Origin of the sequence: Streptomyces sp. NPDC050422, from assembly GCF_044458665.1 — a bacterium.
Taxonomy (GTDB): domain Bacteria; phylum Actinomycetota; class Actinomycetes; order Streptomycetales; family Streptomycetaceae; genus Streptomyces.
Genome location: NZ_JBITIE010000004.1, coordinates 357,290 through 401,502, shown reverse-complemented (window position 1 = coordinate 401,502; position 44,213 = coordinate 357,290). Strand labels below are relative to the sequence as shown.

Below are 44,213 nucleotides of genomic sequence, written 5' to 3'. Positions count from 1 at the left end.
GCTACGAGGACTTCCCGGCGCCTTGCGATCGCACGCACCAGACGCCGCCCGGCCCGCCCTCCGGGCGGACGGCGCTACTTTCGAAACACGCCCTAACCCGCGTAGGTCTCGAACTCGGCGATCTTCGGGGTGCCTGTCGAGCCGGTGATCTGGAAGGTGATCTTGCGCAACGACGTCTGCGGGATGGCGATGACCCCCGCGCCACTCCCGGAGGTCAGTACGGCTCCGGTGTCGCCGTTGAGCACCTTCCAGGATCCGATGCTGCCGGCGGAGCCGGACGCCTCCCGGATGCTGACCGAGGACACGGAGGTGGCAGAGGCCCACTTGACCGAGACGGAACCGGTGGCTCCTGCGGGCGACCAGTAGGTGCTCAGGTTGCCGTCCCGCACGTTGCCGTAACTCGTCCCGTCGGCCTTGCCGGACCCGTCAGCGCCCGCACCGATGCTGAGGTTGGTCCCGGTGGGGTCGGTCGGGTCCGGCGTCGGGTCGGTCGGGTCCGGGGTCGGGTCGGTCGGGTCCGGGGTCGGGTCGGTCGGGTCCGGGGTCGGGTCGGTCGGGTCCGGGGTCGGCGTCTGCGTCTGCGTCGAGCAGTTGCCGTCCGACACCTTCAGCCCCTTGTTGGCGCCCGCCGTCTGGGCCACGATCCCGGGCACGCAGGACGCCGCGTCGAGGCTGTAGGCGTAGGGGATGCTGACGGTGGTGTTGGACTTCGGGTCGGGCCCGGCCGGGTTGTTCTCGCTGCCGGGGGCGGACCACGTCACGTTGTCGAAGGTGTTGCCGCTGACCTGCCAGTACCCGGCCGCGTCGGTGTAGAAGGTGCCCAGGACGTCCTTGGAGTCCTTGAAGTAGTTGTTGTCCACCTTCGCGCGGGCCCCGGCCCGGGAGTTGATCCCGGACTCGTTGAGCTTCACGTAGTAGTTGTTGTAGATGTGGGCGATGCCGCCGCGCAGCAGGGGGGTACGGGAGTCGAGGTTCTCGTACAGGTTGTGGTGGAACGTGACGAAGCCGTTGGAGAGTTCGGTCTCGCTCGACCCGATGAGTCCGCCGCGGCCGGAGTTGCGCAAGGTGCTGTAGGAGAGCGTCACGTACTGCGTGTTGTCCTTCATGTCGAAGAGGCCGTCGAATCCCTCCGACTCCCCTCCCGACGCTTCCAGGCTGGCGTGGTCGACCCACACGTTGCGGACGTCGCTCTCCATGCCGATGGCGTCACCGCCGTTGGACGTGGGCGACCCCGACTTCTTGACGTTCTTGACGGTCACGTTCTGGATGATGATGTTGCTGGACTGCCGTATGTGAATGCCCAGTTGGTCGAAGACGGCTCCACTGCCGACACCGACGAGCGTGACGTTGCTGATCTGCTTGAGCTCGATCACACCGGCTGCGGTGTTGCAGCTGTCGCCGGACACCTTGGCGGTGTTGGCGTGATTGATGGTCCCCTCGACCTCGATGGTGATGGGGGTGCTGCTGCTGGCCCGGCTGCACAGGGCCTGGTGGATCGCGGTGCCCGTGGTGGCCCGGACCGTCTGTCCGCCCGCACCGCCGGTGGTTCCGCCGTTCTGCGTTGCATAGCCGGTGGCGCCACCGGTAGCGGCTGATGCCGAAGGCATCGACACTACGGCGCCGGTCGCGCCGGCAAGGGCGGCCGTGGTCAGCGCCGCGTACAGGCGCAGTGCGACTCGTCTCTTCATGCTGGTTTCTCCCTGTTCGTTTCCGGGCCGGACACGAAATGGCATGCCCATGTCATCCGATGGCCTGCGGGCCGCGGGTTCCTTGCTGGACAAACCCTGATCAGCGTGGTTGCGGGTGCTCTTCTTCGGTGCGATCGAACGGGCCGCGCCATTGCGGCCTGGAGCTACACGTACACAGACGTCGACCGCGGGGTCACCGCCGCCACCCTTGCAGGAGGCTGTCGCCTTCGAAACCGCGAAGGAGGGCGCGATGCCTCGTCGTCATGGCGTACGTCCTCGACCCCATGACGTGTCGGCACCGCGAGTGCGGCCCCGATCCGGATGTGTGGCAACTCGGTCATGAAGTCCCAGCAGATGCCGCGACTCCACAGTCACCGGAACGGCGCTCGCATAAGTGGAAAGCGCTTTCTCGTGTGGAGAATAGAACCGCTCCCACGGGACTGGCAAGGCTCTGGACGCACCCGCAGGGCGGGGCGCTCCATCTCGTTCACCAACTGCCCTGCGATTGCTGGACTTAGAGGTTCATGCACGGCACGGGCGGCGCGGCGCGGAGCCGCCCGTGAACACTTCCCACAGGTGGGTCCACACCGGAGCAAGCGCGTTCTTCCCGTGCGTTCGGTGTGGGCCGGTCACCGGCATCTTCGCGGTCACTGCTGCTGGAGCCAGGCCCGCAGTTCCTCCTGGCGTGGTGCGAGGTCGACACCTCTGTCGGGGTGGTCGAAGACCCTGACCGGCCGGCGCGTGTCCCAGGCGGACCAGCCCGGGTCTCCCGAGGAGGTGAAGGCGACCCATGCCCGATGCATGACGTCGGCCAGCGGTTGCGGAGCACCCGGCCCGGTGAGCGCTTCACCGTGCCGGAGGTTGTCGAAGACGAATCCGATCTCCAGTGCGTGGCACGCGCCCAGTCCCAGAACGGGCGAGCGCCAGGCGAACTCGTACAGAAAGGTCCGGGCCGGCCGCGCGTCGGCGAGGCGGTTCAGTGGCGCTCGCAGCAGCAGGTCCGTGGCCATCTCGCCGAGGACCACCCCTGGCTTCGCGCCCGGCTCGGCCGCCCTGTACAGCCGGGCGACCCGCCCCGGGATCCGGAGCTTCAGCAGGGCCAGCCGCAGGGAGAGACCGCTGACGCGGTCCACCAACCCGCTGGGCACGAACCACAGTCGGTACTCCTCCCGGTTATAGCCAAGCAGGAGGTCGACGGTGGGCAGCGAGGGGCCGGCCGGGACCACGTCGCCGTCGGTCACGAGGTGGAATCCGGGTCCGCCGCTGATCGGATCGGATGTGCCGACCACTTCGGTCTGTGCGTCCAGCAGCAGCTCACGGTCCACCTCCGCGAACGCCTCCGCCGTGGCGGGCACCCGCAGCACCTTCGCCATCGCACGCACGGTTTCCGCGCCCCGGCTGCGCGGCACGGTGTGCGGCGCTCCGCTCTGCAGGATCGCCCGGTGGAACAGGCCGGCCGCGCGAGGGCTGGTCATCAGGGCGGCGATGCTGACGGCCCCGGCGGACTCGCCGCACGCCGTGACGTTCTCCGGGTCCCCGCCGAAGGCCGCGATGTTCTCCCTCACCCAGGTCAGGGCTGCGATCTGATCCAGGAGGCCCCGATTGTCGGGTGCGTCCGGGAACACCCCGAAGCCCTCGACGCCAAGCCGGTAGTTGACGGTGACGAGGACCACGCCGTCGCGTGCGAAGGCCTGACCGCCGTACAGGGACACGGCGCCCGAGCCGTTCCGCAGGGATCCTCCGTGGATCCACACCATCACGGGCAGCGGTCCCCCACCGGTGTCCGGGGTCCAGATGTTGAGGTTCAGGTACTCCTCCCCCGGGATGTCCACTTCGGGAAGCAACCGATCGAGCGGCGGCCGGTAGGGACGCTGCGGCGCGGTCGGCCCGTAGTCCAGCGCATCGCGCAGCCCCGCCCAGGGCTCGACGGGCGCAGGGGCGCGAAAGCGGAGGGCGCCGAAGGGTGCGGCGGCATAGGGAATGCCGAGGAAGGTGGCGATCCCGTCCCGGACGCGGCCCCGGACCCGGCCTCGGTGAGTGGTCGCGATGACGTCCATGTCGGTCCTTTCACGAGGTGCGCCCGACCCGACGGCCCGGGAGGTTTCGTCGCGCAGCTGTCGACCTGCCCGGATGCCCGGCTCATACGGTGTCAGCCGTCCACCGCCGTGGTCGTGAAGCGGTCGCCGCAGACGTGGAGCAGGGAGGTGCGCAGGGTCAGGGCATCCCTGGAACCGGGCGGATAGACGCGAAGGTAGTCGGGCCGGCTCCAGCAGCCCGAGTCCTCGATGCCCTGGTTCAGGGTGTGCAGGGTGACCGCTGCCGTCTTGCCGGGGGCGATCACGGTTGACTCCCGCGTGGCGCCCTCACGCTCGGCGGGGACACCGATCGCGCTGCCGTCACGCTTGATCAGGGAGACACCCGGGAAGCCCCGCAGGGCACACGCGGTGGTGGACTGGTTCACGAAGGTGAGCCGGTAGTGGATCTGACCGGCGCCGGCGTCGGCACGACCGAGGCGCATGGTCAGGCCGTCGGCGGTACAGCGCCGCGCATCCGGACCGGCTCCGGAGCCGGGACTGGCACTGGCACTGGCACTGGCACTGGCACTGGCAGCACTACTGGAGTGGTCCTGGTCGGCGGGTTCATCGGAGGCGCCCGTACCGGCAACAGTGGAAATGGAGACCCCTTCGGAAGAGCTTTCGGCGCCCGATGCGGAATCGGCCGGTGCGGAACCGGTCGCCCCGGAGCCGGTCGCCCCGGGCGGTCCTGCCGAGGCCGAGGTACCGCCGCAACCGGCTGCCGCCAGGGTGATCGAAGCGATCGCGACCGGGACAAGGACATGTCGACGGAACATGCGAGCCCTCCAGGCCTTCCTCCCGCTACGCGGCGCGTGCGATCGCTCGAGCGGTGGTGGATTGGTGCACGAGAGTGAACTCATGTTCCTCACCTGCTCGATTCCGCACCGTTTGAACCCGGTACGCGGCGGACCGGCACGAGGAGGAGAACGAAGAGAACAAACAGAGAGAGCAACTGTCACTGGAGAGCCTCTCGTCGGTGAATCGTCCACCCGGGCGGGTGACTTGGGCTGCCGGGGACTTTCGCCCGGGCAGCGCGGCGACTATGCCTGTCCTTCGTGATCAATAATCTGCTGCGCACTGCCTCGGCCGTCGCGCTGACCGCCCTGCCTCTCGTCCTGGCCCACCCGGCGAACGCCGCGGCAGGCTTCGTCCCGCCGCAGGCGGGCCCGTGTGCCTCGGTCATCGCGCCCACCGGCTACGTCTGTGTCCCCGCGCCCAAGCAATGCATCACGACACCGTGCCCCCAGTACGACCTTGTGGCGCTCTCACCTGAACCGTGGTCATACGTACGCGCATGACGGCCCCGGCGCTTGGCCCTGTCGCGCGAGCCGCACCGCGTGTACCGGTCAGCTGTCTCGAACCGTCTGCTCGGACTCCGCCAGCTCCTTGAGCCGCGCCAGGTCGGCACCGACCATGTCGGCGTCGCGTCGGAGGTCGGCATCGCTCATGCCCGGCTGCCGTCGCAGGGTGAACACCACTTCGCTTCCCGTGCCGTCCGCGATGACGCGGACCGGATTGTGGACGGTGTCCCCGGAAGGCAGCGTGACGTCATGGTCGAGCACGCCCAAGTCGTTGTGGGGGGTGAAGGCAACGACGACCCGCCCCATGGGGGAGGATTCCGCGACCCATTGGCCGTCGATCTTCTCGATGGAGCCTCCCAGTCCCTGGGCCCACGCCGGGAGGTTGGCCGGATCGGAGGCGAAGGCGTAAACAGCCTCCACAGGGCTGGCGATATGGATGCTGATATGGCGCGATTCGCTTCCGGTGCTCTTCATGGCGGCGACGATATCGGGTCGCTTCCATCATTTTCTTGAAGGAAACGGACACAGCCGGCCGTAGCCGGGTCTCCGTTCCGGCACCGCCCTGCGCGCCGTGCACGGCCCACGTACGTTCCTGCCGGCTTGGTCAATGCGATCCCGACTGCCCCTCTCCGACGACAGACGTCAGACGCGCGTACGCCACGACGTTGCCGTCGTAGCCGGCCTTCTTCGAGAAGCCGCCACCGCAGGTGAGCACGCGCAGCTCCGGTTCGGAGGTGTTCGCATAGACGCGGTCAGCAGGAAATTCGGCCTTGCTGACGACCTCCACGGCATAGACGGAGAAGACGGCGGTCGTGCCGTCGGTGCGGGCGATCTCGATGCGGCGCCCCTTCTCCAGAGCGCCGAGGCCGTAGAAGACCGCAGGGCCTGTCTTGTTGTCCACATGACCCACGAGCACGGAGGTGCCGGGTTCGCCGGGAGTGACGGAACCGTCGTACCAGGCAGCCAGGTTGTTGTCCGCCAGTGGTGGCGCGTCGATCCAGTCGTCCGTACCCAGACCCACCTTGCCGACCGGGGCGTCGACGTCGAGGAAGGGAATGGTGATCCGGTCCGGCAGGGACCGCGTGAGGGGTTGGGGAGGCGGCCCCTTCGGCCACGTGCCGGCACCCGACGCACCGGACCGGTCACCCACGGCCGACGCGGGTTGCGGGGGCCCGTCGTCGCCGCCGAGACCCTGTCGGATGAGGGACAGACCGAGCAGCAGGGCGACGGCCAGGGTGCCCCAGCCAGGCCCGCGGCGGCCGCTGTCGTTCTTGCCGTCGTCCCGGCCCTCCGCGACGGCGCGGCGGCCGAACAGCCCGTGCCGTACCGGTGCCGGGGGTTCGGCGGGTTCGATCCACTCGTGCCACACGGCTCTGTGCACGTCTTCTCCGCATTTCGGTCCTGTGGTCCCTGGACCGGGCCCACGACAGGGCCCGGTCCGTCGGCGCTCTCCCGGTCAGGCGTTGCTGCCGGAACGACGACGCATCTTGTAGGCACCGAATCCGAGCGCACCCGCGACAACGGCGGCTCCCGTACCGATCTCGCCCGGGCTCATCCCGGAGAAGCTGCCACCGGCACCGGCCCGGACGCCGTTGCCCGGCATCGTCGAGCCCGTGTGGTCGTTGTGCCCCGAGCCCTCGCGAATGGTCAGCGGCGTGGTCCCCTTCTCCCCCTTGCAGTCGAAGGTGACGTCGTACTCGGCACCGGACTTGGCGTCGTCGTCGACGCGCGCGGTGGCGGAGTGGCCCTCCTCCAGGGTGACGGTGTCGAACACACCCGAGGTGACGGTCACGGACGGGACCTCGCACCCGGTGGCGTTGAGGGTCACGGTGCCGCCGGGGGCGACTGTCGACGGGGAGACGGTGAAGCCGAACGACGTGATGTTGTGGTTCCCGTCGTCGGCCAGGGCCGCCGGAGCAGCGACTCCGAAAGCGGCGGCACCGAGCAGGGCGACAGAAGCGACACGTATCACGCGCATGATGGTTCTCCGGATTCTCGAGAAGCAGCTGTGGACCTTTTGTCCGCACAAGCGAGCAATGCCCCTCGGCTCGGGTGACGCTAGGTGCCGCCCTTGCGGCTCGCCACTCGGTCTCCGCGGAGCGGGCGCCGAATGGAGCAGCACCCTCCATCCGTAGGTTAGGTTAGGCATGCCTAAGCAACCATCGCCGGATCTCGTCACCTTCCTCAGGAGACCCTGGATGCGCCCTTTCAGCGCCCGTGTCACGCAGCCGACCCCCGCCGAGCGCGTACGGTCGGTCCTCGCCTCAGCCCATTCGATGACGGTGGTGAGTGACGGCTCGGACCCTGTCGAGGTCCACACCCTCGACGGCACGGGCGCCATGGGCCACATCCACCTCCATGAACCGTCCGAGTCGGGGCCCGCCCGCCCGGCCGCTCCCGTGCCTGTCCGGCTCGAGCTGACGGACGTCGCACCCACGCCCGTACGCGACCGGCTGCGTGCCCGCGTCACGCTGACGGGGCTGCTGGCGGCCCCTTACGACGCGGAGGCCACGCACAGCATCTGCATGGAGTTCGGCCAGGCGATCCTGGACGATGGTGGCTGCCGCACGTTCGTTCCACTGTCCGCGCTCCGGACGGCCATCCCCGATCCGGTCGCCGCCCACGAAGCGGACATGCTGACCCATCTCATGGACAGTCACGCGGAACTCGTACCGTTGCTCCTGCGTCTCGTCCGCCCCCGGCCGGACAAGAGCATGCTGCGCGCCCTCCCCCTTGCGCTGGACCGCTACGGCCTCACGCTGCGTCTGGAGTTCCGCCGCGCACGGCGCGACGTGCGGCTGCCGTTCGCGTCGCCCCTGACGGAGATGGACCAGGCCGGACCCCGCATCCATGGGCTGCTGGCAGCCGCCCGTCGCGCTTCCCACCCCAGCCGGCTGTTCGCCTGACGTCGCACGAACCTGCGCCTCGCCGGGGCGGTGGGTGGGCTCCCCCACGTATCGCCACCCCGGCCACGACGGGCGGTGGCCCTCAGGCGCCCTGGGTTCCCCGCAGTTCCTCCACAGCGACCCGCGCCGCAGCGCCGTCCACGGCGTCGGCGCGGGGCAACCTGCCGTCGGCCCGGGGTGCTCCGCGTGACCGCGATCGCCGTCCGGGGTCAGCGGCCCACCCCGTTCTGCGCCGCCCGGCTCAGCAACGGCGCAACCACGGCCGGCCGGAGCCCCATGCCCAGGAACGCCAACTGTCCGGCACCTCGCCGCTCAATCTCGAACCGGTGGAAGGCCATGAGCAGCGACTGCGAGACCATCACGTTCAGGGCCGTCACCTCGCTCCACGCCACGGCTCCTCGCGGCCGGCCGAACAGGTCTGTGAGGACCAGCCCGCCCTCGAACAGGTAGCACCTCCGGAGCCCGAACCTTGCGGACACGAGGCTCCATGCACGGGTCAGCCCCCACACGACGAGCACGACCCCGGTCACGACGGCGCCCTTGGTCAACGCATCCGCGGGCCTCTTGACGAGCAGGAGGACGAGGAGCAACAGACACAGCGCCATGAGCAACCGCCGTGCCGTCTGCGCGAGCGCACCTGCGACTCCTGCGACCGCGTGGTCGCCACATGCCTCGCCCCATCCGAACCCGCTCATGTCGCGCCTCATCCGCATCGCCTCCTTCCAGGGTTGTCATGGCCCACTCGGCCAGAGCGGACGAGCACGTCATCGCCTCGTCCGTGCGATGAGTCCGGCGAGCAGCCGGGCCCGGGGAACCATGCGGGCAACGTCGACGTACTCGGCGTCCGCGTGGGCGCCGGCGCCCACGGCTCCGAGGCCGTCCAGGGTCGGACAGCCCACCGCCGCGGTGTAGTTGGCGTCGGAGGCGCCGCCGACGGACGCCGCCCTCAGCGGTTCGTGCCCCTGTTCCGCGGCGATCCGGGACGCCAGGGCGAACAGGACCGCGGAGGACTCCGGCCCCATGGGCGGCCGCTGTCTGCCGCCCCGTACTTCCAGTCGCGCACCGGGCGTGCGGGGCGTCATCCCTCGTACCAGCACATCGATCGCCTCCTGCACCACAGCGCTGGGAGCCCGGACGTCGACCATCAACCGCGCCAGCGCAGGAACGGTGTTGCGGGCACTGCCCGCCGACAGAAGGGTGGGTGTGATGGTTGCCGCGCCCAGGGGCCCGCCGTCCGCGGCGGCGGCAGCCGAGGCGCCGAGGGCGGCGACGGACAGCACCTGGTGTGCGGCCTCGATGGCGGCGTTGACCCCCTTTTCGGGTTCCTGACCCGCGTGTGCGGCCTTGCCGTGCACCACGATCTCGTAACGCGAAGTACCTTTGCGAGCGGTCTTGAGCGCACCCCCCTCGTCGGCCGACGCCTCCAGCACGAACGCTGCCACGCACCCGCCTGCGGACTGCTCGATCAGCCGCCGGGAGGTCGTGGAGCCGACCTCCTCGTCCCCGTTGACGACCACGCACACCCCCTCCGGCGAGGGGAGGGAAGCCAGCGCATGGAACATCTGCACCAGACCCGCCTTCATGTCCAGGACTCCGGGCCCGCGCGCCCTGCCGTCCTCCACCGACCAGGGAAGGTTCCGGATCGAGCCCATGGGCCACACCGTGTCGTGGTGCCCGACCAGCAGGACCTTCGGGGTACCGAACGACCATCGCAGGTGACTCACACCCTCGACCACGATCCGTTGCGGTGCGACCCCCAGCAGCCTCTCCCCGACGGCGCCGACCACCTCCGCGCTGCGTGCCACCGCCCCCAGGTCGGCCGAGAAGGACTCGCACCTCACGAGTTCCTCCAGATCGGTCAGCATCGCCGGAAGGGAGAGGACCCCCTCCCGCGTCACCGGCGCCGTCTCGCCTTCACTTGCCCTTCGCGACAACACGCTTCCCCCTGGGGCTACTTGGATCACAGATGGTGCGGCGGAGCGCCTGTCCCTGCGCAACTCCGACGTGCAGTCGACGTTAGGGCGGGGCCTGACATACCACCAGCGACTGGATTGCATGGAAGCCATGCAATCGAGGAATGGGAGGAGCGAGAATGACGAGTGAGGCTGTGCAGAACCCAGAGGTGGTGAGCGGATGTTCGAGAACGACGCACTCCGGCTGCTCGTGACCGTGGCGGAAAGCGGCTCGTTCACTCAGGCGGCGATCCGGCTCCACTACACGCAGTCCGCCGTGTCCCGGCGGATCGCCGCGCTGGAGCAACAGTCGGGCGGCCCGCTGTTCGACCGGCTGCCCAGGGGCGTACGGCTCAATCCCGCCGGCCGCACGCTGCACCGGCACGCCACCGAGGTGCTGGAGCGGCTCGCGCGGGCGCAGCGGGAACTGGCCGTGCTCCACGCGGGGCAGGGCGGTCTGCTGCACGTCGGCGCGTTCGCCACCGCCAACATCTCCCTGGTGCCCAGCGCCCTGCGGGCTCTCCGCGACACCAGGCCGGGGGTCGAGGTCGTGGCATCCGAAGGTCCGACCGACCTCCTCGTGCGGCGGCTCGTGGAGGGAGCGCTCGACCTTGCCGTCGTCAGCGACTACCCGTCCGGTCTGCCGCAGGCCGACGGTGTCACGACGACGGTGCTGTGCGAGGACGAGTTGCGCGTCGCGCTCCCCCGCGGGCACCGGCTGGCCGGAGCCGGCACGTTCGACCTGCGCGAACTACGCGACGAGGCCTGGCTCCAGAGCGCGTACGGTGACCGGCCGACGATGCTCGCGGACGCCTGCGCGCGGGCGGGCTTCAGCCCCAGGAAGGTCATTCGCATCGCGGAATGGACCGGCAAGTTCGGCTACGTCGCCGCGGGACTGGGTGTGGCGCTCGTCCCCTCGCTGGCCGCCCGGGCGGTCCCCGGCACACTCGCCCTGTGCCGTCTCACCGACCCGGCTCTGCGCCGGACCGTGCATGTCGCGATGCCCACCGCCCCGCTCCCGGCCGCCCTGGAACTGCGGGACTTGTTGCGTGCCGCGGGCGGCCCCGAAGGTCCGGTGCGTCGGCCGGACCACTGAGGACGGCCGGCCCGGCCCCGCCGCGACCTGCCGAGCACGTACCGGATACCGCTCGTTCCCGACTACCGCTCACCGCCGGGCACCCGGACACCCACGCACCCACGCACCCGCGCACCCGCGCACCCGCGCACCCGCGCACCCGCGATCAAGGACGTTGCGACACCCCGCACCCTCGGCCAAACTACGGGTATGACGGGTGAACCAGAGTCGGCTGACGATCCTTCAGGGCGTGTCACGAGGCCCGAACTGCGCGCATCAGACCGGGAGCGGGACCAGGTCGTGGAGATCCTGCAGGTGGCCGCGGGGGACGGCCGCATCACGCCCATCGAGCTGGACGAGCGCCTGGACGCCGCGCTGTCCGCCCGCACCCTGGGCGAGTTGGCCGGTCTGACCGCCGACCTGCCCTCGGAGGGAATGCCTCCGCAGGCCAAGGATCTGGTCAGGATCGACCAGCGCTTCGGCGGTGTCAGCCGTACGGGCCGCTGGCTCGTCCCGCGCCGGATGGAGATCCGGCTGATGTTCTGCGAAGCGAAGCTCGACTTCACCGACGCGGTGATCACCCACAGCACCCTTCACCTCGATGTCGACCTGCGGGTCGGGGGAAATCTGATCCTGGTGACCAGACCGGGAGTCGCCGTCGACACGGACGGTCTGGTGCGCAGCAGCGGCGAGATCAGGATCCGGCCCGAATCCGGCCCGGGCGCTCCCCCCACCCTGCACGTGCAGCTGACCGGACAGTCCCGCGGCGGTGACATCACCGCCCGGCCACCGCGGCGCACGTTCTCGGAGCTGATGCGCCGCCGCCCGCCGGGGAACAGAACCCGCTGAAGCGCGCCTTGCGCGTGCGAGCCGACGCGAAGTCACGGCAGTGCGGGATAGTCGTTGTACCCCTCCTCTCCGTACACGTGCATCAGGAACTCCGGACGGATCTCGTTGAGCGGTGCGCCCGTGCGCAGCCTCTCCACGAGGTCGGGGTTGGCGAGGAAGCCGCGGCCCAGCGCGATCAGGTCGGCGCCCTCGGCCAGAAGGCGCTCTCCGCGCCTCATCCCGGCGTCAGCCGCCACCTCCTCGCGTGACAGCGCCGGGTTGGCGATGAGTGTGCCCGGCCAGGCCTTGCGGATCTCCGGGAAGAGGGGCTGGTCCGGATCGGCCCGGACCAGATGCAGATAGGCCGGAGAGACGCGCGCGAGGGCGGGAAGGAGCGCGGCGTAGATGTCGTAGGTGTCACCCTCCTCGACGCTGTTGACGTCCGCTCCGGGCGAGATGCGTACGCCGACCCGTTCCGGACCGACGGCCTCGGCGACGGCCCGCACCACCTCGACAGTGAACCGGACCCGGTTCCGCGCCGGGCCGCCCCACCGGTCGGTCCGGCGGTTGGTGTTCCTGGCCAGGAACTGGTGCAGCAGATGGCCGTTGGCGGAATGCACCTCCACGCCGGCGAAACCTGCTTCGACGGCGTTGCGGGCGGCCGCGGCGAAATCGGCGATGGTGGACCTGATGTCCTGCGAGGACATCTCGCGGGGCGCGACGGCGTCCTGGAGTCCACTCGGTGTCTGCAGCGTCTCCGGGAAGCGCACGACGGACGGTGCGAGGGGGATGTGACCACTGGTGTCGGGGTGACCGACCCTGCCACCGTGCTGCAACTGGAGGAACATCCGGCTCCGGTCCGACGTCTCACGCACCGCTTCGGTGACCCGGCGCCACCCGGAAACCTGCGCGGGGGTGTGGATACCCGGGATGTGAGGGTAGGTCTGACCGACGGCGTTCGGGGTCGTGGCCTCGGCAATGATCAGGCCGGCCCCGGCGCGTTGTGCGTAGTGGGTGGCCATCAGCTCGCCCGGGACACCGCCGGCCCCGGCACGGTTACGTGTCAGCGGCGCCATGACCAGACGGTTCGCGAGTACGAGGCCACCCAGGCGGGCGGAGTCGAAGAGACGGGATGCGGCGGGTACCTGCTGTGTGTGCGTCATGCCGGTAACGTAGAACCTGACATTGATGTGAGATTCAAGTCGTGGGGTGGGTATGCGGATCGGTGAACTGGCGGCTCGCACCGGTGTCGGCGAGCGTTCGCTGCGCTACTACGAGGAACAGGGGCTGCTGGCAGCCGATCGGACACCGGGCGGGCACCGCGACTACCCCGCGAGGGCCGTCGACCGGGTCATCCGCATTCAGGAGCTCTATGCGGCCGGCCTCCACAGCTCGAAGATCGCACGGATTCTGCCCTGTATGCGGGACGAGGACGGCGGGCCGTCCCTGCGCGCAACTCCGGAACTGGTCGCCGAACTCACCACCGAGCGGGACCGGATCGACCTCATGATCAACGACCTGCTCCGCTCCCGCGAGGTACTGGACGAGGTCATCGACACGGCGGCAGGCCGCACCCCTGCGGAACCTGCCCGGAACGGCATCGAGCCCGGCTGAGCCGTCCGTACTCAGCGGCCGAGGAGGGGGAACAGCCGGGTGACCGCGGCAACGGCCACCGTGCCGGCGGGACGGGCGGCCGGCCCCTCCTCCCGGTCGCGGTAGCCGGCCAGCAGACGGCGGATCGACACGCCGATTTCGGCCATCTCCGCCGGGGTGAGGTGGACCACGGCGCTGAACGACTCGTCGTGCTGCCACTCGCTCGGCGCCTGCTCCCGGTGAGCCAGCCAGTGCTGGTAGCTCTCGTCCTCCAGCCCTCGCGCGAGCGCGGCGAACTCCTCCGGCGCTTCCGCGTCAGGCCCCTCGGCGGGCGTCCAGCGAAGCTGCCACGGCCGCGCCCGGCCGCCGTCGCGCGGTGCTTCCTCGATGAGGCCGTGCCGGGCGAGCTGGCGCAGGTGGAACGAGCACAGACCGGAGCTGCGGCCCAGCCGGGCGGCGGCCTGCGTCGACGTGACCGTGCCGACCTCGGCGAGCAGGTCCAGCAGAGCCACGCGCACCGGGTGATCGGGAAGGCGCGGGCGGGCGCGATGCAGCAGGGGGTCCACACAGGGGACTTGGTGGTTCTCGTCGCTCATTTTGCAAAGAGTGCTACTTTGCAAAGCATTCGGTCAAGCTGCGCCGCGGCCCGGCTCGGCCGTCCGAGGCATGTGCGGAAGGCGTTGATGCTCCATGACGGGTCGGTTCGACAACACGGCACAGGACCGCCGGGTGCGCGTGCTGGGAGAGCCCGTGGATGCGTATCCGCGGCTCGCTCCGGAGGCCGGACGGGGTTCGGTGCGCCGCATCACCGTCGTCGGGGAGGAGATCCTGCGGCGCCGGTGCCTGGAGGTCACCCGGTTCGGCGCGCCGGAACTGTCGCAGCTCATCGACGACATGTTCGCCACGAACCAGGTGGCGGAAGGCGCGGGGCTGGCGGCCAACCAGATCGACGTCGATCTGCAGCTGTTCGTGTGGGACATCACGGACGAGTGGGGAGTACGCCACGTCGGACACATCGCCAACCCGGTCCTGGTGGAGGTTCCGGCCGGCGAGCGCCGTCTGGTCGAGGAGTCCGAAGGCTGTCTGTCCGTTCCGGGCCCCTACCGGATGGTGCCTCGCCTCGACCGTGCCGTCGTACGGGGCCGTGACTGGAACGGTGAACCGCTGGTGATCGAGGGGCGGGGGTACTTCGCACGATGCCTTCAGCACGAGACCGACCATCTTCAGGGTCACCTGTATCTGGACCGGCTCGCCCAGCGGGAGCGAAAGGCGGCCCTGCGCGAGATGGCGGAGTCCAAGGACGAGATGTTCGCCCGGCGGGCCGCCCTCGCCGAGAAGCTCGGCAAGTAGCACCGTTCCTCGCAGCGCCGGCCGGTCTCACCTCTGCCGCACGCGTTCCGGAGGCCGGTGCTGCCCGCCGGGCAGTCCCACACCGTTCTTGGCGCTCACTTCCCCTTCACTCGGGGGACGCTGTCGTCCCGGGATCGAGGGGGCGCAGGAAACGGCGTTCGTACCGTCGGATGCATCCCGTGCGGCGCGCCAGCTCGAATGCGGCCTGGCACTCGGGGTCTGTGGCGCTGTCCGACCGGTAGCGCTCGTACTCCGCGAAGCCGGGAAACGAGAAGAGCGCGTAGGCGATGTCGCTGTCGCCCTCGCTGGGCAGGAAGTAGCCGTGGTGGGTGCCGCCGAACCGCTTGACGAGGACGACCCATCGCCGGCCGTACTCCTCGAAGTCCTCGATGCGGTCGGGGTCGATCTCGTACTTCAGATGAATGGTGATCACTCACCACATGATGCCGCAGCCGACGCACTTCCCTGGCGGGTCCGACGCCGGGACCACGTCGCGACCGTACAACTGCCGCGGGGGCGCGGGTCCTTCCCTCCGGAATCCCTTCCCGGACGGGCCGGAGTGCACGCCGTCTGCCCCTCGGGGACGTGCACTCCCGGAGCGCGTCCTCGCCGTCCCTGCTATCCGAACTGGCCGGGCTGGTAGTCGCCGGCGGGCTGCTGGACGATGACGTTCACACGGTTGTAGGCGTTGATGAGGGCGATGAGCATCACCAGTGCGGCCAACTGGTCCTCGTCGTAGTACTTGGCCGCGTTCGCCCAGGCGTCGTCCGTGACGCCTCCGGCCGCGTCCGCGATGCGGGTGCCCTGCTCCGCCAGCTCCAGCGCTGCGCGCTCGGCGTCGGTGAACACCTTCGCCTCCCGCCAGGCCGCAACCAGATTGAGCCGGATCGCGGTCTCCCCGGCGTGCGTGGCGTCCTTGGTGTGCATGTCGGTGCAGAAGCCACAGCCGTTGATCTGACTCGCACGGAGCTTCACCAGCTCCTGCGTGGCGGCCGGCAGGGTCGAGCCCACGACCACCTTGTCCGCCGAGTTGATGTACCGGAAGAACTTGGCCCCGGCCGCGTTGCCGAAGAGGTTCAAGCGAGCATCCATGGTGCGCTCCTGTGCCGTCGTCGATGAATACAACCTTCTGACGGAGCAGATCGGCACGAGATGACGAAAACTGAAGTGACGACGCGACTGCGGCACCGCGCCGGGGCGGTTGCGAGGCCGACGGGATTCGAACCCGCGGACACAGGGGCGGGCAGGCCCGCCCGCGCCCCGTCAGTCGTCGCGAGGGGGGCCTCCCCCACGACGATCGCAATGGGCCGCTCTGCCACGGCCTCGCAACCTACGGGACCGCGCGGTCCCGACGCGCAGAGCATAGGCAGCCGCTGGGCGGGGACACGACCGGTTTACGCGCCGCGTCCCGTAGCGGCGCGTGACCGTTCGAGATGCAGGTGTGGGGACGCGCTGATTCGCTGGTGAGGTCGGCTCTCCCCCGAGACCCAGGAGTGATCATGAGTGTTGCGGATGAAACCGGCGGCCGCGCCGAGCGTATTCGCGCCAAGGCGGAGGAAATGAAGGAGGCTGCCGAGCGTTCCTCCGATCCGCAGGAGCGGCGGCGCCTCCAGGACAAGGCGCGACGGCTTCAGGAACGGAGCGATCAGGTGTCCACCAAGGGCGAAGGCGGCACGAACCCGCTCTGACCACCCGCGTGCCCGCCTGACGGCAGCCCCCGGCGGTGGTGCGAGGGCCGTTGGCCGGGGCCGAGTGCGTGTCGCATGCGTGCCGCGGGAGGCGAACCGTCTCCCCCGGCACCGTGGGCCTACTGCGTGAAGCGGGGCAGCCACTTCACCTGGTAGGCGGGGTGCCCCGCGTGTTCCGCGGCCATCTGCCGGACCACGAACCCCAGGCCGAAGGCCCGGCCCGAGGGGAAGTCCCGTTGGGGGCGGTCTACGTCCAGGGCGGCGACCTCCGCGTACTCGTCGAGGAGCACCCTGCTGGTCTCGATGCGCTGGAGGGTCCGCGCGGGATCCTGCAGGGCGATGTGGTGGTCGTAGCCGTGCGTCCTCAGAGTGAACGCGATGGCACCGGTCCGGTCGTGGATCTCGCCGGGTACCTCGGCCGGGCACCGCCATCCCTCGCCGCCGGCGGCGTGCGCGACCCCTTCTTCCTCGTCGAGGCGCGCCCGGACGAACGCGACCAGCTCGGAGTTGTCTGTCATCTGGTTGTGCATCCTTCCGCTCGGCCACAGGCCTCAGGAGCCGTGCTGGAGAGTATCCCGTCGCGTCGTCCGCACCCGTGCGCGGCCACCGGCCCGTGACCGTGGTGTCCCCATCCGCCCGGGGCGCACCGTTCGGCTCCGCGCAGCGGGACGGACCGGCCACGCCCGCGTCGCGTGGCGCACCCGGCCCGTCCGCGGGTGCCCGAGCCGCTGCTCAGTGGCCGGCGTCCACGGGCTCCAGTACGAGGACGGGGATCTGCCGGTCGGTCTTCTCCTGGTAGTCGGCGTAGTCGGGGTACGCCGCGACGGCGCGCTGCCACCAGAGCGCCTTCTCCTCCCCGGTCACCTCGCGGGCGGTCATGTCCCGGCGCACCGGGCCGTCCTGCAGTTCGGCGCGCGGGTCGGCGGTGAGGTTGTGGTACCAGACCGGGTGCTTCGGAGCCCCGCCCAGTGAGGCGACCACCGCGTACGAGCCGTTGTGCTCGACCCGCATCAGGGGCGTCTTGCGGATCTTCCCGCTCCTGGCGCCCACCGTCGTCAGGATGATGACAGGCATGCCCCGCATGGTCCCGCCCTCCGTCCCGCCCGAACTCTCGTACTGCTCGACCTGGTCACGAACCTGAGCATTGGGGCTCGACTCGTACTCACCCTGAAGCGGCATGGCAGCTGTCCCGTCCTCGATATCCGGCCGCGGCGTTTCGTCGGCCGCGTACGCTCATCATCGCTTCAACACCACCGGCTGCCGAAGGACCCGGTTCCCCGACGTGTCGGTCCCCCGCGGACGTTCCGTCACCGTCCGCGACCCGCCTCAGTCCCCGGTGACCCCGTCCAGCCGCTCGCGGACCAGGTCGGCGTGGCCGATGTGGCGTGCGTACTCGCCGATCATGTGGACGTGTACCAGGCGCAGTGAGAAGACCTCGCCGTTGTGGACGAACGTGTCGTCGAACGATGCCTCCGCGACGATCTCGTCCGCCAGGCGGCACTCCTCGATCAGCCGGGCATGGTCCTCGGCGGCCCGGGACGGATCGAGGTCCTCGAAGTCCGCGTCCTTGCCCTTCTGCGGGTCGTACATCGGCGCGAGGTCCTGACCGGCGAACCTCTGCCGGAACCAGGTGCGTTCGACCTTGGCCATGTGGCGGAGGAGTCCGAGCAGCGAGAGGTTCGACGGCGGTGTGGTCCGCTCGGCGAGCTGCTCGCCGGTCAGGCCGGCGCACTTGTGGAGGAGGGTGGCGCGGAACCATCCCAGGTAGCCGGTGAGCATCTCCCGCTCTGCCGCGACGAGCGAACCATCAATGCGGGTGGCTTCAGGTGCTGTCCATGTCATCGGACGATCATGCCGGTCGGCCGGTGTTCCGCACGAGTCCTTTACGCCCGCATCCCGTAGTCGGTGTCGTCGGACGACGAGCGGGTCACGGACGTCGTGATGCTGCCGACGAGCCCCAGCACGAGGAAGAGGACCAGCAGCGCCTTGCCCGCGGTGCTCATGACCAGAGGCCTGGTCGCGGAACGCCCCTGCCGTTCCGGTACGGAGAGGGCGTCCTCGCCGAAGAAGCCCTTGGGGTAGGCGGGGCTGAGCATCGTCACGTAGGCGGACACGCGCATCTCGTAGCGGAGGGTGGCCGCCGTGGCTTCGAAGAGCGGGCGGGGCATGCGTCCGAGGATCAGGGTGATGAGCCACCACACGATCGCCAGGGCCCACCACCCGGACGTGGCGAGGCTCTGCACGATGGCGGCGGGGATCACCAGGATCAGCCGGAAGAAGACGGCCAGCCGGTTGAGCCGGGTCGGGCGGACGTCGATCCGGACCGGGTATGCCGACGGCTGGGTCAGCGTGAACGGCGGGTAGCTGTCGACGAGGAGCATGCCGCTCGCGGCGACCCTCGTGCGGTAGGCGAGGGTCGCCGCGAGGAAACGGAAGACGGGTTCGGGAAGCCGTCCCAGGACCAGGGCGGCGAACCAGCCGAACACGACGGTGAAGAACGCCGCGATCTCCAGGAAGAACAGCACGACGAAGTGCGGGATCAGCAGCAGAACACGGACCAGGACGGTGAGCCGCCGCTGCCGGGCCGGCTCGATGAGGTCGAGCACCGGCAGGAACTCCTCCGCGTCTCCTGCCCTGCGGCCCGGACTCCACTGCGCGTCGGCCATGTCGCTCCCCTTCGGCGGGTGATCCGTACGCCTGCGGGACTGTGCGGCGTCACCTCACGCTGGGACCGGCCCGGCCGCCGTGCAATCGGCCACGGGCCGATCGGGTGCCCGGCCGGGGGCAGGGGGTGCTCTGCCCGTAGCCGGTTGTCAGCCCTTGCGGGCGCGCTTGCGCGTGAGGCCCGCCCTCACCCCTTGCCGCACCCGCGTCCAGGCCGCGGCCGGCCCTGCGGCGCGCCGCCCGGTCCGCGGCCGGGCGGGCTTCGGCCGCCGGGGCCGAACCTGCCTGGTCCCGCGCTGTGTTCCGGATGCGAGCACGTGGTAGCGGTGGCTCAGGCGCCGGCCCAGCAACAGATAGCCGAGCAGCGCACCCGCCGTGTTGAGGATGACGTCGTCGACATCGAAGGCGCGTCCCGGAACCAGCGCCCCCTGCACCAGTTCGACCACGACGATGACCAGGACGGTCAGCAGGACCATGCGGATCATCCGCAGCCGCCGCGGCACGAGGACGGGCAGCAGAACGCCGAACGGCATCCCCAGCACCAGATTGCCGCCGGCCTGCTTGCAGGCGGCGAGGAACGTGTAGTCCTCGGCGTACTGCCGCAGCGAGCGCCCCGGCCGGAGGTTCGAGTGCACGAAATCCTGCGAGGCGGGCGACGGTGTGAGCGTCACCTTCGCCAGCACGACGGAGAATCCGACCATGGCCAGGAAGGCCGTCACCAGGATGGCGGCCTGGAGCAGAACGCGACCCCATGCCCGGTGACGTACTTCGTCGTGCGCGTCTCTTCCCGCCTCTGCGTCCATGGGCGACAGGTGCCCCCGACCGTCCGCACCACACCTGGCGCCGCCGCACCGGCGTGATGCGGGGCGGGCGGACGCGGGCCAGACTGGGCCGCAGCGACCGGGGTGAACGGCCCGGCGGGCACGGCAGGACGAACCGAGGCGGAGGTCTCATGACGAGCGACCGCGGGAGCCGGCCTCCGCGCTGTCTGGTCACCGGCGCCACCGGCTACATCGGGGGGCGACTGGTCCCGGAACTGCTGGCGGCGGGGTACCGGGTGCGCTGCCTGGCCCGCAGCCCGGAGAAGCTGCGGGACTACCCGTGGGCCGGTGAGGTGGAGACCGTCCGCGGCGACGTCACCGACGCCCGGTCGCTCGCTCCCGCGATGCGGGACATCGACGTGGCCTACTACCTGGTGCACGCCCTGACGGCCGGTGAGGGCTTCGAGGAGACGGACCGCGCGGCCGCCACCGTCTTCGGCGAGCAGGCGCGCGCCGCACGGGTCGGCCGGATCGTCTATCTCGGCGGTCTCACCCCGTCCGACGTACCCGAACAGGAGCTGTCACCGCATCTGCGATCGCGGGCCGAGGTCGGCAGGATCCTGCTGGCTTCCGGCGTCCCGACCACCGCGCTGCGGGCCGCCGTCGTCATCGGGTCCGGGTCGGCCTCCTTCGAAATGCTGCGCTATCTGACGGAACGGCTGCCCGTCATGGTGACGCCGAGCTGGGTGTCCACACGGATCCAGCCGATCGCGGTCCGGGACGTGCTGCGCTATCTCGTGGGCAGTGCCCGGATGGAGCCGGAGGTGAACCGTACCTTCGACATCGGCGGGCCCGACATCGTCACCTACCGGGACATGATGCAGCGGTACGCGGAGGTCGCGGACCTTCCGCACCGGCTGATCCTGCCCGTTCCGATGCTGACCCCCGGGCTGTCCAGCCACTGGATCGGGCTGGTCACACCCGTGCCGCGGTCGATCGCCCGCCCGCTCGCCGAGTCGCTGCGGTACGAGGTCGTGTGCCGGGAACACGAGATCGCCCAGTACGTTCCCGACGGCCCCGGGCAGCCGTTCGACCTCGACAAGGCACTGCGGCTGGCGCTGCAGAGGGTCCGGGAGGCCCGGGTCACCACCCGGTGGTCGTCCGCGTCGGTGCCCGGGGTGCCCAGCGACCCGCTGCCCACCGACCCCGACTGGGCCGGCGGCAGCCTGTACACGGATGAGCGCCGGCGTGACGTCGACGCCTCTCCGGAGGCTCTGTGGCGGGTCGTCGAGGGGATCGGCGGCGATCACGGCTGGTACTCGTTCCCGCTCGCCTGGGCGGTGCGCGGGTGGCTCGACCGGCTGGTGGGAGGGGTGGGGCTGCGACGCGGGCGGCGGGACACCGACCGGCTGCGGGTGGGCGACTCACTGGACTTCTGGCGGGTCGAGGAGATCGAGCCGGGACGCCTGCTGCGGCTGCGGGCCGAGATGCGGCTGCCGGGCCCGGCCTGGCTGGAGATGTACGTGGAGCCCGACGGCCGGGGCGGTTCGCGCTACCGTCAGCGGGCCCTGTTCCATCCGCGCGGGCTGCTCGGCCACGCGTACTGGTGGAGTGTGTGGCCCTTCCACTCCCTCGTCTTCGGCGGGATGGCCCGCAACATCGCCCGTACGGCGGCGGGCCCGGCGTCACCCGAACCGGCGAGCGCGGCGGTGTCACCCTGACTGTTGCGCCGACGGGCGGTCCGGGGACGGCAGCATGACTCGTTCCCGGCCACCCAGGAGTTGCGCCATGACCGTAGCGGTCGTCCTGTTCACCGCCGACCTCCGGCTGCATGACCACCCGCCCCTGAGGGCGGCACTTGCCTCCTCGGACGAGATCGTGCCCCTGTTCGTCCGTGACAGCGCGATCGAGGAGGCCGGGTTCGGCGCGCCGAACCGTCTGGCGTTCCTCGCCGACTGTCTGCGGGATCTCGACGCCGGGCTGCGTGAACGGGGTGGGCGGCTGGTGATCCGCTCGGGCGACGTCGTCGAGGAGGTGGGCCGGATCGTCTCGGAGACCGGGGCCCCGGACGTCCATCTCGCGGCCGGCGCCAGTGCCTACGCGCGTCGTCGTGAGGAGCGGCTGCGCGAGGCGCTCGCCTCCGGCGGGCAGCGGCTGCACGTCCACGACGGCGTGGTCACCGCGGTCGCACCCGGTGCTGTGACGCCGGCGGCTTCGGACCACTTCGCCGTGTTCACCCCGTACTTCAGGCGCTGGTCGGCGGAACGGGTACGGGAGGCCTTCGCCGCGCCCCGCACCGTGCGGGTCCCGGACGGAACGGGGTCCGAGGCCGTGCCCGCCCGCGGCGCGGTGTCCGGGGTGTCGGAGGGCCTGGCCGAGGGAGGCGAGCGCCAGGCCCGCAAACGGCTCACCGCGTGGCAGCGGCACGGGCTCGCGGCGTACGAGGAAGGGCACGACGACCTGTCCGGCGACGCGACGTCCCGGCTCTCGCCGCATCTGCACTTCGGCACCCTGTCCCCCGTCGAGCTCGTCCACCGGGCCCGCGCCACCGGCGGGGCCGGGGCGGCGGCCTTCGTCCGGCAGCTGTGCTGGCGCGAGTTCCATCACCAGGTCCTGGCGGCCCGGCCCGCCTCGTCCCGGGAGGACTACCGCACCCGGCAGGACCACTGGCGGTCCGAGACGGACGCGGCAGAGGACGTCGAGGCGTGGCGGCAGGGGCGCACCGGCTATCCGGTGGTAGACGCGGCGATGCGCCAACTGCGCCACGAGGGCTGGATGCACAACCGCGGCCGGCTCCTCGCCGCGGGCTTCCTGACCAAGACGCTGTACGTGGACTGGCGCATCGGCGCACGGCACTTCCTGGACCTGCTGGTCGACGGCGATGTCGCCAACAACCAGCTGAACTGGCAGTGGATGGCCGGGACCGGTACGGACAGCCGCCCCAACCGGGTGCTCAACCCCGTGGCCCAGGGCAAGAGGTACGACCCGGACGGCAGCTACGTGCGTCGCTGGGTGCCGGAGCTGGCCGCCGTCTCCGGGCCCGCCGTGCACGAACCGTGGAAGCTCCGCCTGCCGGAGCGCGACCGCCCCGACTACCCGGAGCCGATCGTGGAGCTGGCCGACGGGCTGGCACGCTTCAGGCAGGCGCGAGGCCTGGACTGAGCGCCGCGCGGCGCGGGGGCCCGTGCTGTGTCCGCCGCCGCGCCGCGCCCGGGACAACGCCGCCCGGCCGGCCGGGCGGCGGCGAAGATGCTGACGTGCCGACTCCCACCGCATCCACCGAACCGGCCGGCCGCGACCACGCGGACGGCCCCCGCCCCCACACGGCGCTGTTGCTGCTGTCTGCGGCTTCAGGGGCCGCGGACGCCTTCGTCTTCATCTGCATCGGCCAGGTCTTCGCCGGTGTGATGACGGGCAATCTGGTGCTGCTGGGCGCCGCGGCCGCGGGGGCCGGCGAGGAGGGAGTCGCCCTGCGCGTGGTCACCGCACTGGTCTCGTACGGATGCGGGGTGGCCTGGGGCGCGGTGGCGGGAGAGCGGATGTGGTGGCGGCTGCCCGTCATGCTGCTGATCGAGGTGGTGCTGCTCACCGCGGGCGCGGTGCTGTGGGCGTGCGGCCTGATCACGTCGGACGTCGGCCGGCTGGGACTGCTGGTGGTCATGGGGCTCGCGATGGGCATCCAGGGCCGCGTCCGGGCCACGCCCACGAACTACTTCACCGGCACGCTGACATCCCTCGTCGGACGGCTGGCCCAGGGGTCCTGGCGTCGCGGTGACGGCTGGGTGACCGGCCGGCTGCTCGCCGTCGTGGCGGGCGCGGCACTGGCCGCGCTGACGGTGCGCCTGTGGCCCGCGTCGGGTGCTGTGGCCGCTGCCGGACTGGCAGCCGCCGCGCTCCTCGTAGAAGCTGCGGGACGGCGGGCCGCCCCGGCACCGGACCGGACGTAGGGCCTTTCGTTTGGATCAGGCCGGATCAGGGAGCGGGGTCCGGTGCCGTGCATCGCAAGGCGGAGGAGGGAGTCATGGCGGAGCCATGGCGACCGACGACAACGCCGCGAGGTGCGGTGCCGGACCCCGCGAGCCCGGCATGATCCAAACGGAAGGCCCTAGCCTGCTCTTCAGGTTCCGGACAAGGGGAAGCCCCGGCCGGATCGGGGGAATCCAGCCGGGGCGGCTCGGGTGTGGGCGCTCAGCGCGTCATCCACATATAGGTGAACGATAAATCACCCGGTCGTGTTCCCGGGAATCCGTACCCCGGACTGTGATCCAGGGCACGGACGGCCGGGCCGGAGGGTGCCGCATCACGCACCGGCGGCGGGCGCCTCGGTGCCGTAACGACGGTTGAACTGTTCGATCCGGCCGGCCGTGTCCAGCACCTGCCTGGCCCCCGTGTAGAAGGGGTGGCTCGCCGACGAGGTCTCCACGTCGATGACGGGATAGCTCCGGCCGTCCTCCCACGTCACCCGCTGATCGGAATCCGCGGTGGAACGGGTGAGGAAGGCAGCCCCCGCGGCACGGTCGCGGAAGACCACCGGACGGGAGACGGGGTGGATTCGGGACTGCATGGGCATTCCTTCCCTGGTACGAGAACGGACGGACGGCACGAGCCGCCCGGCGAGCGGTCGGGACGACGGTCAGCGTTCCTCGCGGAACAGAACGTGCAGACCGGCTGCGGGATCGTACTTGCGCAGGACCAGGCGGTCGGGGTTGTTGCGACGGCTCTTGCGCGTCACATAGCTCTGACCGGTTCCGGCGGTCGAGCGGAGGGTGACGACGGGACGGGCCTCACTGCGGGCCATGGGCACCTCCGGACTCCTGTACCGATCCCGAACCCTTGATGGGAACGGGATTCGTTTTCGTTCTGCCCATGTAACACGGGTCATCCGTGGAGCATTCCCGGCCCGCCTCCGCCCTCCCCACCAGGCCTTTGAGCACTCTCCGGTGCCCGTCACGTGCGGCCGCCGCGCTCGTTGATCGCTGTGTCCGGCACTGCAGCCGACTTCCCGAGGAACGTGAGCCATGCGCCTGAAGAACACCCTGACCACCCTCGCGACCACCGCGATGATCGCCGCCTGTTCGATGACCGCGGCCGGTCCGGCGGCCGCCGCCGGCGACACCGCGCCCGCCTGTGTGGCGCGCGACGTCATCAAGCAGAACAAGACCGCCTGGACGACCAACAACTGCGGCCGGAACATGCACATCCAGCTGGTGATCAACAACGGCCCCGACCGGAGTTGCTGGACCACCTCCCCCGGCGAGACCCTCGAATGGAAGTGGAAGATGGGCTCGTACGGGCGCATCGCCCTCTGCTGACACCACGGAAAGCCATCACCACGGAGCCCCCGCCCCCGGCGGGGGCTCCGGCCCGCATATGCCCCGGCACAACCCGTGCGCACCGCGCCGGAGCGGCGCGCACGGGCGCACATGAGGCATCGAGCGCCGGATGACTTGCATCAACGCCCGCAAACAGCAAGGGTGTTCGACGAATCAGGGTTGCGATCAGCCGCTGGCATATGCCGGGTGCAAGAACGCATCGAGTGTTGCCAAACCACTTACGGGCTCGTGTCGGCTGTGCGACAGTCGTATCCGGTCCACCCTCAGACCTGGTTGTACCGCGCCTGTATCGGAGTACGACATGCCGCCCCACCCGTCCGCGGACCACCCCGCCCCCCAGCCGCCCGAGCGCGATGCCGTCGACGCGTTGATCAACCGGACGCACCGGCTGCGTGGCGACGTGGACGCGGTGCGGCGCGACACCGTCCTCATCGACGAGGACGACCCCCGGCTGCGCTGGCAGCATGCACTGTGCGACCTGGCGGTTCATCAGCTCGACGACCTCGGCGCACACCTGGGCCAGCTCAGGCTGGGGCTGCCCTCGGAGTCCGCCGAGCAGTTCGCAGCCGATGCGGCACAGCGCGCCGGCCAGGACGCGCCTGCCGGTGAGCAGCCGGGTTCACTGATCGGCCGGGTGGGCAGCGCCGAATGGAATCTGCTGACCGACGAGGTGAGCTGGTCCGACGAACTGCTCCAGATCTTCGGCCGCACCCCCGAGGCGGGGCCGCTGTCACTGGACGACCTCCCCTCCGTACTTCTGGCCGAGGACCAGCCCCTGCTCACGGCGCTGGTCACGGACTGCCTGGTCGACGGCAAGCCGATAGACGGCGAGTTCCGCATCCTGCGCAAGGACGGACAGATGCGGACCGTGCACATGATGGGCGAACCCGTCCTCGACACGGACGGCTGCACGGCTTCCATGTGGGCGGTCCTGCGCGACGTCAGCGCGCTGCGCCGCAGCCAGCAGGTGGTGCACCGGACCCATGACTCGCTGCAGCGCCAGCAGCACATCGCCAAGGCCGAACGCCGGATGGCCGTGGAACTGCAGGAGGCCGTACTCCCCCCGTGGCGGGGCTCGCTGAGCCTGCCGGCACAGGGGCCCGGGTCGCTGGACATCGCGGCCCACTACCTGCCGTCGGAATCGAGCGCCCTGATCGGGGGCGGCTGGTACGACGCGATGGAGTTGCCCGACGGCCGTACGCTGCTCACGGTCGGCGATCTGACCGGTCACGGCATCCAGGCGACCTCCGCCATGGCGATGATCCTCGGCGCGCTCCGCGGCATGGCGGTGGCCGGGATCGAGCCCGGGGCACTGATGGGGCACCTCAACCAGTTACTGGAGACATCGATCCAGCCCGCCCTGGGCAGCGCGGTGTGCTGCCGCTTCGATCCCGTCACCCGCAGGCTGGACTGGGCGCAGGCCGGCCACCCGGCACCGCTGCTCTTCCGCAACGGAGCCGGGCGCCCGATCCCTCCGCCGGACGGGGTGCTCCTCGGAGCGGCGTCCGGGGTCGCGTACGAGCAGGACGAAGTGCACCTGCTGCCCGGCGACGTGCTGGTACTGCACACCGACGGGCTGGCCCGGAGCACCGGAAGTACGCACAACGGTCTCCGCCCGGGCACGGAAACGCTGCTCGGACTCGCGCCGCGCTTCGCCGAGGCCCGCACGGCGCAGGAATGCGTACGGACCGTCGCCGAGGAGTTCGGTGGCGCCGAACGGCTGGACGACGCGTGCGTGATGATCGCCCGTATCGGGGCTTAGCCGAACGGGTGATGAGCGACGGCGCCTTCTCCACGTGGCGTCTACTCCACCCGGCCTCTTGTGGGCGGCGCCCTTCTTCGCGGCGCCCGTGGATCAGATCTCGGAACTCCTGGGCCTCTTGATGACGGTGCTCTGCGGCAACGAGAGCTGGATCTCCTCGCGCAGGTCCTCGATCTTCGCGTAACCCGCGAACTGCCCCGTCAGCCGGTACATTTCGCGCAGCCGGTCCCAGGTGCGGTGCGAGGAGGTCTCCCCCATCGTCACCAGGGCGAGCCGGGCGTAACGGTCGGCCTGCTCGGGGTCGTCGGCGATGAAGCAGGCCGACGCGAGCGAGATGTAGTCGAAGATCTTGGACCGCTGGCGTCCGTTGACCCGCAGTTCCAGTGCCTGCTTCGCATGGCGCTGGGCGATGACGGCCGCCGAGGGGTCGTGCTCGGCCAACGTGCGGAACGCCAGGGCCTGCATGCCGTGCAGATCGGCCTCGTCGAACATCTGCATCCAACTGGGCGGTGGCACATCGCCCTTGTCGGAGATGAAGAGCTCCTCGGCCCGGCCGAGGGTGCGCCGCATGGCCTGCCCCCGGCCCATGGAGGCCTGCGCCCAGGCCTCGATGGTGTGCAGCATCGCCTGGGTGCGCGGCAGGACCATGTCGCCCGAACCGGACTTGGCGAGCTTCATCAGGTCGAGCGCGTCGTCGGGACGGCCCAGGTGGACCATCTGACGGGCCGCCCTGGAGAGCGCCTCGCCCGCCCGCGGCCGGTCACCTCCCTCGCGCGCCGCGTGTGCGGCGATGACGAAGTACTTCTGGGCCGTGGGTTCGAGGCCGATGTCGTGGGACATCCAGCCCGCGAGTACGGCGAGGTTGGCGGCAACGCCCCAGAGGCGGCGCTGCAGGTGGTCGGGGTGGCGGTAGGCGAGCATGCCGCCCACCTCGTTGAGCTGACCCACCACGGCCTTGCGCTGGAGGCCGCCGCCACGGGAGGCGTCCCAGGCACGGAACACCTCCACGGAGCGTTCCAGCGCATCGATCTCCTCCGAGCCGATGGGCGCGGCCTCGTACCGGTCGTAGCCGGCCGGGTCCGCGTGCACGGGGTCGTCGATGCGTGGGGCGTCGGCCGCCAGTACGGGGTCGGTGTGCAGCCAGTCGTGCATGGGGCCGGCGATCGTGGAGCCGGCGGCGAGCGCGGCACCCGCGCTCACCAAGCCGCGTCGGTTGAGCATGAGGTCCATTCCCGTGAATTCGGTGAGGACCGCTGCCGTCCGTTCGGGCGCCCACGGGAGTTGGTCGGGATTGTGTTCCGTCCCGGTCTCTCGCCGTTTCCCCACACGCCCGCGCCGGCCGAACCCGAGGTCCTCGATGGTCACGACACGGCCGAGCCGCTCGGTGAACAGGGCTGCCAGCACTTCGGGAACGGGATCGCGCGGGGACTCCCCCATGTCGATCCAGCGCCTCACGCGCGAGGTGTCGGTGGCCAGTTGCGGGTGGCCCATGGCCGCCGCCTGCCTGTTCACCATTCTCGCGAGTTCGCCCTTGGACCAGCCGGCAAGGCCGAACAGGTCGGAAAGGCGGGTGTTGGGTTCTCCGGTCACGTCAAGCCCCCAGGTTCTCGGCTGTGTTGACAGTAACCCCCTGTCAGATGCCCTGCGACTATTCGCCAGCCTTCGCCAGGGGTCGCCACGTGGTCTGCCAGGGGCTCCCCGGTGTCAGGTAGGTATGCGCCACCCCGCCCGGCAGCCCTAGGTACTCCCCAGGGTGCCGAACGGCCGCCGGCCGGGGCGGCGCACGCAACTTGTCGGCGCACGAAGGGATCTGTCTCGCCCATGTACACAGCATCGTCCTCCGTGTCCGCCCCGCCCCGGCCGCTGCGACCCCTGGGAGTGGGTGGCGGGCCGTATCTCGACCCCCGCGCCGCCGTCCCCGCGCCCGGCATCGGCCGGACCCGGCGTGTGGCAGGGCCGGGTGCCCCCTCGCTCAGCGGAAGACTGGACCTGTCCGGTCCGCAGGGCGCCCAGCTGAGGATGGCGATCGCCTCGGTGCACCGGATCTGCCCGGAGTTCAATCCGGTACAGGTGCTGCGGCGCAGCGGCCGCTCGGTACTCCTCGTCGGTTCCACCGGCCGCACGACCGCGGTCGCCAAGTGCTTACTTGACCACTCCCCCGCGTGGTCGGAGCGGTTCCGCCACGAAATAGCGGCATACCGGGCGTTCGTCCGGCACCGCCCGCCGGTTCGCGTGCCCCGGCTCATCGCAGCGGACCCGGAGAACTGCACCCTGGTCATCGAGCGGATGCCCGGCCGGGTGGCGGCGCTGACCCGGCACCCGTCGGAGGCCCCGCCTCGGGCGGACCTGCGGGCCGTGCTCGGTGCGGTCAGCCGGGTCAACGCCTGGCGTCCGCCGGCCGGCCTGTTCGACGCCCCGCTGGACTACGCGGCACGCATCGCGCGCTATCACGAGCTCGGTCTCTTCACCGACCGTGATCTGGGCGACCTGCAGAAGCTGCTGCACGGACTCGCCCACGCCGGCGGCCGTCAGGGCATGGGGCAGTTCTGCCACGGTGACGCGCTGCTCTCCAACATCCTGCTGTCGCCCACCGGCCCGGTTCTGGTGGACTGGGAGCACGCCGGCTGGTACCTGCCGGGCTACGACCTGGCGACGCTCTGGGCGGTCCTGGGCGACGCACCGGTGGCGCGGCGCCAGATCAGCCAGCTGGCCCAGGTCGCGGGTCCGGCGGCGCGGGACGCGTTCCTGGTCAATCTGATGCTCGTGCTCACACGGGAGATCCGTACGTACGAGACGGCCCTGCAGCGAGCCATGCGGGACACCAACGCACCGGCCAGGACGGGGCAGGACCGTCCGGGTGCGCTGTCGTCGGGTGAGGAGCAGCGGCTGCTGCTGCGTCGCCTGCACGACGACTGCGCCATGGCGCGGAGTGCCGTTCGCGCTGCGGTCGGCACCCGCTGACCTGACCGACGGGGGATGCGCGCTGCGGGTCCGGTGCCGACACATCGGGCCCGCAGCGCGCTGTTGTGCCATCCCTCGGGCGTTGTGCCACCCCTCTGGCCGGGGTCCGGGCGGGTTCAGCGTGCGCGGACGATGTCCACGTCGGATGCCTTCACAAAGGCGACGCGGTGGCCGATCTGGACCGTCACGTACTTCTCCTTGCCCTGGAAGTAGGCGTGGTCCAGGGGGTACGAGGAGTCGATCGTCGGCGCGTAGAAGAAGCCGGTGGGGGCCTCTCCACCGCCGGGGTAGGACTGGCCGGCCTTGATGGTGTACTGCAGGGCCGTGCCCACCCGCTGGTCCGCGAATCCGGCGGGGTACTCGGACTTCTCCGGGTACGCCACCCCGTACACCGGGACCTCCGCCCTGCCCGCCTTCGGCCTGACGACGTAGCCGGACGTGGGGGTGGTGGTGCGGGTACGGGCCGGGGTGCTGAACCATGCCTTCTTGCCGTACCACCAGATCGCCGTCCAGCCGGGTGTGTGGTCGGCGACGACGGCCTGCTGGGTGGCACTGATCTTGCTGCCCCAGTCGGCGGCGCAGTTGGTGCCGGGCGATCCGTCCGTGTGCAGGCCCGGGTCGGAGAAGAGCGGTGCGTCCTCGGAGGGCTCCGTGTGGAGAGGCACTGCGCTGGAGCCCTGCACGGGCAGGTCGATGCCCTTCTCGCAGTCACGGAACGCCTGCTGGTTGTCCTTGAACCGCGGGCTGACGGTGATGAGTTCGCCGCCCTTGCGGGCCGTCGGCACGGTCGGTTCGCCGAGGAGCGCCATGAAGCGGTTCCAGTCCCAGTAAGTGCCCGGGTCCCAGTGCATGTTCTTGGTGCCGGCCGCGCTGGTGGGCGGCACCCCGTCGTGGCCGATGATGTGCTGGCGGTCGAGCGGGATGTCGTACTTGGCGGCGAGATAACGCACGAGCTTCGCGGTGGAGCGGTACATCTCCGGGGTGTACCACTTCGCGCCCTCGGTGGCGAAGCCCTCCTGCTCGATGCCGATCGAGTGGCTGTTGAGGTACCAGTTCCCGGCCTGCCAGGCGACGTCCTTGTTCTTCACCATCTGCGTGACGTGGCCGTCGCCGGATCGCACCACGTAGTGGGCCGAGGTCTGCTTCAGCGGGTTCTGGAAGATCTTCAGGGTCGTGTCGAAGTCCTCCTCGGTGTCGTGGAGGACAATGAATTTGATCTTGTTGCTGTTCGGCCGGTCCGCTGTGTCGTAGTTGCCGTACGTCTCCTTGTCGGCCGGGTCGCCGGTCTGCTGGTAGGCGGCCGGGACCCAGTCGCATGCGAGACCGCGCGGGCACTCGGGTCGCACACCGTCCGCGCCGGCGTGTGCCGCGGGACTGAGCAGCGCGAGACTCAGTGCGCCGGCGGTGGTCAGCGCGAGTGCGCGTCCGGTCCTCTGCTTGGACGTCATGACAACCCTTCTTGGAGCTGGGCGTTGCGGAGCCGTGCGTATCTAGACCTGTTCGTGGTCCGATCTTGTGTTCCGTTGTGCGCGCACACTCTCTGACCTGAGGTGATGGCACGTCAAGGGTGTGGTGGAGCCAGCGGGTCGAGCCAGTGGACCAGACCACTGGCAGCCACTCTGACCTGCGAACGGCAGGAGGCAACGGGTTTCTGGCGGTGACGCGTTACCTGAGTTTTACGCACGGGCGGGGGCGGCAGGCGCGGCCGGACGCTGTCCCTCGAACGAGCGCACTTCTTGTGTGACTAATGACGGCTGTGCGTGCCTCGAACGGCCGAAGGGTAGTGCTCGCGCGGACAAGACCGCACCGCGTGACGCTCACGCGGAGGCTCACCGAAAGGCCGGACGCACATGGCACAGCCCTTCACCCTGCCGGACTTCTATGTTCCGTATCCGGCGCGCCTCAATCCGCACGTCGAGGAGGCGCGGCAGCACACGAAGACGTGGGCACGGGCCATAGGGATGCTGGAGGGGTCCGGCATCTGGGAGGAGAAGGACCTCGACTCCCACGACTACGCGCTGCTGTGCGCCTACACCCACCCCGACTGCTCGGCCGAGGCGCTGTCCCTGGTCACCGACTGGTATGTGTGGGTCTTCTTCTTCGACGACCACTTCCTGGAGCTGTTCAAGCGCACCCCCGACCGCGAGGGCGGCAAGCGCTACCTGGACCGGCTGCCCGCGTTCATGCCGATGGAGCGGGGTGCGCCGACGCCGGAGCCGGAGAACCCGGTCGAGGCGGGTCTGGCGGACCTGTGGGCACGCACGGTGCCCGGTATGTCGGACGCGTGGCGGGTGCGGTTCGCGGAGTCGACGAAGAACCTCCTCAACGAGTCGTTGTGGGAGCTCGCCAACATCAACGAGGGCCGCATCGCCAACCCCGTCGAGTACATCGAGATGCGCCGCAAGGTGGGCGGCGCCCCCTGGTCGGCGGGACTGGTGGAGTACGCGGCGGGCGCCGAGGTGCCCGAGACGGTGGCCGGTGAACGGGCGCTGAGCGTACTGCGCGACGCGTTCTCCGACGGGGTGCACCTGCGCAACGACCTGTTCTCGTACCAGCGGGAGGTCGAGGACGAGGGTGAGAACAGCAACGGCGTCCTGGTCCTCGAGCGCTTCCTGGACTGCTCGACGCAGGAGGCCGCCGAGGCGGTGAACGATCTGCTGACGTCGAGGCTTCAGCAGTTCGAGAACACCGCCCTGACCGAACTGGGCCCGCTCTGCGCGGAGAAGGGCCTGGACGCGGTAGAGACGGCGGCGGTGCTCGCGTACGTCAAGGGGCTGCAGGACTGGCAGTCCGGCGGTCACGAGTGGCACATGCGCTCCAGCCGCTACATGAACGACGGCGGTGCCGCAAGGGCCGCGCCGGGCTTCGGCATGGCCGCCGCATCGATCCGCTTCACACCCCGCTCGGAGTCCGCCAGGCTCCGCAGCCACACCCATCTGCCCCACCAGCACGTCGGCCCGTCCCTGCTGCCCGACTTCGATCTGCCGTTCGGCACGACGCTCAGTCCGCATCTGGGCGGCGCACGGGTCCGCATCGTCGACTGGGCGGACCGGATGGGCATCCTCCAGGCACAGCCCGGCGTGCCGGGTTCGCACATCTGGGACGAGGAGCGGCTGCTGGCGATCGACCTCCCGCTGTGCGCGGCGGGGATCCATCCGGACGCCACCCCCGACGAGCTCGACCTGTCCTCGCAGTGGCTGGCGTGGGGGACCTACGGGGACGACTGGTTTCCCGTGGTGCACGGGCGGACCCGAGATCTGGCGGGGGCCCGGCTGGCCAACGAACGGCTGTCGCTTTTCATGCCGCTGGACGGGTCCGCACCGCCCGAGCCCGTCAACGCGCTGGAACGGTCCCTGTCCGACCTCTGGGAGCGCACCTGTGCCCCCATGGACGACCGCGGCAGGCGCACGTTCCGCACGTCCATCGAGGACATGACCGCGAGTTGGCTCTGGGAGTTGGCGAACCAGGCGCAGAACCGGATTCCCGACCCGGTGGACTACGTCGAGATGCGGCGCAAGACGTTCGGCTCGGACCTGACGATGAGCCTGTGCCGGCTGGGGCACGGCAGGAAGGTGCCGCCGGAGATCTACGAGAGCGGCCCGCTGCGCTCCCTGGAGAACGCGGCCGCCGACTACGCCGCGCTGCTCAACGACCTGTTCTCGTACCAGAAGGAGATCGAGTACGAGGGTGAGGTGCACAACGGTGTCCTGGTCGTGCAGAACTTCTTCGGGGTGGACTATCCGACCGCGGTGGAGATCCTTTACGACCTGATGAAGTCCCGGCTGCGCCAGTTCCTGCACGTCGCCGAGCACGAACTCCCGGTCCTGTACGACGACTTCGATCTGGACGCGGAGGCGAGGGAGATCCTCGCCGGTTACGTCCAGGAGCTGAAGCACTGGATCGCGGGCATCCTGATCTGGCACCGGGGCTGCCGGCGCTACCGCGAGGAGGATCTGCGGCGGGGCACCGCGGCCCCGTGGCACCTGGGCGGTCCCACGGGGCTCGGCACCTCTGCGGCGCAGGTGACCGCGTTGTTCGCTCAGCTCTCGGGGGTCAGTGTGTAGCGCCGCCCGGCGCGGGCCCTGATGACCTTCTCGCCGCTCGTGAACAGCGTGCTGCGGACGGTCACTTCACGGGTGCGGCCCGCCGTGACCACCACACGGCGGGCCTTCCCGGCGGCCCACTCGATGTCGACGGTGAATCCACCGCGGGCGCGCAGCCCGCGCACGGATCCGTCCGGCCAGGCGGCCGGGAGGGCGGGGAGGATCTCGACGGCGTCGTGCTGGCTCTGCAGCAGCATCTCCGCGATGCCCGAGGCGGCACCGAAGTTGCCGTCGATCTGGAACGGCGGGTGGGTGTCCCAGAGGTTGGGCAGGGTGGAGCTCTTCAGCTGTTCCGCGAGCATCTTGTGGGCGTGGCTGCCGTCCCGAAGCCGCGCCCAGAAGTTGATCTTCCAGGCCTTGGACCAGCCGGTGCCACCGTCCCCGCGGGCCCCCAGGGAGACCTCGGCCGCCTCGGCCCAGGTGCTGCCCGCCTCGATCTGCCGGCCGGGGTGGAGGCCGAAGAGGTGCGAGACGTGGCGGTGGGTGTCGGCCGGGTCGTCCCGGTCCGTCTTCCACTCCTGCAGCTGCCCCCAGGACCCGATGCGCAGGCCGGGATCGAGGCGGTCGAGGGTCGTTTCCAGACGGCTGCGGAAGGCCGGTGCGTCGCCGAGGGTGCGGGCGGCCTCCAGGGTGCTCGTGAGGAGGTCGTGGACGATCTGCTGGGACATCGCGGCCCCGGCGGTGAAGTCCCCGTGCTCGGGCGAGTAGCTCGGGGTGACGACGAGGAGTCCGTCGCGCGGATCGGTACGCAGGTTGGCCAGCCAGAATTCGGCGGCCTCCTTCATCGCCGGGTAGGCGGTGGAGCGCAGGTAGCCGGTGGAGCCGCTGAAGCGGTAGTGCTCGTACATCTGCTGGGTGAGCCAGGCGGCGGCCTCGGGGAACCAGAAGGCGGTGGACCAGTCGTGGACTCCGGTGAAGCCGTACGGGTTCGTCTCGTTGTGCACGACCCAGCCGGCGGTGCCGAACATCTCCTTCGCCGTCCTGCGGCCCGGCTCGCGCATGGCCTCGATGTAGCGGTCGTAGGGGGCGGTGGTCTCGGCGAGGTTGGTGACCTCGGCGAGCCAGTAGTTCATCTGGAGGTTGATGTTGCTGTGGTAGTCGGCGGACCACGGCGGGTTGGTCGAGTTGTTCCACACGCCCTGGAGGTTGGCGGGCAGCGAGCCGGCCCGTGAGGAGGCGATGAGCAGGTAACGGCCGTACTGGAAGAAGAGCGCCTCCAGGGCCCGGTCCGCCGCGCTCGCCGAGCCGGTGTAGGCGCTCAGCAGCTGGTCGGTGGGCAGGTCGGGGAGGTTCTGGCCGATGTCGAGCGTGACCCGGTCGAAGAGGGTGCGGTGGTCGTTCACGTGGGCGTCGCGGACGCTCTCGTACGACCTGGCCGCAGCGGTGTCGACGGCGGCCGTGACCTTCCGGTGCGGGTCCTCGCCCCGGTAGTCGGGGTAGGTGTCCGCGTAGTCGGTGCCCGCCGAGAGGAAGAACCAGGCACGGTCGGCACCGGTGACGGTGAGACTGCCGTCGGCCGCCGCGGTGACCTTGCCGCCGGAGGTGCGGACGCGGATCTGGGCCTCGAAGCGCAGGCCGTTGTCCTTGAGTGCGCCGCGGACGGTGAGCCGGTCCCCGGCGGCGGAGGCGGTGAAGTCGTTGCGCGGCGAGGTGTAGCGCAGGGTGAAGGCGACCTGCCCCGGACGGTCCGCCGTCAGCCGTCCGGCGATGACGGAGCCGGGGTGGGAGACGAAGAACTCCCTGGTGTGGGCGACGCCCTCGTGGGTGTAGGCCACGGACGCCAGGGCGGTGCGCAGGTCCAGCGCCCGCCGGTAGGAGGCGTCGGGCGCTGCCGGTGCTCCCGGAACGTCCAGGTGCAACTCCCCGAGGACCTGGTAGGCCCCGTAGCCGCGGCGCGCCTGGCCGAGTTCGGCGGCCACGGCGTCGGCACCGACTGCCTCCTCGCTGTCGAGGCGGTTCTGCACTGCGGCGAGGGCGCCGGGTCTGGGGGTGGTCCAGTTGCCGAAGTCGTACCCCTGGGCCGAGCCGGGGCCGCCGGTCCACAGGGTCTTCTCGTTGAGGGTGAGCAGTTCGGAGGCGAGTGTTCCGTGGACGCTCGCGCCCAGGGCCCCGCCGCCGATGGGCAGGGACTCACGCTCCCAGCCGGCGGCCGGCGCACGGTAGTGGAGCACCGGGTTCGGCAGCTCCGTCATCCGCTGGCCGTTCACCGATTCATCGGAGGTACCGGCGGCGGCTGCCGTGCCGGAAAGAGCGGGAACCCCCAACGCCAGAGCTCCTGTTACGCCGATCGCGGTCTTCACAGTGGTACGTCGCGTCATCCCGGATGTCATGCCGAACGACGCTAGAGGTCCGACGACTGGCCGGACAAGACGCATGACAAAGCGGCCTCTTGGACGGAGGCGGCGTGTACTTGGACGGAAGTTGCGCAGCCGGACGGCCGCCGGGGCCGGCTCAGCCCTGCTGGAAGAGCTCGGCGGGCAGCGGCTTCAGGAGGGTGTAGAGATCGTCGGTGATCGGCCGGTCCCAGCTGGCGATGGTGACGAGGACGCCGTCGCTGCGGTCGAACTGCACGCAGGAGATGCGGCTCTCGGAGAGCTTCACACGGCGCACGATCAGCAGGTTGTCGCCCTGCATCACGGGCATGTCCTCGGTGCCGGTGACCTCGACCGGCTCGTCGTTCTCCAGCGCGAGCAGCAGCTGGGCCACCTCGAAGGGGACCTGGCCCTCCTCCGTCTCGCGGGCGGGCGAGCCCTCCGGGAGGTTGCCGATGATCATCGCGGGGCCTCGGCCGCCGAACAGGTCGTAGCGCAGGAACACGCCCTGACAGCTGCCGTCGGGGGCGGGCAGCAGACCGGCGCCGAGGTTTCCGGGCCAGTCGCCCGGGTCCATGGCCAGGACGTCGAAGTCGGGGCCCGCGGGTGTGGCGGCGCTACGGCGGCGGAGGAAGGACATGCAGACATGTTACGTGTCCGGGCGCGCCTCGCCGAGCCGGGCCCGGGCAGGCCTCTGGCGTTCCGCCCCTCGGCAACACCCCCGGTCACCCCGTACCCGACTCCGCGGCCAGCACCTCCAGCACGGCGACGGCCTCGGCAGCGCGGTCGTACGGAACGAAGAGGTGGTCGTGATGGAATCCGGCCACCACGTTGCAGCTGATCCCGGCATCGGTGAGGGCGAGCGAGACGGCGGCGGTCAGCCCGACCGCCTCCAGGGCCGAGTGGACACGGAGAGTGATCCATCCGGCCACGTAGGAGTACCGCAGTCCCGCCGCCGCGGCCTCGGCCTGCGGCAGCACCAGCGTGAGACCCTCGGCCTCACGGACCGTGACGACGGGGCGGGCACCGTCGGGCACGGCCCCGTCGGACGCGGTCACGTAGACGTAGCGCCCCGGGTTCAGCTCCGGACGCAGACCGCTCAGCAGAACGCGAAGATCGCTCTCACCTGTCACACCCACGACGCTACCTACGTCAGTGCTCTGCCGCTCGTGAGGACGTGCGGCGCGGTCGCGGTCGCCGGAGTCGCCGTCCTGCACCCGGCCCCGGCATACGGAGGACCGCGGTGGTCCGATCTCGTCCTGCTTCAGCGCCTCGCGCTGTTCTACCCGGCCGCCTCGGCGTGCGGCCCGCGGTGCCCGGCCGTCCGGCGCCCGGAGATTCACCGGCCCCCTCGCGAGACGGGGCCGATTCGCTAGGCTGCGCCGCTCGGGGGCCCGACGATCCGACAGCCCCCAGCCCGTCATGAGCCGACACGCCTCGGGAGCTGCCGCTATGAGCCCCACTCCGGCCCCAACTCCGCGTCAGGTCTGCGGATATGGCGTGAACCTCGGCGCCGACTTCGCGGGCTGCTCCGGCACACTCGTCCCGGGGCACACCAGGTGCCTGGCACATATCACCGACGCCGGCCGCGACGCCTACCTCGCGAGCTTGGCTCCCGGCGCCGACATCGATCACCGGAACACCGGCTTCACCGGACAACTCCTCGACTCCCTTCTCAACGCCCTCCAGGACTACGACAGTTCCGAGAATCGCATCGGCGTCGCGGACTTCAGAGGGGCGGAGTTCTCCGATGACGCGCGATTCGACGTGACGCTCTTCTCCGGCGACGCCCGGTTCGACGGTGTGCGGTTCGGCGGCGACGCCCTGTTCGACCAAGCGAAGTTCCGCAGCGGCGCGCAGTTTGACGACGCGGAGTTCTCCGGCGAGGCCGCGTTCGGCATGGCAGAGTTCCTCGGCGACGCCGAGTTCCGCAGGGCCAAGTTCTCCGGCACCGCCCAGTTCGATCTCGCACGGTTCTCCACCGTGGCCGAGTTCTCCGGGGCGGAGTTCTCCATAACGGCCAGCTTCTGTCGAGCACGGTTCCGTGGCGACGCCCTGTTCGAAAGCGCACAGTTCTCTCACACGGCCACTTTCGACGAGACACAGTTCCTGGGCGACGCCTGGTTCGACGAGGCATCATTTTCGGGCATCACGAGTTTCAGCGATGTACGGGTCTCCGGAAGCACGTGGTTCGCCGGGGCGAAATTCTCGGGCCTCACCAAGTTCGACGGAGTGCAACTCTCGGGAAATGCCGAATTCGGTGGGGTGCGGTTCTCCCATACGGCTGATTTTCATGGAGCACGTTTTCTCGGCACAGTCGGGTTCGACGGAGCGCGGTTCTCCAGCACGGCGCGGTTCAGTCACGTGCGGTTCTCGGATGTCGCCCGGTTCCACAAGGCGCAGTTCGCGGACAACGCAGAGTTCCGTGGAGCGCGGTTCTCCGGCGACGCCCACTTCAAGGAGGCGCATTTCGCGCTGACGGCGCAGTTCGGGCCACTGGCGTGTGCACGCACGGTGGACCTGTCCGGCACGGTGTTCGAGACGCCGGTGACGTTGGAGATCGCTGCGGCTGCCGTGCGCTGCGAGAGAACGCGCTGGGAGTCCACGGCGACCCTGCGCCTGCGCTTCGCGACTCTGGATCTCAGTCACGCTGTGCTGTCCTTCCCTCTGGCTGTCACCGCTCATCACACGCCGTTCGCTTCCGGCCCCCACTCGGTGGTGGTGGAGGAGGACCTGCCGACACGCCCCCCGAGCCGGGTCCGGGTGATCTCGGTGCGTGGCGTGGACGCCGCGCACCTGGTTCTGACGGACATCGGCCTGGATGACTGCCTGTTCGCCGGGGCCTTCCATCTCGATCAACTCCGCCTGGAAGGACGCTGCACGTTCGCCTCCGCCCCCACCGGCCTGCGCCGTCGCCACCTCATATGGCCGCACCGGTGGAGCCGCCGGCGCACCCTGGCCGAGGAGCACCACTGGCGCGCGCAGATCGCCGGGCAACCCGTCCTTCCGGCTGGGCAGCAGCCCTCCCCGCGGGCCTGGCGCACCGGCCCTCATCACCCCAACCCGGACCTCACCCCCGACCCGGAGGATGTGGCCACGCTCTACCGGCAGCTGCGCAAGGCGTTCGAGGACGGCAAGAACGAACCCGGCGCGGCCGACTTCTACTACGGCGAGATGGAGATGCGCCGCCACGACCGCACCGACACCCCGGCCGGCGAACGGTTCCTGCTGTGGGGGTACTGGCTGCTCTCCGGCTACGGCTTGCGCGCCTCCCGTGCCCTCGGCTGGCTGCTCGCCGCCGTGTCGGCCACCATCGTGCTCATGATGGGTCTCGGCCTGCCCGACTCCTCACCCCAGCAGATCGCCACGGGCACGGTCCCCGCCGGTGGCGGGCACGTGACACTGGCCGTGGACAAGGAAGACCCTCAGCTGACGTTGCCCGTCGGTGACCGGTTCACCGGGGAACGCGCCGACAAAGCCGTGCAGGTGGTGCTCAACTCCGTCGTGTTCCGTTCCGGCGGCCAGGACCTCACTACCTGGGGCACGTACACGGAGATGGTCAGCCGCTTCGCCGAACCCGTGCTGCTCGCGCTGGCCGTCCTCGCCATGCGTAGCCGTATCAAACGCTGACCCGCCGTACTCCGGAGTCGCCCCAGTACGCCGGGCACGGCCCGAACCCCCGCACAGGTGGCTCCGGTCGGGGCGGCATCGGCCGATCGGTTGATGCCGGTGCACCGTCCGGCCGATCATCGGGCGCCCGCGGAACAGGGCCGGACGGCCGATGCCGGCGGCTCCCGGTCGCTGCCACGCTGATGTCAGCGATCCGGAAACCCTCCGGATCCGGGAGGGACGCCACGTATGCCAGCGGTCGTTGAGGTGCGGAACCTGCACAAGAGCTACGGGTCCACCGTGGCCGTCGATGACATCTCGTTCGCCGTGGAGCAGGGCGAGATCTTCGGGATCATCGGTCCGAACGGTGCGGGGAAGACCACGACGGTGGAATGCGTCGAAGGGCTGCGGACAGCCGACCGGGGCGTCATCAGAGTGCTCGGGCTTGATCCCGGGCGCGATCGTGCCGAGCTGACCCAGCGGCTCGGGGTACAGCTCCAGGACGGGCGGCTTCCCGACCGGCTGCAGGTCGGTGAGGCGCTCCGGCTGTACAGCTCGTTCTACCGGAAGCCTGCCGACCGGCATGTCCTGATGGAGGTGCTCGGCCTCGCAGACGTGCGCCGGGCCCCTTGCGCCAAGCTGTCGGGCGGGCAGAAGCAGCGGCTCTCGATCGCGCTCGCGCTGATCGGGAGCCCGGAGGTGGCCGTCCTGGACGAGCTCACCACCGGGCTGGACCCGCAGGCCCGCCGGGACACGTGGGGCCTGATCCAGGACGTGCGCTCCCGCGGGGTGACGATCGTGCTGGTCACCCACTTCATGGAGGAAGCCGAACGGCTCTGTGACCGGGTGGCGGTGATCGACAGGGGTCGCGTCGTCGCGGAGGGCAGCCCGCAAGCCCTGACCGAAGGGTTCAACGGCGGCCTGCACATCCGGTTCCGGTCATCCGTCCCGTTCGACGACGGGCTGCTGACCGGCCTGCCCGACGTCACCGGCCTCACCCGCCAGGGCGATCTTGTGGTGGTCTCCGGCACCGGTAACGCCCTCCACGCGATCACCTCCGCACTGGCCCGCAACGACATCGTGGCGGAGCACCTGCGGGTGGAACAGCCCAGCCTGGAGGACGCGTTCGTCGCGCTGACCGGCACCCGCGCCGCCACCGGACCAGGCGGCTCCGCGGCCGGCGCTGCCCGGAGGCGGAGCCCCTCCCCGCACTAGCGCTGTGGCAGGGGGCCCTGTCCGGGCGATCAGGACCCCACAGACCAAGCAGATCAGGCAGATCAATCAGGAGGAGCACGTCATGCCGGTCAGTACCTCAGCCGTGCCCGTGCCGCCCACCACGGGCCGCGGCTCCGTGCTGGGACAGCTCACGCTTACCGAGCTGAAGCTGTTCGTCCGGGATAAGTCGGGTCCGTTGTTCGCGATCGGGCTGCCGATGGTCCTGCTCATCGTCTTCGGCAACATTCCCTTCTACAACGAGCGCCGGGAGAGCTTCGGGGGCTTCACCCTGCTCGACCTCTACGTACCGATCCTGGCTGCCTTCGTCCTGGCCACGCTGTCGTTCAACATCGTGCCCCAGGTACTGGCCGGCTACCGGGAAAAGGGTGTGCTGCGCCGCCTGCGGACGACACCGGTCGGGCCGGTCCGGGTCCTGGGCGCTCAGCTTGTCGTCGATCTGGCGACCGCGGCCGTCTCCGTGGTTGCCTTACTCCTGGTGGCCCGGCTCGCGTTCGGGGTACTGCTGCCGCGTCAGCTGAGCGGATACGTGATCAGCATCGTGCTGACCGCGCTCGCCCTTCTCGCGATCGGCCTGTTCATCGCCGCGGCCTCACCCGACAGCCGCATCGCAGGCGCCGCGGGCGCCACCCTGTTCTACGTCATGATGTTCTTCGCCGGGTTGTTCCTCCCACTCGCCGCCATGCCACCGCTCCTGCGGCACATCAGCCGGGCGACTCCCCTGGGCGCCGCCGTACAGGCGCTGACCGACGCGACCGAGGGGAACTGGCCCCATCCCCTCCAACTGATCACCCTGGCCGCCTACTCGGTTGTCTTCGGCGCGGGCGCGGTGAGATTGTTCCGATGGGAGTGAACTCAACCCGGAGGCCACCATGAGCAGGCCGGAATGGCTCGCCCGCAACGGCGGGCAGGACGAGCGGCTGCTTCCGCTGGTGACGGTCGTGCCCTATGCGATCCTCGCCGTCCTCTCCGTCGTGACCGTCGTCGTCAAGCGCGGGGACGGACGTTCCCTCCTCGTCGATCTCGGCCTGTGCGCCGCGACCGCCCTGTGGATCCTGTGCATGTTCACCCTGCGCCCCGCCTGGTGGATCCGGACGTCGAGGATGGGGGTCTTCGTCGCCGGGCTGGTCGTCCTCATCGGCGTCCTCGTCCTGCGGGATCCATGGTTCGGCCTGCTCACACCGGCCGGCTACTTCTACTCCTTCGGCATGCTGCCCTGGCCGTGGCGGCTCCCGGGGATCGCCGCGATCGCCCTGGAGTCAGGGGTCGCGCAGGCCGACGCGGTTCCCAAGGACAGCGCGGCCGGCTGGACGGCCTTCGGCGCGGTGCTCGCCGTCAACGCGGTCGGCATGTGCGGGCTGGCCTGGTGGGAGCGGGCTGCCGATCGGCACACCGAAGAACGGGAGGCGGCGTTGGAACAGGCCCGGGAAGCGAACAGCAGGCTACGGGCTACGCTGGCCGAGAACGCCGGGTTGCACCGGCAACTGCTGGTCCAGGCCCGGGAGGCCGGGGTCCTCGACGAACGGCAACGGATGGCCCGGGAGATCCACGACACGCTCGCGCAGGGCCTCATCGGCATCGTCACCCAGCTGCAGGCCGCCGAGCAGGCGGCCGGCGTCCCGGACCGATGGCGGGCGCATGTCGCAGCGGCGACCCGGCTGGCCCGGGACAGCCTGGCCGAGGCCAGGCGGTCGGTGGACGCGCTGCGGCCGCAGCCGCTGGAGACCGCCGGGCTGGGGGAGGCTCTGGCAGGGATCGCCGACTACTGGTCCGCACTGAACGGCGTGACGGCCGAGGTCACCACCACCGGGACGCCACGGCCGATGCCGTCGGAGGCCGAGCTGGCCCTCTTGCGGGCGGCTCAGGAGGCGCTCGCCAATGTGGCCCGGCACGCTCGGGCCACTGCCGTCTCCCTGACTCTCGGCTACCTCGATGACGAGGTCACCCTGGACGTGCGCGACGACGGCCGGGGGTTCGGGACTCCTTCCGCCCCGGTCGAAAAGGGACCGGTCACGTCCGGTGCGGGGACGGCGGCCGGGTCCGGCGGCGGGTTCGGCCTCAAGGCGATGCGGGAGCGGATCGAAGGGCTCTCCGGCACCCTGCGGGTCCGGTCGGAACCGGGATCGGGGACGACCGTCTCCGCCCGTGTCCCGCACGAGACGGCGGGTGCCGGCGTATGAACGCCCCAGCCCCGGAACCCGAGCCGGCCCCGGCCCCGGCCCCGGCCCCGATCAGGCTGCTGATCGTCGACGACCACCCCGTGGTCCGGGACGGCCTCAGCGGCATGTTCGCCGACGACCCGGCATTCGAGGTCGTCGGCGAAGCGGCGGACGGCACCGAAGCGGTTCGGCTGGCCCGAGCCCTGGAGCCGGACGTGGTCCTGATGGATCTGCGGATGCCCGGCATGGACGGCGTGACCGCGATCGCCGAGCTGGCCAGGACGGGCAGCACCTCCCGGGTGCTGGTCCTGACCACGTACGATTCCGACAGTTACGTCCTCCCGGCCATCGAAGCGGGGGCGACCGGATACCTCCTCAAGGACGCTCCCCGGGCCGAGCTGCTCCGGGCGGTGCGGGCTGCCGCCAACCGCGAAGCGGTGCTCTCCCCCTCCGTCGCGGCCCGTCTGATGAACCGGGTCCGGGCGCCCGGTCCCGGGCTGCTGAGCCCGCGGGAGCAGGAGGTCCTGAAGTGGGTGGCGGCCGGGGCCACCAACCGTGAGGTGGCGGCCCGCCTGCTGATCAGCGAGGGCACGGTCAAAACCCATCTGCTGAACGTCTACGGCAAGTTCGGAGTCAATGACCGGGCGGCGGCCGTCGCCGAGGCGTTCAACCGCGGCCTGCTCACTCCCCGGAGGCCGACGGAAGCATGACCCTTCGCCACACCCGACCCGCGCGCGGACCGTTCCCGTCGGGCCGGTGGTACGGGCTACGGGCTGCCACTCGGTGAGCTCACACCGTGCGGCGCGCCGCCCCCGCATCGAACTCGCCGTGCCGGGCGTTCACGACGAACGTGCGCCATT

At 70.4% G+C, this 44,213-nt stretch carries 43 protein-coding genes and 1 pseudogene (1 of these 44 cut by a window edge); 18 read left to right on the top strand and 26 right to left on the bottom strand.

All coding sequences use genetic code 11. The features are described from left to right. Positions 1 to 92: 92 nt before the first annotated feature. From ACIBJG_RS08110 to ACIBJG_RS08085, 6 genes are all read right to left on the bottom strand, one after another. The gene (locus ACIBJG_RS08110; RefSeq protein WP_399305376.1) at positions 93 to 1,688 is read right to left on the bottom strand and encodes a polysaccharide lyase family 1 protein; all 1,596 of its coding nucleotides are present in this window, start codon (positions 1,686 to 1,688) and stop codon (positions 93 to 95) included. A gap of 647 nt (positions 1,689 to 2,335) precedes the next feature. Beyond that, positions 2,336 to 3,745, bottom strand: coding sequence for a carboxylesterase/lipase family protein (locus tag ACIBJG_RS08105; RefSeq protein WP_399305374.1), 1,410 nt, complete (start codon positions 3,743 to 3,745; stop codon positions 2,336 to 2,338). Between the two features lie 92 nt (positions 3,746 to 3,837). Next, entirely contained in the window at positions 3,838 to 4,539 is a 702-nt protein-coding gene (locus tag ACIBJG_RS08100; RefSeq protein WP_399305370.1) for a DUF4232 domain-containing protein, read from the bottom strand. Positions 4,540 to 5,109: 570 nt separating this feature from the next. Continuing rightward, positions 5,110 to 5,538, bottom strand: coding sequence for an SRPBCC family protein (locus tag ACIBJG_RS08095; protein ID WP_399305367.1), 429 nt, complete (start codon positions 5,536 to 5,538; stop codon positions 5,110 to 5,112). A 130-nt stretch (positions 5,539 to 5,668) separates the two neighbouring features. After that, the gene (locus tag ACIBJG_RS08090) at positions 5,669 to 6,379 is read right to left on the bottom strand and encodes a class F sortase (RefSeq protein WP_399305412.1); all 711 of its coding nucleotides are present in this window, start codon (positions 6,377 to 6,379) and stop codon (positions 5,669 to 5,671) included. 141 nt (positions 6,380 to 6,520) lie between these two features. Then, positions 6,521 to 7,042, bottom strand: a complete 522-nt coding sequence (locus ACIBJG_RS08085) for a hypothetical protein (protein ID WP_399305365.1) — start codon at positions 7,040 to 7,042, stop codon at positions 6,521 to 6,523. 220 nt (positions 7,043 to 7,262) lie between these two features. Here ACIBJG_RS08085 and ACIBJG_RS08080 point away from each other — a divergent pair, with 220 nt between their 5' ends. Next, positions 7,263 to 7,970 carry a DUF2470 domain-containing protein gene (locus ACIBJG_RS08080; RefSeq protein ID WP_399305362.1) on the top strand — a complete coding sequence of 236 codons (708 nt, stop codon included), beginning with the start codon at positions 7,263 to 7,265 and terminating at the stop codon, positions 7,968 to 7,970. Between the two features lie 209 nt (positions 7,971 to 8,179). Here ACIBJG_RS08080 and ACIBJG_RS08075 read toward each other — a convergent pair whose 3' ends face one another. Continuing rightward, positions 8,180 to 8,665, bottom strand: coding sequence for a hypothetical protein (locus tag ACIBJG_RS08075; RefSeq protein ID WP_399305359.1), 486 nt, complete (start codon positions 8,663 to 8,665; stop codon positions 8,180 to 8,182). A gap of 69 nt (positions 8,666 to 8,734) precedes the next feature. Next, positions 8,735 to 9,835, bottom strand: a complete 1,101-nt coding sequence (locus tag ACIBJG_RS08070) for a M20/M25/M40 family metallo-hydrolase (protein WP_399305410.1) — start codon at positions 9,833 to 9,835, stop codon at positions 8,735 to 8,737. 268 nt (positions 9,836 to 10,103) lie between these two features. Between ACIBJG_RS08070 and ACIBJG_RS08065 the strand changes: the two genes are divergently transcribed. Both ACIBJG_RS08065 and ACIBJG_RS08060 read left to right on the top strand, forming a co-directional pair. Continuing rightward, the gene (locus ACIBJG_RS08065; protein WP_399305356.1) at positions 10,104 to 11,018 is read left to right on the top strand and encodes a LysR family transcriptional regulator; all 915 of its coding nucleotides are present in this window, start codon (positions 10,104 to 10,106) and stop codon (positions 11,016 to 11,018) included. 189 nt (positions 11,019 to 11,207) lie between these two features. Then, positions 11,208 to 11,846, top strand: coding sequence for a DUF1707 domain-containing protein (locus ACIBJG_RS08060; RefSeq protein ID WP_399305353.1), 639 nt, complete (start codon positions 11,208 to 11,210; stop codon positions 11,844 to 11,846). Between the two features lie 32 nt (positions 11,847 to 11,878). Here the strand turns inward: ACIBJG_RS08060 and ACIBJG_RS08055 are convergent, their stop codons facing one another. Next, positions 11,879 to 12,988 (bottom strand): alkene reductase, encoded by a 1,110-nt coding sequence (locus ACIBJG_RS08055; protein WP_399305350.1) that lies wholly within the window; start codon positions 12,986 to 12,988, stop codon positions 11,879 to 11,881. A gap of 52 nt (positions 12,989 to 13,040) precedes the next feature. On the opposite strand from ACIBJG_RS08055, the gene ACIBJG_RS08050 reads away from it, so the two are divergent. Next, positions 13,041 to 13,439: a MerR family transcriptional regulator gene (locus tag ACIBJG_RS08050; RefSeq protein WP_399305347.1), complete on the top strand. Its 399-nt coding sequence runs from the start codon at positions 13,041 to 13,043 to the stop codon at positions 13,437 to 13,439. A gap of 11 nt (positions 13,440 to 13,450) precedes the next feature. Here ACIBJG_RS08050 and ACIBJG_RS08045 read toward each other — a convergent pair whose 3' ends face one another. Further along, positions 13,451 to 14,014: a helix-turn-helix domain-containing protein gene (locus tag ACIBJG_RS08045; protein ID WP_399305344.1), complete on the bottom strand. Its 564-nt coding sequence runs from the start codon at positions 14,012 to 14,014 to the stop codon at positions 13,451 to 13,453. Positions 14,015 to 14,108: 94 nt separating this feature from the next. Here ACIBJG_RS08045 and def point away from each other — a divergent pair, with 94 nt between their 5' ends. After that, positions 14,109 to 14,768 carry a peptide deformylase gene (gene def / locus ACIBJG_RS08040; RefSeq protein ID WP_399305342.1) on the top strand — a complete coding sequence of 220 codons (660 nt, stop codon included), beginning with the start codon at positions 14,109 to 14,111 and terminating at the stop codon, positions 14,766 to 14,768. Positions 14,769 to 14,874: 106 nt separating this feature from the next. Here def and ACIBJG_RS08035 read toward each other — a convergent pair whose 3' ends face one another. From ACIBJG_RS08035 to ACIBJG_RS08025, 3 genes and pseudogenes are all read right to left on the bottom strand, one after another. Further along, a complete protein-coding gene (locus ACIBJG_RS08035) occupies positions 14,875 to 15,201 on the bottom strand; it encodes an NIPSNAP family protein (RefSeq protein ID WP_399305339.1) in 327 nt (108 codons plus the stop codon). 185 nt (positions 15,202 to 15,386) lie between these two features. After that, positions 15,387 to 15,860 (bottom strand): carboxymuconolactone decarboxylase family protein, encoded by a 474-nt coding sequence (locus ACIBJG_RS08030; RefSeq protein WP_399305338.1) that lies wholly within the window; start codon positions 15,858 to 15,860, stop codon positions 15,387 to 15,389. Between the two features lie 112 nt (positions 15,861 to 15,972). Beyond that, positions 15,973 to 16,093, bottom strand: a pseudogene (locus ACIBJG_RS08025). 174 nt (positions 16,094 to 16,267) lie between these two features. On the opposite strand from ACIBJG_RS08025, the gene ACIBJG_RS08020 reads away from it, so the two are divergent. Continuing rightward, positions 16,268 to 16,456, top strand: a complete 189-nt coding sequence (locus tag ACIBJG_RS08020) for a DUF6381 family protein (protein WP_399305335.1) — start codon at positions 16,268 to 16,270, stop codon at positions 16,454 to 16,456. A gap of 119 nt (positions 16,457 to 16,575) precedes the next feature. Here the strand turns inward: ACIBJG_RS08020 and ACIBJG_RS08015 are convergent, their stop codons facing one another. The 5 genes from ACIBJG_RS08015 to ACIBJG_RS07995 all read right to left on the bottom strand — a co-directional run bounded on the left by ACIBJG_RS08015 (position 16,576) and on the right by ACIBJG_RS07995 (position 19,923). Beyond that, complete coding sequence (locus ACIBJG_RS08015) at positions 16,576 to 16,974, bottom strand: DUF6221 family protein (protein ID WP_399305333.1); 399 nt, start codon at positions 16,972 to 16,974, stop codon at positions 16,576 to 16,578. Positions 16,975 to 17,188: 214 nt separating this feature from the next. Continuing rightward, on the bottom strand, positions 17,189 to 17,635 hold the full coding sequence (locus ACIBJG_RS08010; protein WP_399305331.1) for a nitroreductase family deazaflavin-dependent oxidoreductase: 447 nt from the start codon (positions 17,633 to 17,635) through the stop codon (positions 17,189 to 17,191). Between the two features lie 147 nt (positions 17,636 to 17,782). Further along, positions 17,783 to 18,298 (bottom strand): DinB family protein, encoded by a 516-nt coding sequence (locus ACIBJG_RS08005; RefSeq protein WP_399305329.1) that lies wholly within the window; start codon positions 18,296 to 18,298, stop codon positions 17,783 to 17,785. A gap of 41 nt (positions 18,299 to 18,339) precedes the next feature. After that, complete coding sequence (locus ACIBJG_RS08000) at positions 18,340 to 19,122, bottom strand: DUF4389 domain-containing protein (protein WP_399305327.1); 783 nt, start codon at positions 19,120 to 19,122, stop codon at positions 18,340 to 18,342. Between the two features lie 147 nt (positions 19,123 to 19,269). Continuing rightward, complete coding sequence (locus ACIBJG_RS07995) at positions 19,270 to 19,923, bottom strand: VanZ family protein (protein ID WP_399305324.1); 654 nt, start codon at positions 19,921 to 19,923, stop codon at positions 19,270 to 19,272. A gap of 149 nt (positions 19,924 to 20,072) precedes the next feature. On the opposite strand from ACIBJG_RS07995, the gene ACIBJG_RS07990 reads away from it, so the two are divergent. The 3 genes from ACIBJG_RS07990 (at position 20,073) to ACIBJG_RS07980 (ending at position 23,828) form a co-directional block, all read left to right on the top strand. Further along, complete coding sequence (locus tag ACIBJG_RS07990; protein WP_399305321.1) at positions 20,073 to 21,602, top strand: SDR family oxidoreductase; 1,530 nt, start codon at positions 20,073 to 20,075, stop codon at positions 21,600 to 21,602. A 67-nt stretch (positions 21,603 to 21,669) separates the two neighbouring features. Continuing rightward, positions 21,670 to 23,043 (top strand): cryptochrome/photolyase family protein, encoded by a 1,374-nt coding sequence (locus ACIBJG_RS07985; protein WP_399305318.1) that lies wholly within the window; start codon positions 21,670 to 21,672, stop codon positions 23,041 to 23,043. A 95-nt stretch (positions 23,044 to 23,138) separates the two neighbouring features. Next, positions 23,139 to 23,828: a YoaK family protein gene (locus ACIBJG_RS07980; protein ID WP_399305315.1), complete on the top strand. Its 690-nt coding sequence runs from the start codon at positions 23,139 to 23,141 to the stop codon at positions 23,826 to 23,828. Positions 23,829 to 24,181: 353 nt separating this feature from the next. Here the strand turns inward: ACIBJG_RS07980 and ACIBJG_RS07975 are convergent, their stop codons facing one another. Beyond that, positions 24,182 to 24,445: a type B 50S ribosomal protein L31 gene (locus ACIBJG_RS07975; protein ID WP_399305313.1), complete on the bottom strand. Its 264-nt coding sequence runs from the start codon at positions 24,443 to 24,445 to the stop codon at positions 24,182 to 24,184. Between the two features lie 69 nt (positions 24,446 to 24,514). After that, positions 24,515 to 24,679 carry a 50S ribosomal protein L33 gene (rpmG, locus tag ACIBJG_RS07970; protein ID WP_399305310.1) on the bottom strand — a complete coding sequence of 55 codons (165 nt, stop codon included), beginning with the start codon at positions 24,677 to 24,679 and terminating at the stop codon, positions 24,515 to 24,517. A 220-nt stretch (positions 24,680 to 24,899) separates the two neighbouring features. On the opposite strand from rpmG, the gene ACIBJG_RS07965 reads away from it, so the two are divergent. Together ACIBJG_RS07965 and ACIBJG_RS07960 are read left to right on the top strand one after the other, a co-directional pair. Next, a complete protein-coding gene (locus ACIBJG_RS07965) occupies positions 24,900 to 25,193 on the top strand; it encodes a hypothetical protein (protein ID WP_362545819.1) in 294 nt (97 codons plus the stop codon). 322 nt (positions 25,194 to 25,515) lie between these two features. Beyond that, complete coding sequence (locus ACIBJG_RS07960) at positions 25,516 to 26,976, top strand: PP2C family protein-serine/threonine phosphatase (RefSeq protein WP_399305307.1); 1,461 nt, start codon at positions 25,516 to 25,518, stop codon at positions 26,974 to 26,976. A gap of 93 nt (positions 26,977 to 27,069) precedes the next feature. Here the strand turns inward: ACIBJG_RS07960 and ACIBJG_RS07955 are convergent, their stop codons facing one another. Further along, the gene (locus ACIBJG_RS07955) at positions 27,070 to 28,566 is read right to left on the bottom strand and encodes a hypothetical protein (RefSeq protein WP_399305303.1); all 1,497 of its coding nucleotides are present in this window, start codon (positions 28,564 to 28,566) and stop codon (positions 27,070 to 27,072) included. Positions 28,567 to 28,797: 231 nt separating this feature from the next. Between ACIBJG_RS07955 and ACIBJG_RS07950 the strand changes: the two genes are divergently transcribed. Next, positions 28,798 to 29,937, top strand: a complete 1,140-nt coding sequence (locus ACIBJG_RS07950) for an aminoglycoside phosphotransferase family protein (protein WP_399305300.1) — start codon at positions 28,798 to 28,800, stop codon at positions 29,935 to 29,937. 116 nt (positions 29,938 to 30,053) lie between these two features. Here ACIBJG_RS07950 and ACIBJG_RS07945 read toward each other — a convergent pair whose 3' ends face one another. Next, complete coding sequence (locus ACIBJG_RS07945) at positions 30,054 to 31,385, bottom strand: N-acetylmuramoyl-L-alanine amidase (RefSeq protein WP_399305297.1); 1,332 nt, start codon at positions 31,383 to 31,385, stop codon at positions 30,054 to 30,056. A 402-nt stretch (positions 31,386 to 31,787) separates the two neighbouring features. On the opposite strand from ACIBJG_RS07945, the gene ACIBJG_RS07940 reads away from it, so the two are divergent. Beyond that, the gene (locus ACIBJG_RS07940) at positions 31,788 to 34,001 is read left to right on the top strand and encodes a germacradienol/geosmin synthase (RefSeq protein ID WP_399305294.1); all 2,214 of its coding nucleotides are present in this window, start codon (positions 31,788 to 31,790) and stop codon (positions 33,999 to 34,001) included. Here the strand turns inward: ACIBJG_RS07940 and ACIBJG_RS07935 are convergent. From ACIBJG_RS07935 to ACIBJG_RS07925, 3 genes are all read right to left on the bottom strand, one after another. Next, on the bottom strand, positions 33,977 to 36,358 hold the full coding sequence (locus ACIBJG_RS07935; RefSeq protein ID WP_399305291.1) for a glycosyl hydrolase family 95 catalytic domain-containing protein: 2,382 nt from the start codon (positions 36,356 to 36,358) through the stop codon (positions 33,977 to 33,979). The two genes, ACIBJG_RS07940 and ACIBJG_RS07935, sit on opposite strands and share 25 nt — an antisense overlap. A 133-nt stretch (positions 36,359 to 36,491) precedes the next feature. Continuing rightward, positions 36,492 to 36,992: a hypothetical protein gene (locus tag ACIBJG_RS07930; protein WP_018550733.1), complete on the bottom strand. Its 501-nt coding sequence runs from the start codon at positions 36,990 to 36,992 to the stop codon at positions 36,492 to 36,494. An 85-nt stretch (positions 36,993 to 37,077) separates the two neighbouring features. Continuing rightward, positions 37,078 to 37,485: an ACT domain-containing protein gene (locus ACIBJG_RS07925; RefSeq protein WP_399305288.1), complete on the bottom strand. Its 408-nt coding sequence runs from the start codon at positions 37,483 to 37,485 to the stop codon at positions 37,078 to 37,080. 367 nt (positions 37,486 to 37,852) lie between these two features. Here ACIBJG_RS07925 and ACIBJG_RS07920 point away from each other — a divergent pair, with 367 nt between their 5' ends. The 5 genes from ACIBJG_RS07920 (at position 37,853) to ACIBJG_RS07900 (ending at position 44,063) form a co-directional block, all read left to right on the top strand. Further along, complete coding sequence (locus ACIBJG_RS07920; protein WP_399305285.1) at positions 37,853 to 39,982, top strand: pentapeptide repeat-containing protein; 2,130 nt, start codon at positions 37,853 to 37,855, stop codon at positions 39,980 to 39,982. A 228-nt stretch (positions 39,983 to 40,210) separates the two neighbouring features. Continuing rightward, the gene (locus tag ACIBJG_RS07915) at positions 40,211 to 41,176 is read left to right on the top strand and encodes an ABC transporter ATP-binding protein (protein WP_399305282.1); all 966 of its coding nucleotides are present in this window, start codon (positions 40,211 to 40,213) and stop codon (positions 41,174 to 41,176) included. Between the two features lie 82 nt (positions 41,177 to 41,258). Continuing rightward, positions 41,259 to 42,047 carry an ABC transporter permease gene (locus tag ACIBJG_RS07910; protein ID WP_399305280.1) on the top strand — a complete coding sequence of 263 codons (789 nt, stop codon included), beginning with the start codon at positions 41,259 to 41,261 and terminating at the stop codon, positions 42,045 to 42,047. Positions 42,048 to 42,066: 19 nt separating this feature from the next. Next, a complete protein-coding gene (locus tag ACIBJG_RS07905) occupies positions 42,067 to 43,374 on the top strand; it encodes a sensor histidine kinase (RefSeq protein ID WP_399305277.1) in 1,308 nt (435 codons plus the stop codon). Continuing rightward, on the top strand, positions 43,371 to 44,063 hold the full coding sequence (locus ACIBJG_RS07900) for a response regulator (protein ID WP_399305274.1): 693 nt from the start codon (positions 43,371 to 43,373) through the stop codon (positions 44,061 to 44,063). Before ACIBJG_RS07905 ends, ACIBJG_RS07900 begins: the two co-directional genes overlap by 4 nt. A gap of 79 nt (positions 44,064 to 44,142) precedes the next feature. Here ACIBJG_RS07900 and ACIBJG_RS07895 read toward each other — a convergent pair whose 3' ends face one another. Continuing rightward, positions 44,143 to 44,213, bottom strand: the final stretch of a protein-coding gene (locus ACIBJG_RS07895; RefSeq protein ID WP_399305272.1) for a DUF397 domain-containing protein. It continues 214 nt past the right edge of the window; only the last 71 of its 285 coding nucleotides appear in the window; its start codon lies off the right edge, out of view; its stop codon occupies positions 44,143 to 44,145.

Coding starts and splice junctions, on each gene's coding strand:
- ACIBJG_RS08110 (WP_399305376.1), bottom strand. CDS start 1,688: ATGAAGAGACGAGTCGCACTGCGCCTGTACGCGGCGCTGACCACGGCC.
- ACIBJG_RS08105 (WP_399305374.1), bottom strand. CDS start 3,745: ATGGACGTCATCGCGACCACTCACCGAGGCCGGGTCCGGGGCCGCGTC.
- ACIBJG_RS08100 (WP_399305370.1), bottom strand. CDS start 4,539: ATGTTCCGTCGACATGTCCTTGTCCCGGTCGCGATCGCTTCGATCACC.
- ACIBJG_RS08095 (WP_399305367.1), bottom strand. CDS start 5,538: ATGAAGAGCACCGGAAGCGAATCGCGCCATATCAGCATCCATATCGCC.
- ACIBJG_RS08085 (WP_399305365.1), bottom strand. CDS start 7,042: ATGCGCGTGATACGTGTCGCTTCTGTCGCCCTGCTCGGTGCCGCCGCT.
- ACIBJG_RS08080 (WP_399305362.1), top strand. CDS start 7,263: ATGCGCCCTTTCAGCGCCCGTGTCACGCAGCCGACCCCCGCCGAGCGC.
- ACIBJG_RS08075 (WP_399305359.1), bottom strand. CDS start 8,665: ATGAGCGGGTTCGGATGGGGCGAGGCATGTGGCGACCACGCGGTCGCA.
- ACIBJG_RS08070 (WP_399305410.1), bottom strand. CDS start 9,835: ATGCTGACCGATCTGGAGGAACTCGTGAGGTGCGAGTCCTTCTCGGCC.
- ACIBJG_RS08065 (WP_399305356.1), top strand. CDS start 10,104: ATGTTCGAGAACGACGCACTCCGGCTGCTCGTGACCGTGGCGGAAAGC.
- ACIBJG_RS08060 (WP_399305353.1), top strand. CDS start 11,208: ATGACGGGTGAACCAGAGTCGGCTGACGATCCTTCAGGGCGTGTCACG.
- ACIBJG_RS08055 (WP_399305350.1), bottom strand. CDS start 12,988: ATGACGCACACACAGCAGGTACCCGCCGCATCCCGTCTCTTCGACTCC.
- ACIBJG_RS08050 (WP_399305347.1), top strand. CDS start 13,041: ATGCGGATCGGTGAACTGGCGGCTCGCACCGGTGTCGGCGAGCGTTCG.
- ACIBJG_RS08045 (WP_399305344.1), bottom strand. CDS start 14,014: ATGAGCGACGAGAACCACCAAGTCCCCTGTGTGGACCCCCTGCTGCAT.
- def (WP_399305342.1), top strand. CDS start 14,109: ATGACGGGTCGGTTCGACAACACGGCACAGGACCGCCGGGTGCGCGTG.
- ACIBJG_RS08030 (WP_399305338.1), bottom strand. CDS start 15,860: ATGGATGCTCGCTTGAACCTCTTCGGCAACGCGGCCGGGGCCAAGTTC.
- ACIBJG_RS08020 (WP_399305335.1), top strand. CDS start 16,268: ATGAGTGTTGCGGATGAAACCGGCGGCCGCGCCGAGCGTATTCGCGCC.
- ACIBJG_RS08015 (WP_399305333.1), bottom strand. CDS start 16,974: ATGACAGACAACTCCGAGCTGGTCGCGTTCGTCCGGGCGCGCCTCGAC.
- ACIBJG_RS08010 (WP_399305331.1), bottom strand. CDS start 17,635: ATGCCGCTTCAGGGTGAGTACGAGTCGAGCCCCAATGCTCAGGTTCGT.
- ACIBJG_RS08005 (WP_399305329.1), bottom strand. CDS start 18,298: ATGACATGGACAGCACCTGAAGCCACCCGCATTGATGGTTCGCTCGTC.
- ACIBJG_RS08000 (WP_399305327.1), bottom strand. CDS start 19,122: ATGGCCGACGCGCAGTGGAGTCCGGGCCGCAGGGCAGGAGACGCGGAG.
- ACIBJG_RS07995 (WP_399305324.1), bottom strand. CDS start 19,923: ATGGACGCAGAGGCGGGAAGAGACGCGCACGACGAAGTACGTCACCGG.
- ACIBJG_RS07990 (WP_399305321.1), top strand. CDS start 20,073: ATGACGAGCGACCGCGGGAGCCGGCCTCCGCGCTGTCTGGTCACCGGC.
- ACIBJG_RS07985 (WP_399305318.1), top strand. CDS start 21,670: ATGACCGTAGCGGTCGTCCTGTTCACCGCCGACCTCCGGCTGCATGAC.
- ACIBJG_RS07975 (WP_399305313.1), bottom strand. CDS start 24,445: ATGCAGTCCCGAATCCACCCCGTCTCCCGTCCGGTGGTCTTCCGCGAC.
- rpmG (WP_399305310.1), bottom strand. CDS start 24,679: ATGGCCCGCAGTGAGGCCCGTCCCGTCGTCACCCTCCGCTCGACCGCC.
- ACIBJG_RS07965 (WP_362545819.1), top strand. CDS start 24,900: ATGCGCCTGAAGAACACCCTGACCACCCTCGCGACCACCGCGATGATC.
- ACIBJG_RS07960 (WP_399305307.1), top strand. CDS start 25,516: ATGCCGCCCCACCCGTCCGCGGACCACCCCGCCCCCCAGCCGCCCGAG.
- ACIBJG_RS07950 (WP_399305300.1), top strand. CDS start 28,798: ATGTACACAGCATCGTCCTCCGTGTCCGCCCCGCCCCGGCCGCTGCGA.
- ACIBJG_RS07945 (WP_399305297.1), bottom strand. CDS start 31,385: ATGACGTCCAAGCAGAGGACCGGACGCGCACTCGCGCTGACCACCGCC.
- ACIBJG_RS07940 (WP_399305294.1), top strand. CDS start 31,788: ATGGCACAGCCCTTCACCCTGCCGGACTTCTATGTTCCGTATCCGGCG.
- ACIBJG_RS07935 (WP_399305291.1), bottom strand. CDS start 36,358: ATGACGCGACGTACCACTGTGAAGACCGCGATCGGCGTAACAGGAGCT.
- ACIBJG_RS07930 (WP_018550733.1), bottom strand. CDS start 36,992: ATGTCCTTCCTCCGCCGCCGTAGCGCCGCCACACCCGCGGGCCCCGAC.
- ACIBJG_RS07915 (WP_399305282.1), top strand. CDS start 40,211: ATGCCAGCGGTCGTTGAGGTGCGGAACCTGCACAAGAGCTACGGGTCC.
- ACIBJG_RS07910 (WP_399305280.1), top strand. CDS start 41,259: ATGCCGGTCAGTACCTCAGCCGTGCCCGTGCCGCCCACCACGGGCCGC.
- ACIBJG_RS07905 (WP_399305277.1), top strand. CDS start 42,067: ATGAGCAGGCCGGAATGGCTCGCCCGCAACGGCGGGCAGGACGAGCGG.
- ACIBJG_RS07900 (WP_399305274.1), top strand. CDS start 43,371: ATGAACGCCCCAGCCCCGGAACCCGAGCCGGCCCCGGCCCCGGCCCCG.